Raw genomic sequence first — 57,671 nt, 5'->3', positions numbered from 1 at the left:
GTTGTACTCGTCGTAGAAGCGACGGTGCGCGTCGGCGTCTTCCAGGTCGCCCTTGACCAGGTCGGTGTAGAAATCCCAGTGCGAGCTGAAGTGGCGGCTCGGGTTCATCGACAGGAAGCCGGCGTGCTGCAGGAAGCCCGGATACACGCGGCGGCCGGCGCCGGGGTAACTGGCCGGCACGGTGTGGATGACGTTGTTCTCGAACCACGACAGCGGGTTCTGCGTGGCCAGGTTGTTCACTGCGGTCGGGCTGCAGCGCGCATCGATCGGGCCGCCCATCATCACCAGCGTGCGCGGCGTCGGCTCGCCACGGCTGGCCATCAGTGAAACCGCGGCCAGCACCGGCACGGTGGGCTGGCACACGCTGACCACGTGCAGGCGCTCGACACCCAGGTGGCGGATGAACTCCTGGATATAGGCGATGTAGTCGTCCAGGCCGAACTCGCCTTCGCTGGCCGGTACCATGCGCGCGTCAACCCAGTCGGTGACGTACACGCGGTGGTCGCGCAGGAGCGTGCGCACGGTATCGCGCAGCAGCGTGGCATGGTGGCCGGACAGCGGTGCCACCACCAGCACGAACGGCTGGTTGAGCATGGTGTGCAGCTGGTCGGCTTCATTGCTGTGGCGCTTGAAGCGTAGCAGCTTGCAGAACGGCTTGCTTACTTCCTCGTGCACGACGATCGGCACGCGCTCGCCTTCGACCTCGATTTCGTTGATGCCCCACTCGGGCTTCTCGTAATCCTTGCCGATGCGATGGAACAACTCGTTGACCGCCGCCAGGCGATCGGCACCCGGCATCTGCGACCACCAGTGGCCCGGGTTGGCGAAGAACTTGGCGTTGGCCTGGGCCTGGTGCACCCAGGGGGCAAGCAGGTTGCGGGTCAGTTCGTGCAGTTGATAGAGCATGACGACCGAATATGTATGGTCATATGTTGCCGCGCAGCATATCCCATCCGGGTGTCCCGCACGTTAAGTTGCCTGAAAATAATGAATCCGGATTCACATCCGTTCCAGCGCGGCGGCATCGCCTGCCAGGGCGGGGCCGAGCCAGCAGTGCGACCCCACCGGCTGCAGGCCGTGCCGGGCCAGCGTGCGGCGGTACCAGCGCGCCGGGCGGGCGTGGAAGCCCTCGTGGTCGCCGTCGAATTCATCCTCGGCGGCGAAGGTCTCCAGGAAGGCCACGCCACCGGTCAGCTCGGCCACCCCGGCCAGGCCGGCGCGCAGTTCACGGTCGGGCACGTAGTGCATCACGTCCGAGCACACCAGCAGGTCGACCGGGGCGCAGGGCCGCAGCCAGGCGAAATCACCGAAGGCGGCCAGGTGCAGGTTGCGGGTCCTGCCGTAGCGGCGCACAGCGTACTCGCTGCTGTCGAAGCCGAGATATTCGACCTTCGGACGCAGCTTCAGCAGCGGCGCGCGCCAGGCGCCTTCACCGCAGCCGATATCCAGCACGCTGCGGATCGGCCGCTCCAGGTAGTACTCGGCGCTGGCCACGGCCAACGCAACCTTGCGCGCCAGGCGGGCGCTGCCGCCGATGTCGGCACGGCGGTACCAGCGTTGGAAGTAGGCGGCGTCGTAGGTCTTGTCCATGGGGCGGTGCGCGATCGGGGAAAACGGCGCCTATCGTACGGTGTTGCGCCCCCGGGTGTGGCGGACCCGCAGTAGAGCCACGCCATGCGTGGCTGTCCTGATGCGGCGATTGGACGCGGCAGCCACCCAGGAGGTGGCTCTACTGCGACAATAGGCGCCCATCTACGCCAGCCGCCGGAGCGAGCGCATGCAGAGCTACTACTGGGTCAAGACCTTCCACATCGTGTTCGTGGTGGCGTGGATGGCCACGGTGTTCTACCTGCCGCGCATCCTGGTGAACCTGGCCGAGACCGCGGGCCAGCCGGCGGTGAGCGAGCGCCTGCAGCTGATGGGCCTGCGCCTGTACCGCTTCGGCCACTCGATGTTCGGCCTGGCATTCCTGCTGGGCCTGTTGCTGTGGCTGGGCTACAAGGTCATCCCCGATTTCCCGACCATGGTCGCGCCTGGCGGCGCCGGCTGGCTGCATGCCAAGCTGGTGCTGGTGGTGCTGCTGCTGGTGTACTTCGGCTGGATCGGCCGCCTGCTCAAAGGCGTGGCCAAGGGCAGGGCGCTGCCGTCGTCGCGCGCGCTGCGCTGGATCAACGAGATCCCGCTGCTGGCGTTCATTCCGATCGTGTGGCTGGTGCTGGCCAAGCCGTTCTGAACGGGGCGCGCTGCGCGCGCGGCGCATCGCACAGATGCATCCACGCATGGCGTGGATCTACTGGGTGCAGCTGTGGCTTTGATGTCCAGGTCCGCCATGAGCGAGCCGAGCATCGCAGGTGAAACAGGGGCGAAGAGGCGCCGATGTCTGAGCGCAGCGAGTTCGGCGCCGTCCCCTGATTCACCGAGAAGCGCAGGGAACCGGTGCATAGCACCGGTTCGCGTTCGGCGGCGTGTTCTTTGGTTACTTTCTTGCACGAGCAGGAAAATAACAAGCCGATGAATCAGGCTGCCTCGTACGTGCCGTAACTGCGCAGGCGCGTGTAGCGCTGTTCCAGCAGCTGTTCGGTGGACAGCTTGTCCAGCGCGTCCAGCTCGTTCAGCAGCACGGCCTTCAGGCGCTTGGCCATCTGGGTCGGGTTGCGGTGGGCGCCACCGGTCGGCTCGCGCACGACCTTGTCGACCAGGCCCAGGCTCTTCAGGCGCGGGGCAGTCAGGCCCAGTTGTTCGGCCGCTTCCTTGGCCTTGCCCGCGTCCTTCCACAGGATCGAGGCGCAGCCTTCCGGCGTGATGGTCGAGTACACCGCGTATTCCAGCATCACGGTGCGGTCGCCCACACCCAGTGCCAACGCACCGCCGGAGCCGCCTTCACCGATCACGGTGCAGATGATCGGCACCTTCAGCTCGGCCATCTCGATCAGGTTGCGCGCGATCGCTTCGGACTGGCCGCGCGACTCGGCGTCGATGCCCGGCCAGGCGCCGGCGGTGTCGATCAGGGTCAGCACCGGCAGGCCGAAGCGCTCTGCCATCTTCATCAGGCGCAGTGCCTTGCGGTAGCCCTCCGGCTTGGGCATGCCGAAGTTGCGCTTGATCTTTTCCTTGGTGTCGCGGCCCTTCTGGTGGCCGATCACCATTACCGCGCGGCCATTGATGCGGGCCAGGCCGCCCATGATCGCCTTGTCGTCGGCGAAGGCGCGGTCACCGGCCAGCTCCTGGAACTCATCGAACATGACGCGGATGTAGTCGGCGGTGTACGGACGCGACGGGTGCCGGGCCAGCTGCAGCACCTGCCACGAGGTCAGGTTGCGGAAGATCTGCGCGGTGCGCATGCGCAGCTTGTCCTGCAGCGCGTGCACTTCCGCCTCGACATTGACCGCCGGCCCGGCACTGGCGTTGCGCAGTTCCTGGATCTTGGCTTCCAGGTCGGCGATGGGTTGCTCGAAGTCGAGGTAGTTCGGATTCATCGGAAGCCGTCGTGTAAAGAAGGGGGCAATTCTAGCCGAATGCGTGCAAACCACCCGTACGCCTTCGTCTGGAAGGCGACGGTAACGCAGCCGGGCAGGCGGCGCCAGTCAGCTCAGGGCACCACCAGGGCGCTGCGGCCCATCAACTGGCTGCGCTGGGAAACGAAGTCGTTGTAGGCCTCGTTGGCCTCCCGGCCCAGGCCGCTGCCCAGGGTGGCGGTGGCCGAGGTGAAGGCCATCTGCGCGTCGAAGTCCTGCTTGCGCAGGGCCTTCTGTTCATCGGCGGTGGTGGCCTTCAGCCAGCGCGCATAGACCTCGCGCAGCGGCGCGGCGTGCGCCTCGAAGGCGGGGTCAAGGGCCGGCAGGCTGGCCGGGGCCGGCTCCAGGCTGAATGCCGGCGCGACGTAGCCGGCCGGCTGTTGGCGCTTGAATGCACCGGGTTCGCCCATGCCTTCTTCGACGTAGGCGATGAAATCCGGGGCCGTGAACACCTTGGCCACGATCTGGCCGCCGCTGGAATCGACGTGGGCGACCACCTTTTCCTTGGGGAAGGGTTCGCGCACGCCGTAGGTCCAGGTCTTGTCGATGAACAGGTCGTGGCGCTTCTCGAAGGGGCCTTCGAAGTTGACCCCGCCCAGTTCGATCCCGTTGTTGCCGACGCCGAAATTCTTCAGCTTGCTCTCGTCGGTGACATAGACCTCGCGAGCAATCACGTACTCGCTCAGGGTCGGGTTGATCAGGCCGCCACGACCGTCGACGTAGACGATGAAGCGCACGTCGCCAAGCGCGTCTGTGTGCAGGCGATGTTCGCCAATGGCGAGCGAGATCGGGCGCGAGCCGTGCGCGGCCACTGGCACGTCCTGGCCGTCGATGCTCAGCGCCAGCGGCGCGTCGGTCGGGTTGTCGATCTGGAACTCGATCTTCGACGGCGAGCAGGCGGCCAGTGCCAGTGCGGCAACGAACGGAAACAGCAGGGTCTTCATGGGCGATCGTCCTTGATGGTTGGAACGGGAAAACAGGAACACGAAGGAGCCAGCCTCAGCTGGCCCACGGCGGGCTGTAGCGCACCTTCAGCGTGCGTACGGCCGGGTCGGCGCGCAGCGCCTCCATCAGCTTGGAATCGATGCGTACCGCGCTCTGCCCGGAGACATCGAGCATGCCGGCGACACCGCCGTGCGGGCCCTTCAGCAGCAGGTCCAGGCGCAGCGGCGTGCGCCCCGGGCGATGGCGGTCGAGCAGGGCATTGATGCGCTCCCAGACCGGGCGCTGCTGGCGCAGGTCCAGGCGCAGCGACAGCCGCGTGGCGTAGTTGGCGCAGACTTCGTCGAAGTCCCAGCACTGGCGGATGCGCAGCGCGTAGCCACCGTTGAACTCGTCCTCGCGCAGGCCGCCCTTGACCACCAGGATGCGGTCCTTGGTCATCAGGTGGCCGAACTCGGCCATTGCATCGGAGAACGCACTGCACTCGACGCGGCCGCGGCCATCCTCCAGCTGGATGAAGATCTGGCTTTCGCCCTTGCGGCGCACGCCGACCACCTGGCCTGCCAGCACGGTCTGCACCTCCGGGCGCCAGCGCTTCTCGCCGCCACCGCCGCCACCGCTGTTGGCGCTCCAGATTTTCTCCACCGAACCCAGGTCGTTGCCTACCAGATCGCGCACATCGTCGCGCCAGGGATCGAACGGGTGGCCGCTGAGGTAGAAGCCCAGCGTGTCGCGCTCGCCGTTGAGGCGCTGCAGCAACGGCCATTCTTCGGCTTCTGGCAGGTCCAGCTGGATCGAAACGGTGCTCGGGTCGGGCCCGCCAAACAGCGAGTTCTGTCCGGACGCACGCTCGCGTGCCATCTGATCAGTGGCCTTGATCACTTCCGGCAACTGCAGCATCAGCGAGGCACGGTTGCGGCCGAGCTCATCGAGCGCACCGCAGTTGATCATCGCTTCCAGCGTGCGCCGGTTGAGCTTGGCCGAGCCGACGCGGGTGCAGAAGTCCAGCAGATCCTTGAACGGGCCGCCCTTCAGTCGTTCCTCGACCACCGCTTCGCAGGCGCCCTGGCCCACGCCCTTGATCGCGCCCAGGCCGTACTGGATCGTGTCCGGGGTGACCGCTTCGAACATGAAGGCCGACTGGTTCACCTTCGGCGGCAGCACGGTCAGGCCGAGGTTGCGCACCTCGTCGAGGAAGCCGACCACCTTGTCGGTGTTGTCCAGGTCCGAAGACAGCGTGGCCGCCATGAATTCGGCCGGATAATGGCGCTTCAGCCACGCGGTCTGGTAGCTGACCAGTGCGTATGCAGCGGCGTGTGACTTGTTGAAGCCATAGCCGGCGAACTTCTCCATCAGGTCGAAGATCTCGTCGGCCTTGGGGCCATCGACGCCGCCCTTGGCCGCACCTTCGCGGAAGATCTCACGGTGCTTGGCCATTTCCGCCGGCACCTTCTTGCCCATCGCGCGGCGCAGCAGGTCGGCGCCGCCCAGCGAGTAGCCGCCGACGATCTGCGCCATCTGCATCACCTGCTCCTGGTACACCATGATGCCGTAGGTGTCCTTCAGGATCGCTTCGGTGCGCGGATCGGGATAGATGATTTCTTCCTGGCCGTGCTTGCGCGCGTTGAACGAAGGAATCAGGTCCATCGGGCCAGGGCGATACAGCGACACCAGCGCGATCAGGTCTTCGAAACGGTCGGGGCGCGCGTCCTTCAGCAGGCGGCGCATGCCCGAGGATTCGAACTGGAACACCGCGCCGGTGTTGCCGTTGGCGAAGATGTCCTTGTAGGTGGGCGCATCGTCGAGCGGGATCGCGGCAATGTCGACCGGCGGAATGCCCGCGCGTTCGTGGCGCTTGTTGATCGCCTTCACCGCCCAGTCGATGATGGTCAGCGTGCGCAGGCCGAGGAAGTCGAACTTCACCAGGCCCACTTCTTCCACGTCGTTCTTGTCGAACTGGGTGACCGGGTTCTTGCCGAGCCCATTTTCGTCGTGTTCCGCATACAGCGGGCAGAACTCGCTCAGCGGCTCGGGCCCGATCACCACGCCGCCGGCGTGCTTGCCGGCGTTGCGGGTCAGGTCTTCCAGCTGCAGCGCCAGGTCGATCAGGTCGCGGACATCGTCCTCTGTCTCGTAGCGCTGGATCAGTTCCGGCGACGCCATTTCCGAGCTCGGGCCTTCCTTGCCCTTGCCCAGCGCATCCTTCAGGTGGATGCCCAGGATGTTCGGGATCAACTTGGAAACGCCGTCGACCAGGCCGTACGGGAACCCGAGCACGCGGCCGGAGTCGCGCACCACCGCCTTGGCGGCCATGGTGCCGTAGGTGATGATCTGGCTGACGCGCTCCCGCCCATACTTGCGCGCGACGTAGTCGATCACCTCGTCGCGGCGGTCCATGCAGAAGTCGATGTCGAAGTCGGGCATCGACACGCGTTCCGGATTGAGGAAGCGCTCGAACAGCAGGTTGTACGGCAGCGGATCCAGGTCGGTGATCTTCAGCGCCCACGCCACCAGTGAACCGGCACCCGAGCCGCGGCCGGGGCCGATCGGAATGCCCTGGTTCTTGCCCCATTGGATGAAGTCGGCCACGATCAGGAAGTAGCCGGGGAAGCCCATCTTGATGATGGTGTTGAGCTCGAATTCCAGGCGTTCGAAGTACTCTTCCCGGGTCTTGCCCGGCGCCAGCGGATTCTTCTCCAGGCGCTCTTCCAGGCCCTCGCGCGACATCTTCTGGATCCAGGTATCCAGCGTTTCGTCGTCGGGCACCGGGTAGTTGGGCAGGAAGTAGGTGCCCAGCCGCATCTCGATGTTGCAGCGCTCGGCCAGCGCCAGCGTGTTGTCGATCGCGTCGGGGATGTCGGCGAACAGCGCGCACATCTCCTCGGCCGACTTCAGGTACTGCTGGTCGCTGTACTCGCGCGGACGCTTGGGATCGTCCAGCACGCGGCCGGTGGAAATGCACACGCGCGCCTCATGCGCGCTGAAATCGGAGGGCGACAGGAAGCGCACGTCATTGCTGGCCACCACCGGCAGGCCACGCTGGCCCGCAGCCATCAGCGCGAACTGGTTGAAGGTTTCCTCGCCCTCGCGGCCGGTGCGGGTCAGCTCCAGGTGCAGGCCATCGCCGAACACCCGTTGCCAGTCGGCCAGCTGCTGCTCGGCCAGCTCATGCTTGCCGTCCAGCGCCAGGCGTCCGGCCAGGCTCTGCCGGCCGGCCAGCGCGAACAGGTTGGCGTTGCCGGCCTTCAGCCAGTCCGGGTGGATGGCTACGCCGCCTTCGGGGCGATGGCCTTCCATCCAGGCGCGGGTCAGCAGCCGCGACAGGCTCAGGTAGCCTTCGCGATCACGGCACAGCAGGGTCATCCGCCACGGGTCCTGGCCTTCCTCGGCGATCAGCACGTCCGCACCGGCGATCGGCTTGATGCCCACGCCTTCGGCGGCCTTGTAGAACTTGACCAGGGCGAACAGGTTGTTGAGGTCGGTCACCGCCAGCGCCGGCAGGCCGAGCTCGACCGAGCGCGACAGCAGGTTGGCCTGCTTGGCCTTCTTCGGGTCCGCCTGGTCCGGCTTGGCCGGCACACGGATGGTGGAGTCCGCCAGCGAGAACTCGGTGTGGACGTGGAGATGTACGAAGCGGGAGTTGGACATGCCGGACCAGGTTGGAGCGCGCGGGCCCCGGGTGCTGACGGAGGTTCGTCGCCGGGGTCGGGAAGCGCTGGAATGCCCGGTCAGGGTAGCGAGGGCAGGGGGTTGCCACAAGGCTTGACAGGGGCACAGCGTGGCGCCGGATTCAGGCGTGCGGGAGGCCGCCTTCTGTAGAGCCGAGCCCATGCTCGGCTGTCCACAGCAGCCGAGCATGGGCTCGGCACTACAACTCCAGCTGACTCAGGCGATGGCCGCGACAGCCGGCGCTTCCAGGCACTCGCGCACTGGCGCGAAGCTGCGGCGGTGCTCCATGCAGGGGCCGTGCTCGCGCAGGGCGGCCAGGTGGGCCGGGGTGCCGTAGCCCTTGTGCTGTTCGAAGCCGTACTTCGGATGGCGGGCATGCACCTCCTGCATGTAGCGGTCGCGCGAGACCTTGGCCAGGATCGAGGCGGCCATGATCGCGCGGTCGATGCCATCGCCGCCGACCAGCGCCTGCGCCGGTAGTGCCAGGCCCTTGGGCACCACGTTGCCGTCGATGCGCGCGAAGCCGGCCACATGGGCGACCGCTGCAACGACGTCACGCATGCCCTGCAGGGTGGCCTGGTAGATGTTCAGGCGGTCGATGGTGTCCACGTCCACCAGCACCACATGCCAGGCCAGGGCGCGCTCGATGATGCGGTCATGCAGCTGCTCGCGGCGGGCCGCGGTCAGCTGCTTGGAGTCATCCAGGCCGTTGATCCGTGGTCGCGACGGGTCGAACACCACCGCTGCCACCGCGACCGGCCCAGCCAGTGGGCCACGGCCTGCCTCGTCGACGCCAGCGACCAGGCGCTCCGGCTCGACCACGGGCGCACCGTCGAACAGGGTCAGGCTGGCTGCGGCGGCGTGACGGCGGCTCATGCCTGTGCCTGGTCGCGCATCAGCAGTTCGCCAACGGCGTCGGCGGCACGCGCCGAGGCGTTGCGGCGCAGCCGCTCGTGCAGGCGCACGTAGGCATCCTGCAGATCGGTCACCCGCTGCGGGTGGTCGAACCACTGCTGGATGGCCGCGGCCAGCTTGTCCGGCGTACAGTCGTGCTGCATCAGTTCCGGTGCCAGGTCCTGCCCGGCCAGGATGTTGGGCAGGGCGAAGCGGTCGACCTTGATCAGGCCGAGCGCCTTCACCAGTCGATAGGTCAGTTCGTTGACGCGGTAACCGACCACCATCGGCCGCTTCACCAGCATGGCCTCCAGGGTCGCGGTACCGGAGGCCAGCACCACCACGTCGGCGGCGATCATCGCGTTGCGCGCCTGGCCATCCAGCACATGCGAATAGGCCACCGGCAGCGCCGAGCGCGACAGCTGTTCCTCGATCAGTTCCCTGCAGGCCGGGTTGGCGGCAGGCACCACCACATGCAGGCCCGGAATGCGTTCGGAGACCTGCCAGGCGGCTTCGAAGAACGGTTCGCCCAGGCGCGAGATCTCGCCCAGGCGGCTGCCCGGCAACACTGCCAGCACCTTGGCCGAGGCCGGCAGTCCGAGCGCGGCGCGTGCTTCCTCGCGATTGCCCTGCAGCGGAATGTCATCGGCCATCGGGTGGCCGACGAAGCGCGCGTCGATGCCGTGCCTGGCATAGATCGGTGGCTCCATCGGGAACAGGCACAGCACCAGGTCAGCGCTGCTGCCGATCTTCTCGGCGCGCTTTTCGCGCCAGGCCCAGACCGAGGGACTGACGTAATGCACGGTGCGCACGCCACGCTGCTTCAGCCAACGCTCGATACCCAGGTTGAAGTCGGGGGCGTCGATGCCGATGAACACGTCCGGCTGCCAGTCAAGCGCACGCTGGCGGAACGCCGAACGCAGCTTGAGCAGGCGCGGCAGGTGGCGCAGCACTTCGGTCAGGCCCATCACCGCCAGCTCGCTGGCATCGTGCCAGGTCTGGCAGCCCGCGCTGCGCATGGCGTCGCCACCGATGCCGGCGAACTCGGCATTCGGGAAGCGCGCTTTCAGTTCGCGGACCAGGCCCGCACCGAGCAGATCGCCGGAGGCCTCGCCGGCCACCAGCGCGATCCGCAACGGGCGCTCGCTGAGCACCCGTTGCGCCGGGACGCTGCCGGTCATCGAGGCCAGCGGGATCACTGCGGCGCCGGCCGGCGCCTGGCCGGTCGTGCTGCTCATCGCAGCAGGGGCCTCTCGGCGTGCTCGATGAAGTCCAGCATCGCCTTTACGTCGTCGCTGTCACGCGCCTGCTCGGTCAGCTGCACCTTGGCCTCTGCCAGCGGCAGGCCCGCCACGTACAGCGTGCGGTAGGCACGCTTGATGGCCGAAATGCGGTCAGCGTCGAAGCCACGTCGCTTCAGGCCTTCGCTGTTGATGCCGCGCGGGCGTCCCAGCGAATCAGTACCGACCATGGTGAACGGCGGTACGTCACCATTGGTCAGCGCGCCCATGCCGAGGAAGGCATGCGCGCCGATCCGGCAGAACTGGTGGGCACCGGCGAAGCCGCTGATGATCACGTAGTCGCCCACGGTCACATGGCCGGCCAGGGTGGTGTTGTTGGAGAACACGCAGAAGTTGCCGACATGGCAGTCGTGCGCCACGTGCGTGTAGGCCAGCATCCAGTTGTCGTTGCCGATGGTGGTGATGCCGCCGCCGCCGCCGGTGCCACGGTTCAGGGTGACGAACTCGCGGAACACGTTGCGGTCGCCGATCACCAGCTCGGTGCGCTCGCCGCCGAACTTCTTGTCCTGCGGCTCGCCACCGATCGCGGCATGGCCGACGAAGCGGTTGTCGCGGCCGATCCGGGTCGGGCCGTGGATGCTGCAATGGGGGCCCACCACCGTGCCGGCACCGATTTCAACGTCGGGGCCGATCAGGGTGAAGGCGCCCACCTGGACATCGTCGGCCAGGCGTGCGGCCGGGTCAATGACGGCGGTGGGGTGGATCCGCGGTGCGTTGTCAGTCATTGCTGCCTCCAGTGGATCATCCCTTGGCGCCGGCACACATGACCTCGGCCGACGCGACGACTTCGCCGTTGACCTTGGCTTCGCCGTAGTACCAGCCCATGTTGCGGATCAGGCGCTTCATCTGCACGTCCAGCATCAGCACGTCGCCGGGGACGACCTGCTTGTTGAAGCGGGCGTTTTCCACCTTGACCATGTAGAACAGCTTGGACTGCGCATCGCGGCCAAGCGTGAGCTGGGTCATCACGCCGCCGGCCTGCGCCAGCGCTTCGATGATCAGTACGCCGGGCATGATCGGGCGGCCCGGGAAGTGGCCCTGGAAGAACGGCTCGTTGATGCTGACGTTCTTCTGCGCCAGGATCCGCTTGGCCTCGACGTCGAGTTCAAGCACCCGGTCCACCAGCAGGAACGGGTAGCGGTGTGGAAGCAGTTCCTGGATCTGGCAGACGTCGATCGGAAGCTGCAGCGAATCGTTCATTCTTTCTCCTTGCCAGCAGCCAGGACGCGGCGAGCCAATGCGTCCAGCTGCTTGAAACGCGCGGCGTTCTTGCGCCACGTACGGTTGTCGGTCAACGGGGTGCCGGATGAGTACTCGCCCGGCTCATGGATGGAATTGCGGACCACCGACTTGCCGGTGATCACGACCTTGTCGCAGATCTCCAGGTGGCCGACAACGCCGACGTGGCCGCCGAGCAGGCAATAGCGGCCGATCTTGGCGCTGCCGGCGATGCCGGTGCAACCGGCGATGGCCGAATGCGCACCGATCTGCACGTTGTGCGCGATCTGCACCAGGTTGTCCAGGCGCACGTCTTCGTCCAGCACGGTGTCTTCCAGCGCGCCACGGTCGACGCAGGTGTTGGCGCCGATCTCGCAGTCATCGCCGATGCGCACGCCGCCGAGCTGCGGCACCTTGATCCACTTGCCGGCGTCCATCGCCAGGCCAAAGCCGTCGGCGCCGAGCACGGCACCGGGATGCACGCGCACGCGCTTGCCCAGCCTGACCCGGGTGACCAGGGTGACCCGGGCGATCAGCTCACAGCCGGAATCCAGGCTGCAGTCCTCGCCGATCACGCTGCCGGCGCCGATGATGCAGTTCTCGCCGACCACGCTGCGCGCACCGACGGAGACGAACGGACCGATGTGCGCGCTGGCCGCAACCTGGGCACTGGGGTCGATCACCGCGCTGGGGTGGATGCCCGGCGGACGGGTCGGCGCGATGTCGAACAGCGCGGCGATCTTGGCGAAGGTGGTGTACGGGTCCTTGGCGACGAGCGCGGCGCCGGGAGCGGACTCGGCGTCTTCGGTACGCAGCACCACCAGCGAGGCCTGGCTGTCGGCCAGCTGGGCGCGGTAGCGCGGGTTGGCAAGGAAGGTCAGCTGGCCAGGACCGGCATGGGCGAGGGTGGCCACGCCATGGATGGCGGTGGCGGGGTCGCCATGGACCTGCAGGCCGAACTGCTCGGCGAGTTGCTGGGCGGTGTAGGTGGGAGTATTCACGGCGGGAGTTTAACGTGAGACGCCATTGCGGTCATGCGGGGTCAAAAGCGGCGCCTGCCTGATGTCCCGGGGTGATGGCGCAGGGGGCTGCCCAGGACACGCCGTAGACCCATCTCTGGGGGCTCGATGGCGCCTTGCTCGTGCGCGCTGTCCTGCGCACACGGCAAGACCGGGGTTGGGCGTCCTGCCCAACCCGCCCGAGGCATGCCTCGGGCCCATGGCGCCAACGGTCCTGGTCAGCCCCCTGCGCCATCACCAGATGATTTCACGCGAGCGCGGGAAGTAACGGTGGTGAGCAAGTAAAACGAAAACGCCGGGCAGAGCCCGGCGATTCGCACCCCGTCTGGTGGAGAGCCCCCCTTTGTTGAGGGGGGCGCCAGCGGCGCGGGGGATAGGTGGAATGCGGGGCAGTTCTGGCGAACCGCCTCACGGTTCGTCAGAACTGCCCACCGAACGTGAATTGCAGGCGTTCGATCTTGTCATCGTCTTCCTTCTTCAGCGGGAAGGCGTAGCTGATCGAGATCGGGCCGACCGGGGCGCGCCACAGCAGGGCCACACCGGTGGACACGCGCAGCTCGTTGGCCTTGAAGTTGTCCACGCCGGTATACACGTTACCGAAGTCGACGAAGGCCGACACACGCGCCGACGGGCTGTCGAACAGGCGCGGGAAGTAGGCCTCCACCGACCCAACGGTCTTCAGCGAACCACCCAGCGGCTGGCCTTCCGGATAACCGGTGGTGACTTCGCGCGGGCCGAGTGTGTTGTCCTCGAAGCCGCGCACCGAGTTGGTACCACCGGCGTAGAAGTTCTCGAAGAACGGCAGGCCGCTGGCGGTGACGGTGCGGGTGGTGCCATCCGGATTGGTCAGCGTACGGGTGTAGTCGTTGCCGTAGGCATCGCCGTAGCCGATTTCGGCGCGGGTGTTGATCACCAGCGACGGCATGATCGGCCAGTACTTGCTGATCTGGTAGTTCAGCTTGTAGTACTCGATGGTCGAACCCGGCAGCGTGGTTTCCAGGCCGATGCGCTGGTAGGTACCGCGCGTGGGCATGAAGTAGTCGTTGCGCGAGTCGCGCGCCCAGCCCAGCTCGGTGCGCCATGCGTGGAAGGTGCGCTTACCGACTGCGTTGATGTAGTCGATGATCGACTGCGGGGTCGAGCCCTGGTACGTGGTGATCTGGTTGCTGTCGATGCCGAACATCAGCGAGACGGTATCGGTCTCGGTCAGCGGCACGCCAAACACCACCTGCGCGGCACCGTTGGTGCTGTTGTACTGCGCGGTGTTGAAGTCGGAGTAGTCCAGTTCGCGCCAGGACAGGTTGTAGCCCAGCGAGACGCCGTCATCGGTGAAGTACGGGTTGGTGTAGCTGAAGCCGTAACGCTGCAGGTAGCTGCTGCGCGAGGCTTCGACCGACACGCGGTTGCCGCCGCCGAGGAAGTTGTTCTGCGACAGCTGCACCGACGTGGTCATGCCGTAGGACTGCGAGTAACCCAGGCCGAACACGAAGCTGCCCGAGGTGGTTTCCTTGACGTTGTAGACGACGTCGACCTGGTCGTTGCTGCCGCTGACGGCCGGGGTCTCGACGTCCACCGATTCGAAGTAGCCCAAGCGCTGCAGGCGGATCTTGGAGCGGTCGATCGCGGCCTGCGAGTACCAGCTGTTCTCGAACTGGCGCATTTCGCGACGCATCACTTCGTCGGACGTACGCGTGTTCCCGCGGAACAGGATGCGGCGCACCGACACGCGCGGGCCGGGCACGACCTGCATGTTGATGGCCACGGTCTGCTCGGCGCGGTTGGTGGTCGGGATCGGGTTCACCTTGGCGAACGCGTAGCCGATGTTGGACAGCGAATTGGTGATGGTGTCCGAGCTGAACTCCAGCAGCGCACGCGAGAACGTATCGCCGGACTTTTGGATCACCATGCGCTCGACGTCCTCCTGCGGGAGGATGGTGTCGCCGCTGACCTTGATCTCGGAGATCTTGTACTGCGCACCTTCGGTCACGCCGGCGGTGAGGAACATGTCGCGCTTGTCGGGGCTGATCGACACCTGGGTCGAATCGATGCTGAAGTCGACATAGCCGCGGTCCAGGTACCAGGAATTGAGCTTTTCCAGGTCGCCGGACAGCTTTTCCTTGGAGTACTGGTCGTCACGGCGGTACCAGGACGCCCAGTTGTGCTCCTTGGACTCCCAGGTTTCCAGGATGTCCTTGCTCTCGAACTTTTCGGTGCCCACCAGGTTGACGTGGCGGATCTTGGCCGCCTTGCCTTCCTTGATGGCGATGGCGATGTCCACGCGGTTGCGGTCCAGCGGGCTCACCGTGGGGGTGATCTCGACGTTGTACTTGCCGCGGTCGTTGTACTGGCGGCGAAGTTCCTGGGTCACGCGGTCCAGGCTCAGCCGATCAAAGGTGCCGCCCTCGGTCAGGCCGATGTCGGACAGGCCCTTGAGCAGCTGCTCGGACTTGATGTCCTTGTTGCCGGTCACGGTCAGCTTGTTGATCGCCGGGCGTTCCTTGACGGTCACGACCAGGATGCTGCCCTGGCGGTCCAGCTGCACATCCTCGAAGAAGCCGGTCTTGTACAGGGCGCGGATCGTCTCGCCGACCTTGCTGTCGGTGACCGTCTCGCCACGTTCCACCGGCAGGTAGGTGAACACCGTGCCCGAGCTGATGCGCTGCAGGCCGTCGACGCGGATGTCGCTGACAGTGAAGGGCTCGGCTGCCTGGGCCAGGGCGGGGGCGCCGGTGACGGCGGCAAGGGCGAGGGCCAGCAGGCGGCGATTGGGGAGTCGCGTCATGTCACGTCCGGTAGGAAGGTCGATTTCATTGGTGCGGGATGCCGACGCTGTAGACGGCAACAACGTGGAAAAGTTCATCGCGGGACCAGGCCGAGGATGTCGTTGTAGAACGCCAACCCCATCAGCCCGGCCAGCAACGCCAGGCCGATGTACTGGCCGGCGGCGATGGCACGCTCGCTCAGCGGGCTGCCCTTGACCAACTCGATAAGGTAATACAGCAGGTGGCCGCCGTCCAAGATCGGGATCGGCAGCAGGTTGATGATGCACAGGCTGAGGGACAGCAGGGCAAGGAACTGCAGGAACCAGTCGAGGCCGCGCTTGGCCGAGACATTGGCCACCCGGGCGATGGTGACTGGCCCGGACACGTTCTGCAGCGAGGCCTTGCCGGTGACGATTCGGCCCATCATGCCCAGCGAATCTGCCGCCAGGCGGCCGGTTTCGCGCACGGCCACGGTGACCGCGTCGAGCGGGCCATAGCGAAGCAGGGTGTCGTAGGGAGGGCTGAACGAAGTCGGGAACTGCACGCCGATCTGCCAGGTCGGTTCACCCCTGGAATCCTTGCCCTGGCGCGGGGTGACTTCCAGCGCCAGGCGTTCACCGCCGCGCAGGACCTCGATCATGCCAGGGCCGCCGGCGCGGCCCAGCGTCTGGATCTCGCCGATGACCTGATCGGCACCATCGATGCGCTGGCCATCAATGGCCACGATCAGGTCCCCCGGCTGCAGCTGCCCGGCCACCACCGAATCCGGCGTCAGCGAGTCGACCAGCGCCGGCTGCAGCCACGACTGCCAGTACAGGCCGGCCAGGATCGGCACCCGCCGCTCATCGAAACCTGCCGGCAGCTGCGACAGCGGCAGAGTGCGCATGCGTACCTGGTCAGCCGTATCCAGCACCTCCAGCCTCACGTCGCGGCGGTCCATCGCGGCCGCGGTCAGCGCCATGCTGGCTTCACCGAGGGTAACGACCGGGCGCTCGTCCACGCGCAGCACGCGGTCACCGCTGGCCAGCCCGGCACTGGCAGCGATGCCGCTGACACGGCCGACCGTCGGCGAATAATCCTGCTTGCCGATCACGAACATCGCCCACAGCAGCAGGATGCACAGCAGCAGGTTGGCGATCGGGCCGGCGGCGACGATGGCAATGCGTTGCCAGACACTCTTGTGGTTGAAGGCCTGGCCGCGCTCGTGTGGGTGGACTTCAACCTCGCGCTCGTCGAGGAACTTCACGTAGCCGCCGAGCGGGATGGCGGCAATGGCGAACTCGGTGCCGTGCCTGTCCCGGCGCGACCACAGCGGCCGGCCGAAGCCGACCGAGAAGCGCAGGATCTTGACCCCGCACATGCGCCCGACCCAGTAATGCCCGAACTCGTGGAACGTGACCAGCAGCCCGAGGCTGACAATCATCCACCAGACCGATCCGATGAAGTCAGTCATGCAGGCTCACAATGGCGGGCAGGGGCGGCGGCGTCATGCTGGGCGAGGCAGTCGTTCAGGCGGCGTCGATGGCGTTCAGGGTGAGCTGGCGTGCCCGCTGGTCGGCGCACAACAGGACCTCCAGTGTATCGGCTGGCTGGGTCGGCAGTGTTGAAAGAGCGTTAGCAACCAGCTTCGGGATGGTCAGGAAACCGATCCGGCCCTGAAGAAACGCTGAAACCGCCTCTTCATTGGCGGCGTTCAGCACCGCCGGTGCGGTGCCGCCGGCCTGCATGGCCTGCCAGGCCAGCGCCAGGCAGGGGAACGCGTCCGTGTCCGGGGCCTCGAAATCCAGCCGGCCCTGGGCCAGCAGATCCAGCCCGGCCACGCCCGATTCGATGCGTTGCGGCCAGCCCAGGCCAACGGCGAGGGTGGTGCGCATGTCCGGCAGGCCCATCTGTGCCAGGGTCGAACCGTCAACGAACTCGACCAGCGAATGGACCAGGCTCTGCGGGTGCACCAGTACCTCGATGCGTTCGCCGGGTACGCCGAACAGGTGGTGGGCCTCGATGACTTCCAGGCCCTTGTTCATCAACGTCGCCGAATCGACCGAGATCTTCGGCCCCATCGACCATTTCGGGTGGGCAACGGCCTGGGCCGGGGTGACCTGGGCCAGTTCGTCGCGGCTGCGGCCACGGAATGGGCCGCCGGAGGCGGTCAGCAGGATCCGGCGCACGCCGGCGCCATCAACGCTGGCATCGCGTGAGCGCAGGCACTGGAAGATTGCGCTGTGTTCGCTGTCGATCGGGATGATCTCGGCGCCCGCGCGTTCAGCGGTGCGGGTCAGCAGCTCACCGGCCAGTACCAGTGATTCCTTGTTGGCCAGCAGGATGCGCTTGCCCGCGCCGGCTGCGGCCAGAGTGGAAGACAGCCCGGCCGCGCCAACGATCGCGGCGACCACGGTGTCGCAGGCGTCACTGGCGGCCAACTGGTCCAGCGCGGCATGGCCGGCATGCGCCTCGGTGGACAGCCCCGCATCGCGGAGGCCGTCGCGCAGTTCGGTGAACAGCGCTTCGTCGGCGATGACCGCGTGCGCTGGCCTGTGCTGGCGGCACAGTGCCAGCAGCGCCTGCACCTGGCGGCCGGCAGCGAGCACCGTGGCCTGGTAGCGGTGCGGGTGGCGGGCGATCACGTCCAGCGTGGAAGCACCGATCGAGCCGGTGGCGCCGAACACGGCGACCCGGCGCAGGTCTGCGACAGCATTCATGGTCAGAATCCGAAGATTTCCTTGCCGAGTGCGAACACCGGCACGGCAGCCAGGACACCGTCGACACGATCGAGCACACCACCATGGCCCGGAATCAGGTTTCCGGAGTCCTTGGCGCCGGCGTGGCGCTTGATCAGGCTTTCGAACAGGTCACCCAGCACCGAGGCGAACACGGCCACCACCGAGGTGATCAGCAGGGCTGGCAGGTGCCCGGCGTCGATGCCGGCAAGCCAGCCCAGGCCGAGGGCCACGGCGACACCGGCCAGCAGGCCGCCGAACAGGCCTTCCCAGGTCTTGTTGGGGCTGATCCGTGGGGCCAGCTTGTGCTTGCCGAAGTGACGACCGGCGAAATAGGCGCCCGAATCGGCCGCCCAGACCAGTGCCAGCGCAGCCAGCAGCCACAGGTGGCCCTGGCTGCCCGGCGGATCGCCGCCGGCATGGATCAGCACCAGCGCAGCCCAGGCCGGAACGATGGCCAGCGTACCGGCCAGCATCTTCACGATGCGCGAGGGTGCCGACGGCTGCGCACCGAAGTCGAAGAAGCGCAACCAGACCAGCGCGGCCAGCCACCAGGCCACGCCGGCCAGGGTGGTGATCTGGAACAGCACCAGCGTGCTGCCATCGGCCCAGACCAGCAGCACCATCAGCAGCAGGTTCAGTACCAGCAGCACGGTACGCGCCAGGGTGTCTTCGATGCCGGCCAGCTTCAGCCATTCCCACAGGCCGATCAGCAGCACCGCAGCGGCCGCCGCTGCCAGCCACTGGGTCGGCAGCAGCAGGATCGCGGCAATGGCGACCGGCGCCATGATCAGCGCGGCAAGGACTCGGATCTTGGTCATGGGCTGGAAGTCTCGGTGGCCAGTGCGGCGATCTGGGCGCTGGTCAGGCCGAAACGACGCTCACGTCTGCCATAGGCGTCCAGCGCCTGCTGCAGCTGCCCGGCATCGAAGTCCGGCCACAGGGCATCGGTGAACCACAGCTCGGTATAGGCCAGCTGCCACAGCAGGAAGTTGCTGATGCGGGTGTCGCCACCGGTGCGGATGAACAGGTCCGGCGGTGGCAGGTCGGCCAGGGCCACCTGGCTGCCCAGCAGCGATTCATCGATCTGCTCGGGCAGAAGGCGACCGGCCGCCACTTCGACGGCCAGGGCGCGCGCGGCGCGGGCGATGTCCTGGCGGCCGCCGTAGCTGGCGGCGATCGACAGGGTCAGGGTGGTGTTGTCGGCGGTGCGCTGCTCGGCCAGCTGCATGCGGCTGACCAGCCCTGCACCGAAGCGCTCGCGTTCGCCGATGAAGCGAACGCGCACGCCACGCCGATGCAGCTCGTCCACTTCGCGGTCGAGCGCGCCGAGGAACAGCTTCATCAGGGCATCGACTTCTTCCTGCGGTCGGCCCCAGTTCTCGCTGGAAAACGCGAACAGGGTCAGCGCCGGTATGCCCAGTTCAAGGCAGCGCTCGATGGTGCGGTTGACCGCGCGCGCGCCGGCCCGGTGGCCGATCACGCGCGGACGACGGCGCTGCTGTGCCCAGCGCCCATTGCCATCCATGATGATGGCGATGTGGCGGGGCAGGGCGGCCGGCAACGGAGGTGGGACTGAAGGCATCGACTTCAGACCGACAGCAGTTCTTTTTCCTTGTCGGCAACGACCTTGTCGACGTCCTTGATGTTGGTGTCGGTCAACTTCTGGATGTCGTCTTCACCGCGCTTCTTCTCGTCTTCGCTGATCGCCTTGTCCTTGACCAGCTTGGCGATTTCCTTGTTCGCGTCCTGGCGGATGTTGCGGATCGCGATCTTCGCGCCTTCGCCTTCCTTCTGCACCTGCTTGACCAGCTCCTTGCGGCGCTCTTCGGTCGGCGGCGGCATGTTGATGCGGATCGCAGTGCCCAGCGTGTTCGGGGTGAATTCGGCGTTGTAGAGACCCTTTTCGATCTCCTTGATCATGCTCTTGTCGAACGGCGTGACCAGCAGCGAGTGCGCGTCGGCGTTGGAGATCGACGCGACCTGGTTCAGTGGGGTGCTGGCGTTGCCATAGGCGCTGACCGTGACACGGTCCAGCAGGGCCGGGGTGGCGCGGCCGGTGCGGATCGAGGTGAGGGTGTGCTTCAGAGCGTCGATGCTCTTGGCCATGCGCGTCTGCGCGTTGTTCTTGATGTCGTTGAGCATCGCCGGGTCCTGGGTGTAACTGGAATCGGGCGATTATAGGCGAATACGGGACGCTGCCGGGCCTGAATCGGCCCGGAGCTCGCCTGGCGCTCAGGCTCAGGCCGGGTCGCGGCCCTGGACCAGGGTGCCGATGTTCGCGCCGCTGAGGATCTTCAGCAGCTCACCCGGCTGGCCCATGTCGAACACGCGCATCGGCAGGTCGCTGTCGCGGGCCAGCGCGAAGGCCGCCGTATCCATCACTTCCAGGCCGCGGCGGATGACTTCGTCGTAGCTCAGGCTGTCGAAGCGGACCGCGTCGCTGTGCTTGTTCGGGTCCTTGTCGTACACGCCATCGACCTTGGTGGCCTTCAGCAGCAGGTCGGCGCCGATCTCGATCGCGCGCAGCGCGGCGCCGGAGTCGGTGGTGAAGAACGGGCTGCCGACGCCAGCGGCGAAAATCACCAGGCGGCCCTTTTCCAGATGGCGGATGGCGCGGCGGCGGATGTAGTCCTCGCACACGTCGTTGATCTTGATCGCGCTCATCACGCGGGCCTTGGCGCCCAGTTTCTCGAGGGCGTCCTGCATGGCCAGGGCGTTGATGACCGTGGCCAGCATGCCCATCTGGTCGCCGGTGACCCGGTCCATGCCGCCAGCGGCCAGGCCGGCGCCGCGGAAGATGTTGCCGCCGCCGATCACCAGTGCCACTTCGGCACCGGCCTGCTGGGCTTCGATGACCTCGCGGGCCAGGCGGTTGATGACCTTCGGGTCGATGCCGTAGTCCTCATCTCCCATCAGCGCCTCCCCGGACAGTTTCAGGAGGATGCGGCGATAGGCGAGCTTGGACATGGGGACCTCGGGTGCGTGGAAATCGCGGGGGATTCTACGCGCATGCGGCGTAGGGCCAAAGTGTTTTGTGCACTGCGGCGCGAAATCCTGCCATCCGCCCCGGTCATGCAGGGCGTCCCGTTCAGCCCAGCTCGGCGCCGGCGGTGGCTGAAAGCTCGTCGTGGCCGAGCGCACCGGGGGAGCGGGCGATCACCCGGTTACGGCCCAGGTTCTTCGAGCGGTACAGCACGTCGTCGGCGGCGCGCAGCAGGTCCTGCACGTCGGCAAAGCGCTCGTAGCCGCCCTGGGTAGCCACGCCGGCGGAGAAGGTGACGAACAGCGGCCCTCCCTCCAGTTCGGCCATCGGCGTGGCGACGATGTTGGCCAGTACGCGCCGGATTACGTCAAGGGCCACGGACTCACTGGTATTGGGCAGCAGCGCGACGAATTCCTCGCCGCCGAAGCGGGCCACGGTATCGCTATGGCGCAGCTGGCCCTGCAGCTTGCCGGCAAAGGCGCGCAGCACCTCGTCGCCGGTCAGGTGGCCGTGGGCGTCGTTGATCTTCTTGAAGTCATCCAGGTCGATGAAGGCCACCGACAGCGGCCAGCCCTGACGCCCGGCGCGCAGGAACTCCTGCTCGAGCACCGCCTCCAGCTGGCGCCGGTTGAGCACGCCGGTCAGGGCGTCGCGATGGGCCTGGTCAGCCAGGCGCTTGGCCCGCGCCTCGAATTCGTCGGCGCGGCGGCGTGCCTGCTCGGCATCCTGCAGCTCGCGCAGGTTGCGCAGGGTGGCCAGCTCCTGCGCGTGGTCGATCAGCTCGCGGACCCGCGAGGGCGAGTTCAGGCCGGCCTCGAACAGGCTGGCGATATCCGGCAGGGCCTCGCTGATGCGGGTCAGCACCTGGTCGAAACGGGCGCTGTCGAGTTCCAGCCGCTCATGCACCTGGTGCAGGGCGCGCTCGCGGGCGGCATCGGCGTCTTCGTCCAGCCAGATGTCGGCAACGGCGCCGGACAGCTGCACGCAGGCCTGGAACGGCGAATCGGCGGCGTCGTCGTCCTCGCTGTGGCTGATGCTCTCAACCAGATAGCGTGGCAGGCCCCATTGCTCGGCCACCCAGGCGCCGACATCGGCGTGGCTGCAGCCGAGCGCGTCGCGTTCGCGGGCGACCAGGTCCGTGTTGTCACGGGCTTCGCGCAGCAGCGGCAGGTAACGCTCCGATTCGGCCTGGGCCAGGCACAGCACGCCCAGGTCCTGCAGCAGCCCGGCCAGCATCAGTTCCTCCAGCCGGCGCAGGCCGCGGGCCTGGCCCAGCTGGCTGGCGGCCAGTGCACTGAGAATGCTGCGCTTCCACGCGCGCTGGCGCAGGTCGTGGTCGGCGCCTGCGCCGCCGGTCAGGCCCTGGGTGACGGTGAAACCCAGAGCAAGGCTGATTGTGGCGTTAAGGCCGAGCATGGTCAGTGCCTGGCCAAGGTTCTCGATGCGGCGGCGGCTGGCGTACAGCGGCGAATTGGCGATGCGCAGCATGCGAGCGCTCAGCGCCATGTCGATGGCGATGATGTCGGCGGCGGTGGCGATATCCGCTTCCGGGTCCTGTGCCAGCTCGATGATGCGCAGGGCAATACCGGGCGGCGAGGGCAGGTTGCGGCAGAGCGCCAGGGCAGCTGTCAGCTCGGGAGGCATGTCGGGTCGTTCAATTCCATTAGGACAAGAATACCTAGGAATGCATCACAGTCCGCGATTTTCCTTCCTGCTACGCGACTGTGGATTCCCTGCGCCGAGTATCGGCTTGATTCGCGCGCAACGCAAAGAGCCCTGATATCGGGCTGTGCCTGGCGTCAGTGCGCGCACCAACGGTGCCCACCCACCGATGCAGTGGGTACAAAAAAAGAGCCGCGGTTTCCCGCGGCTCCTTCTGGTCGCTTCACAGCCGGAGGGCTGGAATCAGACCTGCATCGCCTTGGCAACTTCGGCGGCGTAGTCTTCCACCACCTTCTCGATGCCTTCGCCGACGATCAGCAGCTTGAAGCCAGCCACATCGGCGCCAGCGGCCTTGACCACCTGCTCGACGGTGGTGTCGCCCAGCACGTAGGTCTGGCCGTACAGGGTCACGTCGCTGACGATCTTGTTGATCTTGCCGCTGATGATCTTTTCCAGGATCTCGGCCGGCTTGGCCTTGTCCTTCTCGGACATCTTGGCCAGCTCGATTTCCTTTTCCTTTTCGACGAAGTCGGCCGGAACGTCCGCAGCCTTGTTGTGCGGCGGCTTCAGCGCGGCCACGTGCATGGCCAGGCCGCGGGCCAGCTCGACGTCGCCGCCGATCAGGTCAACCAGCACGCCGACCTTGCCGTTGGTGTGGACGTAGGCGCCGATGTTGCCGGTGGTGTCGACCTTGACCATGCGGCGGATCTGGATGTTCTCACCCAGGGTCTGCACGGCGGTGGCGCGGGCTTCTTCAACGGTGCGGCCATCGGCCAGCGTGGCAGCCTTCACGGCTTCCACGTCGTTGGCGCCCGATGCCAGGGCGGCAGCGGCGACGGCGTTGACGAAGGTCTTGAAGTTGTCGTCGTTGGCGACGAAGTCGGTTTCCGAGTTGACTTCGACCAGCACGGCCTTGCCGCCATCCTGGGCCAGGCCCAGGCGGCCTTCGGCGGCCACGCGGTCAGCCTTCTTGTCGGCCTTGGCAGCGCCGGACTTGCGCATGGCTTCAGCAGCGGCGTTGATGTCGCCGTTGGCTTCGGTAAGCGCCTTCTTGCATTCCATCATGCCGGCGCCGGTGCGCTCGCGCAGTTCCTTGACCAGGGAAGCAGTGATTTCCACGGGATTACCTCACGAAAGAAAGGGGTTGGGCCGGCATGGTGGCCGGCCCGTGTGACACGGTCCTGTCACGCGCCAAGGGCTGCGTGCAGGAGGGTGGACGCCGGGCGTCCACCCTGTGGCCTGGATCAGGCCTGGGCGTCGTCGCCCTTCCTGGCAGCCTTCTTGGCCGGAGCGCGGCGGGCCGGCTTCTCTTCGCCTTCGGCAGCGGCTTCAGCGAACTCTTCCTCACGCACCGAAGCGGCGTGCGGAGCAGCAGCCTTGCCTTCCAGCACGGCGTCGGCAGCGGCGCGGGCGTACAGCTGCACAGCGCGGATGGCGTCGTCGTTGCCCGGGATGGCGTAGTCCACCAGTTCCGGGTTGTAGTTGGTGTCGACCACGGCGATGACCGGGATGCCCAGCTTCTTGGCTTCCTTGATCGCGATGTCTTCGTGGCCGATGTCGATCACGAAGATCGCGTCCGGCAGGCGGTTCATGTCCTTGATGCCGCCCAGCGAGGCTTCCAGCTTGTCGCGCTCGCGACGCAGGCCCAGCACTTCGTGCTTGACCAGCTTCTCGAAGGTGCCGTCGGTTTCACCGGCTTCCAGTTCCTTCAGGCGGGCAACCGACTGCTTGACGGTACGGAAGTTGGTCAGGGTGCCGCCCAGCCAGCGCTGGTTCATGAACGGCATGCCGCAACGCTCGGCTTCTTCCTTGATGGTTTCGCGGGCGCTGCGCTTGGTGCCCAGGAACAGGACGGTGCCGCGCTTCTGGGCAACCGACGAGATGAAGTTCATCGCGTCGTTGAACAGCGGGACGGTCTTTTCCAGGTTGATGATGTGGATCTTGCCGCGGGCGCCGAAGATGTACGGAGCCATCTTGGGGTTCCAGTAGCGGGTCTGGTGGCCGAAGTGGACGCCGGCTTCCAGCATCTGACGCATGGTGACCTGGGGCATTGCAATACTCCTGATATGGAACCAGCGATTCCGCCCGCGGGGATAGGTATGCGGGACGCGTGGAAGCGCGATCGGTTCCGGGGTTGGGCTTCCCTGTTGCCTCCGTGGCCGAACTCCTTGCGGAGCACCCCGGCACGGATGGGGGCAGCAGGTGTGGATTCACCGGTGACGTCCGGTGTGGACGGGTTCCCGCGCACGCAGGCGGCAGGAATCCGGTCGATTATAGCCCGCTGCGGGCGCTCGCTGCAATTGCGGGGTCAGATGCGGCCAGATCGACCTCGCGGCCGTCCTGCAGGCGTGCCCGGAAGCGGCCACCTGCGTAACTGTCCGCGCGGGCGGGCAGGGGCCAGCGTCGTTCATGGCCGGCGAGGATGTAGCCGGCCAGCCCGCCCACCAGCACTGTCGATTGGCCGTCCGCCGCGATGAAGCGCAGGTCGTGCAGGCGGCCGTGCAGCGTACCGCAGTTGCTGAGTCGCAACGCAGGCTGCGACCCCAGGGCCTCGATCCGACCCTGCAGGCGGGCGTGCAGCACTGGCGCCGCGGCGCCCCGGAACAGCGGTAGCGAGTAGCGCGGCAGCCCTGCCAGCGCCGGCGTCAGCACGATCCTGTAGGCCTGTTCACCCATTGCCGCGGCCGGATCACGTGGCAGCAGCCAGACGCGCTGCGTACCGCCCGGGGCGAGATCCAGCCGCGCCGGGCTGACCCGGATCTGGTCGCTGGGCTGCAGTCGTTCGGCGTCCAGCTGCTGATCCCAGGCCAGCACCTGCACGTGGCCCTGCCAGCGGCCGGGCCCGGGATTGCGCAGCCACAGCTCGGCGCGGCCGCCTTCGGCCGGCAGCTGCAGGGTGGTAGGCAACACCTCAAGCGCCGCAGCCGGCTGCGCCAGCAGTGCAAGCAGGATCAGCAGCGCGCGCATCAGTAGATGAGGGTCACGGCGGGTGTTGGGTTCTCGTCCGTCGCCGGTGGTGCGAGCTCGCGCACCTGGGATGGCAGCTGGGGTGTATCGCTGCGCTGGTGCGGCGCCGTACAGCGCGCGCCACCGGTGTCGTCGCTGCAGGAGTCGACCACGGTCAGCCGGATCTGCAGGGAGCTGCTGGGTTCGGCCAAGGCCGGCGTACTGGCGACCAGCATCGCCGCGATCGAAAATGTGCGAACCACCTGCCATCCACCATGCTGAAAGACTTGCTGCGCGGTATCGGCGGGATGTGCCGGAACTGTAGCGCCGAGCCGGCGCTCGGCACGGCCTTCGTCCGGTGGGTGCCGACCGTTGGTCGGCACGCCGGTCAATAGGTGATCGTCACCGTCACCAGGTCGTTGTAGGTACCAGCCGGGGGCTGGCCGGTGACCGGCGGCACCCGGCCGTAGATGGTCAGCTGCTGTGCGCTGCCGGTGCCGGTGCCGCTGGCCGTGTCGACAGTCAACGTATTGCCCCAGCGCAGGCTCCGAGCCGAGTCCCGGTACAGCTCGTAGGGAAGGTAGTAGGTACTGCCGCCGATGGTGGTGGCCATGCGCCGGATGCTGGTCGCGGCAGGGTTCCGGCCGTTGTTGAGTCCGACCTGGAAGGCGGTGTTCTTCAGGCAGGTCAGTGTCAGCGTGGCGGTCCGGTCGATGTTGGCGGGAATGCTGCCGGTGACGTTGCCGAAGTTCATGTCGGTGGTGACGTAGCTGCCGCACTGCGGCAGCACATTGGCGGTGGCGGTGAAACTGAAGGCTGCGCTTGCGCTGTTGGTGCCGGTGGCGCCGCCGTTGCAGGTGGCGGGCACTGTGGCATTGCCGAGCAGGACCTCGTTCCAGGCCCAGGTCAACACCACGTCGGCGCCGCTGAAGGTGCTGCTGTAGGCGCCGGAGGCCAGGATCTGGTTGGCCGGAATCTGCCCGAACAGCTGCACGGACTGCGCACCGCTGCCGCCGGCGACCAGCGGCACGCTGTAGGTCATGGTCAATTCCTGTGCCGGGGGCGTGCCGCGCGGGACCAACCCCGTCACCTGGCTGAAGTTCGAGGTGTTGTAGAGCTGGAAGTTCATGCTGTCGCTGCTGCTGGTCTTCATCGTCCGCCAGCTTGAACTGCTGCCGCCACCACTGCCTGCGCCGATGCCGACGCAGACGCGCACACCGGTTGTGGCCAGCGCGCTCAGCGCGGCGGTGGTGCAGGTCACCGTGATGTTGAGGTTGGCCGTGCTCGGGCCAGGCGCATTGCTGTTGATGTTGCCGAACGGCAGCGTTGGATTGGCGACCGCGGTGCAGACCGCGACAGCGCGGGCCGGTGCTGCCGCCAGCAGGCCAGCGAACAGCAGCAGGCCGAGCAGCAACGTCCTCATGGCGCCACCTCCGGAATGCACTGCAGCGGCGCCGGTTTCGGCCGCGCACCGGTCGCCACCACCCTGGGCAGGGCGGGGACCTTCACCCGGCAGGGGCCGCGGCTGGTGGTGACGTACAGCACGCTGCCGGCGGCAACGTCTTCCAGGTACAGCAGGCCGTCATAGCCGACCGTGGCCTGGCGGCCATCGGGCAGCTGCACCTCGCTGCCCACCTCCAGCGGCTGCCCGTCCATTGCCAGCAGGGTCAGGCTCAGCGACGGTCGCGAGCGCAGCTGGAAGGCGATCCGGGTGCCGGCGCGCTGGCGAGGCGTCACCCAATCCTCGATGCGGTCGGCACGCATGTCCTCGGGCAGGTCCAGGGTGTCGATCGAGACCCGGTTGCGCTGCCAGGACAGCAACGGGCTGACCAGCAGCAGGCCGCGATCATCGGTGACGCCGATCAGGCGGTTTTCCAGCCGCACCGGCACGCCGCCGACGCCACTGGTGCTGATCACCGCGAACGCGTCCGACACTTCGCGCGTGGCGAAGGTGTGGCCACCCATCCACACCACGCTGCCGCTGGCGCTGGCGTAGGCATAGTTCAGCCCGCCCTGGCGCGAGGCGCCGAACGAATAGCGGCCGGTATCGTTGAGGATGCCGACCTCGGCCAGGCCGCCATTGCCGTCCTCGCCATGGCGCAGCTGTGCGCGCCAGCCGACGCCGCCGGCACTGCCATCGCCGGGCACCGGCTGGGTCACGTCCGCGACCCAGCTCTGGCTGTCGCCGTTGCGTTGGCTCGAGAGGCTGGCCTGGCGGTTGTTGCCCAGACTGGCGGTCAGCGACAGGTAGATGCTGCGGTCGTCGCTGTGGTCCAGGTTCTGGTTCAGCGACAGGTAGGCCGACCAGCGCTGGCTCCAGCTGCGCGACCAGAACAGGCTGGCGTAGCGGTTGTCGTCGCCGTCGGGGTAGCGCAGGCGCAGGTAGCTTGCGCTGAGCGTGCCCAGCCGCAGCAGGTCCAGGCCGAGGGTGGCCTGCTCGCTGATGCTCGGTGGCAGGTTGCCCTGCAGTGCGCCCAGGTCGCGGTAGTCGCCGTGGCTGCGCACGCTGCGCAGATTGACGTTGAAGCGGCGGTTGTTCCAGCTGTAGCCCAGCGCCCATTGCCCGCCCTGCAGCCCGTGGTAATCACTGCGTGCATAGGCCGCATTGAACACGCCGGCAGCGCCGAGCAGCCACCAGCCGCCGATGCCGGCCTGGGCCAGGCCGCCGCCGCCTTCGGCATGCGCCTCGCCAGTGAAGGCATTGCTGATGCCGCCGCGCCAGCTGGCACTGGCCACCGTGCGATCGTCGTAGCCGAAGGAGCGCTGGCCGAAGTCCTCGCGCAGCTGGCCGACGCCGACCGACCAGTCCGAAAGGCCCTTGGCCAGCAGTTGCTGGGTGCCATAGAAACTGAAATCCAGTGTCTGCATGCGGCCGAACGCATCGGTTACCACCACCTGCGCGATGCCGGTGCCGCTGATACCAGGCTGTGCCGCCAGCTGGAACGGACCGACCGGGACCTGTCCGCTGTACTGGCGCAGGCCATCCACGTACAGCTCGACCGTGGAGGGCACCACGGCCTGGCCGAGGAAGCTCGGCGTGGGCGTCAGTACGCGATAGGGCTGCAGCCCGTAGTTGCGACCGATCTGCACGCCACCCAGGCGCACTGGCCGGGTCCAATCGACGAAGCCGCTGTAGAAGTCGCCGACCTCCAGCGTCGTTGCACTGTCGGGGAAGTCCAGGCTCCATCGGGTGTCCAGGCGCATGCTCTCGCCGCGCCACTGGCGGTCGCCGGGTTGTTGGTAGCGGCGGCTGATGGCGGTGTTTTCGAACGTGCCGTTGCCGATGCCGAACACGCGTAGTTCCGAGCTCAGGCTGAGGTTGCCGAGCGTGTCCACCCGGCTGCCGTATACGTCGTAGTTGAGCAGCACGCCCGGCGAGGCATTGCCGGTCGGCGCACGCGCCTGCGGCCGGCTGAGCACCGTGGTCGGCAGGGTCAGCTGGTCCAGCGGCACATCCAGCGCCAGGGTCTGCATGTGCGCGTCGTAGCGCACCACCGCGCCACTGATCTGGTCCAGGTAGACCGGTACCTCGCCGCTGGCATTGAAGCCGAGCTGGCGCAACACCTCGGGGCTGGCCTGAAGCCGACCGCGGTTCTCGATGAACGGCAGCAGGCCGCGTGGCGTGCTGTTGAGCGACACATCCAGGTACAGCGTCTGGCTGGCGGTCAGTGGGGTCGGGGGCGGCAGGGTGGCATCGGCCGACACGCCGGAGACATCAACGGCCGCGCCGGACGCATCGGCGGCCTCGGTCGCCGCGGGAGCCAGGGCAGCCAGCAACGCGCCCATCAAGGCCTCAGCGAGCCGGTGGGGGCGACAGCGGCGTCTGTTCCGACTCGCCATTGAGCTTGGCCGTGATCTGGTCGTTGTCGCGGTCGATCGCCACGCGCTCGATCGGCCAGCGCATCACCTGGCCCGGCAGCACGTAGCCCAGCAATCCGGGATGGACGATGCGCGGACGCGTGGCGCTGCCCAGCGCAAGATCGGCGATCTGCGCGTAGCTGTCACCCGTATTGGCCACCTCCACGCCATTGCGGCCATCCGCCAGTGTCACCAGGCGGGCCTGCAACTGTGGGGCGAGGGCGCCGGCCGAAGGCTGCACGAACACGGGGATTGAATAGCGCAGGACGAACTGCATGCCCTCGGCACGCGTGGCCAGGTCCGGGATCTGGTCCACGATCAACCGGTAGTGCCGTTGTGCAGGCGGTGGCTCGTTGTCCGGACGCATCACCCGCACCAGTTGCTGCTGGCCCGCGGCCAGTTCCTGCATGGGCGGTGTGGCCATCAGCTCATCGGTGGGCAGCAGCCGTTCCTGGCCGTCCTGCTGCACCCAGCGGAACACGCGCACCTGCAGCTTCACCGGCGCGGTGCCGCTGTTGGTCAGCCATAGCTCAGCCGCACGCTGGCGCGCCTCCAGCTGCAGGCTGGTCGGCGCGACCTGCAGGCTGGTGGCGCCGGCGGTGGCGGTGGCCAGCAGGCACAGGGCGAGCAGCGCCACGCCGGTGGCGCGCCACGGGCGGGGTCCGGCCATGCGGGCGTGCTCCATCAATAGGTGATCGTGGCGGTAACCGTATCCAGGTAGCTGCCGGTGGCCGGGTTGTTGGTGCTCAGGTTCAGGATCTGGCCGTAGACAACGTACGGCACGGCCAGGCCGGTGCCGATGCCGGCCTGGGTATTGGTGCCGGTTGTGGATCCCCAGACCAGGGTATGCGCGGCATCCTGGTAGAGCTGGTAGCCGACATAGTTGTTGGCGGTCACGGCGGCATTGGTGTTCTTCATGCGCCGCGTGGTGACGTCGTTGGCGGTGCCCGCGTTGGCGCCCGCATTCAGCGCGATGGTGTACGGCGTCAGCGCCGAACACTGCGCGGTGACCGTGCCCTGGCCGAGGGTGGGCGTGGCGGTGGTCGACGCCGCCGTGCCGAAGTCGACGTTGGTAGCGGCCGCGGCCGTGATGGTGCAGGCCTTGGTGACCACCAGCGTGACGTTGAAGGTGGTGGTATCTGCGGCCAGGGCCGGGCTGGACAGCAGGAGGCCGGCGAAGGCCCAGGCAAGCGGAGAACGAAGCGCGGATCGCATGGACAACCTCCCTGACCCGAAGGTCCGTTGAACAAGGCGAAGGCGGCACGATCGGCACCGCTTCGGCGACGGTGACCCCAGCTTAGGTGGCGTAAGTGTCTGTAATCTGTGATAAACAGGCGGGCGAAAGGGTGGAGGGCATCACGCTTTCATTTTCCTTGCCGAAAGCGTGCATGGCCCGGTGCATGGCCCGGAATGCCAGTTGGGTGGCGTTCGTTCAGATTGCGGCCGGATCGGCGATAATGGGTGCCATGAGCGTGAATCTGAAAACCCCGCAGGAAATCGAGATGATGCGCATCGCCGGCCGCTTGGCCAGCGAAGTGCTGGACATCGTCACCCCCCACGTCAAGCCCGGTGTCACCACCGAGGAGCTGGACCGCATCTGCCACGACCACATCGTCAACGTGCAGGGCGCCATTCCGGCCAACGTCGGCTACCGCGGCTTCCCGAAGACCGTGTGCACCTCGGTCAACAATGTCATCTGCCACGGCATCCCCAGTGAAGGGAAGGTGCTCAAGGATGGCGACATCATCAATATCGATGTCACCGTCATCAAGGACGGTTGGCACGGCGATACCAGCCGCATGTACTTCGTCGGCACGCCGTCGGTGATGGCCCGCCGCCTGGTGGAAACCACCTACGAAGCCATGTGGCGCGGCATCCGCGCCGTGCGTCCGGGCGCCACCCTGGGCGACATCGGCCATGCCATCCAGAGCTATGCCGAAGGCGAGCGTTTCAGCGTGGTGCGCGAGTACTGCGGCCACGGCATCGGCAAGGTCTACCACGATGAGCCGCAGGTGGTGCATTACGGCCGCCCGGGCCAGGGCCTGGTGCTGCAGCCGGGCATGACCTTCACCATCGAACCGATGATCAACGAGGGCACCCGCTACAACAAGGTGCTGCCGGATGGCTGGACCGTGGTGACCAAGGACCGCAAGCTGTCGGCGCAGTGGGAGCACATGGTCGCGGTCACCGAGACCGGCGTCGACGTGCTGACCCTGTCGCCGGGCGAGTCGCAGGTTTCCTGACGATGCTGCCGGCGAGTTCGCTGCTGGACACGCCGGCCGCGTCGCTCAACGACCCGGACTGGGCCGCTGCGGCGCGGCAGGCGCTGCAGCAGGCCGACGCACGCCTGTACCGCCGCTTCGACCAGGGCGACAACATCGAGCGCCTGCTGGCGTTGCGTGCGCGCGCTGCCGACCACTTGATCCGCCTGGCGTGGCAGCGGTGCCTGCCGGCCGGCAGCGGCCTGTCGCTGTTCGCGGTAGGCGGCTATGGCCGCGGTGAACTGTTCCCGCGATCGGACATCGACCTGCTGGTGTTCGGCGATCCGCCGGCGCAACTGGCGCACGAAGCGGCCCTGGCGCGGCTGTTCGCGCTGCTGTGGGACTGCGGGTTGGCGGTCAGCCATGCGGTGCGTTCTGCATTGCAGTGCCGCGAGGCGGCGGCTGACCAGACCGTGCTGACCGCGCTGATCGAGGCGCGTCCGATCCTGGCCGATGACGCCGCCCGCCGCGCGCTGCGCGAGGCCATCGACGATCGCGAACTGTGGCCGGCACGCACTTTCTTCCTGGTCAAGCTGGAAGAGCTGCGCAACCGTCACCAGCGCTTCGGTGATACCGCCGACAACCTGGAGCCGGACCTGAAGGATGGCCCCGGTGGCCTGCGCGATCTCAACACGCTGGGCTGGATGGCACTGCGCGCGTTCGGCGTGCGCGACCTGGAAGCCCTGGTCGGGCTCGGCCATCTGGGTGCCGACGAAGCCGCGGCGCTCAAGCGCGAACGTGCCGTGCTGGCGCGACTGAGGTTTGGCCTGCACCTGGTAGCACGTCGCCCGGAAGAGCGCCTGCGTTTCGATTACCAGAAGACCCTCGCCGCGCGCCTGGGCTTCGAAGACGACGCCGAGAGCCTCGGTGTCGAGAAAATGATGCAGGGCTTCTACCGCGCCGCGCTGGTGGTGCGGCGGATCAGCGACCGCCTGCTGCAGCGCTTCGAGGAGCAGTTCGACGGCGAGGCGCAGCCGGAGCCGCTGACCGTGGGCTTTTCCCTGCGTCGTGGCTACCTGGCCGCCAACGAGGCCGACTGGCCGCAGGGCGACATTGGCCAAGTGTTCGCGCTGTTTTCCAGCTGGGCCAACAACCCGCAGGTGCGCGGCCTGCACTCGCTGACCGCGCGTGCGCTGGCCGAGTCGCTGCCGCTGCTGCCGGCCTATGACCAGGCCGACGCCGACGCACGCGAGCACTTCCTTGCCCTGCTGCGTGGCCAGCGCCCGGTCGACACGCTTTCGCGCATGGCGCGGCTGGGCGTGCTTGGCCAGTGGATTCCCGCGTTCGCCCAAGTCAGCGGGCGCATGCAGTTCGACCTGTTCCATGTCTACACCGTCGACCAGCACACGCTGATGGTCCTGCGCAACATCGGCCTGTTCGCCAGCAGCCGTGCCGACGAGCGCTTCTCGATCGCGCACGAAGTGTGGCCGCGCCTGCGCAAGCCGGAGCTGCTGCTGCTGGCCGGCCTGTTCCATGACATCGCCAAGGGCCGCGGCGGCGACCACTCGGAGCTGGGTGCGGTGGACGCGCGTGCGTTCTGCCAGGCGCATGCGCTCAGTGGCACCGATACCGAACTGGTGGCGTGGCTGGTCGAACAGCATCTGCGCATGTCGGTGACCGCGCAGAAGCAGGACATCGCCGATCCGGTGGTGATCCATCGCTTCGCCACCCTGGTCGGCAGCCGCGACCGCCTGGACTACCTGTACCTGCTGACCTGTGCCGACATCGCCGGCACCAGCCCGAAGCTGTGGAATGCCTGGAAGGACCGCCTGCTGGCCGACCTGTACTTCGCCACCCGGCGCGCGCTGCGCGAGGGGCTGGAGCATCCGGTACCGGCCGCCGAACGCGTGGCCGAGGCACGTGACAGCGTGCGCGCACTGGTGCGCGAGCAGGGTTACGACGACGCCACCATCGATCGCCAGTTCGCGGTGATGCCGGATGAGGGCTTCATCCGCCTGCGCCCCGAGCAGCTGGCCTGGCAGGCCGCTGCGCTGGTGCCGGTGAAGCAGGGCCAGACCCTGGTCAAGGTCCGCCGGATCAGTGTCGACGACCCGGCGCTGGAAGTGTTCGTGCACTCGCCCGACCGCGACGGCCTGTTCGCCGCGATCGTAATGACCCTGGACCGCAAGGGCTACGGGATCCACCGTGCACGCGTGCTGGATGGCCCGGCCGACACCATCTTCGATACCTTCGAAGTGAACCCGGCCGACACGTTTGCCGATGGCAGCAGTGCCAACCTGGAGGCGGCGCTGCGCGAGGCCCTGAGTGGCGACCTTGCGCGGCTTCGGCCGTCACGCCGGGTGGTGCCGCGGCAGCTGCGTCATTTCCGTTTTGCGCCGCGCATCGAATTCCGCGATGAACCGGGCGCAACCCGTTTTGCCCTGGTCGCCCCCGACCGTCCCGGCCTGCTGGCCGATGTGGCGTTCGTGCTGCGCAACCAGGGCCTGCGCGTGCATGATGCGCGCATTGCCACGTTCGGCGAACGCGCCGAAGACACCTTCGTGATCAGTGACGAACACGACCTCCCCCTGACTGAACCTGCCCGGCAGCAGCTGCATGACGCGATGCTGGCCTGCCTGGACCCTGATCGAAACGCCGGAGACCCCGCCTGATGGCCACCAAGCCTGTTAAGAAGACTGCTGCCACCGCCAAGAGCGCAGCGGCCAAGAAAACTGCCGCCGTGCCGGCTGCGAAGAAGGCTGCCGCGCCGAAGAAAGCCGCGGTGGTGAAGGCGCCGGCGAAGAAGGTGGCGGCACCGAAGAAGGCCCCGGCCAAGAGCGCAGAAGCCGCACGCGCCGAAACCATCGCCCGCAAGTCGCTGCGCAAGCCGGCCGCGCCGGGCGTGGAAGAACTGAAGTTCGGCATCGAAAGTGCCTTCGAACGCCGCGCCACGCTGACCCTGCACGAACTGGAAGGCTCGACCAGACCGCTGGTCAACCGTGTGATCGACGGCCTGGAGAGCGGTGAATTCCGCGTCGCCGAGCCGGACGGCCAGGGCGGCTGGAAGGTCAACGAGTGGCTGAAGAAGGCGGTGCTGCTGTATTTCCGTGTCAACGACATGGCGGTGGTCGATGCACGCCCGGCACCGTTCTGGGACAAGGTCGAATCGCGCTTCGCCGGCTATGACGAAGCGAAGTTCCGCCGAGGCGGCGTGCGCGTGGTGCCGGGCGCGATTGCTCGCCGTGGCACGTATTTCGGCAAGGATGTGGTGCTGATGCCGAGCTTCACCAACATCGGCGCCTATGTCGGCGAAGGCACCATGGTGGACACCTGGGCCACCGTCGGTTCCTGCGCGCAGATCGGCCAGCACTGTCATCTGTCCGGCGGTGCCGGCATCGGCGGCGTGCTGGAGCCGCTGCAGGCCAGCCCGACCATCATCGAGGACCATTGCTTCATCGGTGCCCGCTCGGAAGTGGTTGAGGGTGTGGTGGTCGGCCACCACAGCGTGATCGGCATGGGCGTGTTCCTCAGCCAGAGCACCCGCATCTACAACCGCGCCACCGGTGAGATCAGCTACGGCTACATCCCGCCGTACAGCGTGGTGGTGTCCGGCTCGCTGCCGAGCAAGGACGGTACCCATTCGCTGTACTGCGCGGTGATCGTCAAGCAGGTCGATGCCAGGACCCGCAGCAAGACCAGCGTCAACGACCTGCTGCGGGGCCTGGCCGACTGAAGGTGACTGCGCCGGAGGATCCGGCGCAGTACGCGAGCTACCGGCATCCCCCCGACGTCCTGTTCGGGCGGATGCTGCCGCGCCTGCCGCGTGCGCCGCGCTGTGGCAGGCGACCCACCGTGCCGCGCCGTTCCGGGTCGTGTCCGAGCGCCTGTTGTGAGATTCTGGCCCTCTGTTTTCCAGCATCACAGATGGCCATGAGCACCACTGTCTACGGTTTGAAGAACTGCGATACCTGCAAGAAAGCGACCAAGTGGCTGGACCGCTTCGGCGTGCCGTACACCTTCGTCGACTACCGCGACAACAAGCCCAGCCCGGAAACACTGCTGGCGTGGGCTGAGCAGCTGGGTGGCCTGGCCGCGATGGTGAACAGATCCTCCACCACCTGGCGGCAGCTGCCGGACAACCGCAAGGCCGCCGCTTCCGAGGCCGAATGGAAGCTGCTGCTGCGTGAGTACCCGCAGTTGATCAAGCGCCCGCTGGTGGTTACCGCCGACGGCAAGGCCAGCCAGGGTTTCAGTGACAACGGCTTCAAGGCCCGCTTCGGCGTGGGCCAGTCATGAGTGCCGTCCTCGACCTGGCCTGCGAGCTGATCGCGCGCCCCTCGGTTACCCCGGACGACGCCGGTTGCCAGGCACTGCTGGCGGCGCGGTTGAAGCAGGCAGGGTTCCACTGTGACCACCTGCGTCTGGGTGAGGTCGACAATCTGTGGGCGACCCACGGCCAGGGTGCGCCGGTGCTGGTGCTGCTGGGCCATACCGACGTGGTGCCGACCGGTCCGCGCGAGGCCTGGACCAGCGACCCGTTCACCCCGCAGATCCGCGACGGCGTGCTGTATGGCCGTGGCGCCGCCGACATGAAAGGCAGCGTGGCCGCGTTCGTGGTGGCCGCCGAGCAGTTCGTCGCCGCGCATCCCGATCACCCCGGCACGCTGGCGGTGCTGCTGACCAGCGACGAGGAAGGCGACGCGATCGATGGCGTGCGCCACGTCGCGCGCCTGTTCGCCGAGCGCGGCCAGCGCATCGACTGGTGCATTACCGGCGAGCCATCATCGACAGCGGCGCTGGGCGACCTGCTGCGCGTCGGGCGTCGCGGCAGCCTGTCGGCCAAGTTGCGCGTGCAGGGCGTGCAGGGTCACGTGGCGTATCCGGAGAAGGCACGCAACCCGATCCACCAGGCGGCGCCGGCCCTGGCCGAGCTGACGGCGCGACGCTGGGACGAGGGGTACGAGAGTTTCCCGCCGACCAGCCTGCAGATCTCCAACATCCGTGCCGGCACCGGCGCCAACAACGTGATTCCCGGGGAGCTGGAGGTCGATTTCAACATCCGCTACAACCCGCACTGGGATGCACCGAAGCTGGAAACGGAGATCACCGCGCTGCTGGACCGGCACGGCCTGCAGTACGCGCTGAAGTGGCATCGCAGCGGCGAGCCGTTCTACACCCCGGAAGGCACGCTGCGCGCCACCGCACGCGCGGTGCTGGCCGAGCACATCGGTCGTGCCCCTGAGGAAAGCACCGGTGGCGGCACCTCCGATGCCCGCTTCATCGCGCCGCTGGGTGCGCAGTGCATCGAAGTGGGGCCAGTCAACGCCAGCATCCACCAGGTGGATGAGAACGTGCGCGTGGATGATCTGGAAGCGTTGCCGGGGCTTTACCAGCACCTGGTGGAACGGCTGCTGGCGTGAGGCATGGCGCCGGGCACGGTCCGGCGCTCCCCCTGTGAGTGCCGACTGCTGGGTGCCGACCGTTGGTCGGCACACCTTCACCTGGTTGCCAATGCAACGGTTGCGCAGCGCCGGAATCCGGGGTAGGGTCGATGCCATGTCGATCCGCCCGGCCACCGCCGTCAATAACAACAACCGCAATAATCTGCGCGCGAATAATCGTGCGCGGCCGATGCGGGACTGCGCCCTGGGTAGATAGACAGCAACACACGCCCGGACACCAGAAAACCCGCATCGGTCGATGCGGGTTTTTTTGTGCCCGGGCGCAGCCTGCCCGGGCCTGGATGGCCGGTCGAACACCTCCCACCCGTGAAATTCCCCCAACAGGAGCTCCCCCATGTGTTCGATCTTCGGAATCTTCGGCCTGCAGGCCGGTGACGATCTTCCGGCCCTGCGCCGCCACGCGCTGGAACTGTCGCAGCGCCAGCGCCACCGTGGCCCGGACTGGAGCGGCGTGTATCTCGACGAAGGCGCGCTGCTGGTCCACGAACGGCTGGCCATTGTCGACCCGGCCGGTGGTTCGCAGCCGCTGCTGTCGGCCGACGGGCAGCTGGCACTGGCGGTGAACGGCGAGATCTACAACCACCAGGCATTGAAGGCGGCGCTGACCGCCGCCTACGACTTCCAGACCGGATCGGACTGCGAGGTGATCAACGCGCTGTACCGCCAGGGCGCTTCGCCGGCGCAGTGGCTGGAACAGCTCAATGGCATCTTCGCGTTCGCGCTGTGGGACCGCGACAGTGGGCGTGTACTGGTGGCGCGCGACCCGGTCGGCGTGGTGCCGTTGTACTGGGGCCATGATGCCCAGGGCCGCCTGCGCGTGGCCTCGGAAATGAAGGCGCTGGTCGATACCTGTGCCGATGTCGCGCAGTTCCCGCCGGGCCACTACTTCGACAGCGCCAGTGGAGAGCTGGTGCGCTACTACCAGCAACCGTGGCGCGACTATGCCGACGTGCAGGGTCGCCAGGCCGACCTGGCCGAACTGCGCCAGGCGTTCGAGCACGCGGTGGAACGCCAGCTGATGAGCGATGTGCCGTACGGCGTGCTGCTGTCCGGTGGCCTGGACTCGTCGCTGGTGGCGGCGGTGGCCGCACGCTATGCGCGTCGCCGCATCGAGGATGGCGGGCAGACCGAAGCCTGGTGGCCGCGGCTGCACTCGTTCGCGATCGGATTGAAGGGCTCGCCCGACCTGGCTGCCGCCGCGATCGCCGCCGAAGCACTGGGCACCGTGCATCACGGCTTCGAGTACACGTTCGAGGAAGGCCTTGATGCGCTGCCGGAAGTGATCCGCCACATCGAGACCTACGACGTCACCACCATCCGTGCATCGACGCCGATGTTCCTGCTGGCGCGACGTATCAAGGCGATGGGAGTGAAGATGGTGCTGTCCGGCGAGGGCAGCGACGAGATCTTCGGTGGCTACCTGTATTTCCACAAGGCACCGGATGCGCGTGAATTCCACGAGGAGCTGGTGCGCAAGCTCGACGCCCTGCACAACTACGACTGCCTGCGTGCCAACAAGTCGATGATGGCCTGGGGCGTGGAGCCACGCGTGCCGTTCCTCGACCGCGAATTCCTTGATGTGGCGATGCGCTTCGATGCCGCGCACAAGATGGTCGGTGCCGGTTTTGGCGGCCGTCGCATCGAGAAGGCCGTGCTGCGCGAGGCGTTCGATGGCTACCTGCCGGACAGCATCCTGTGGCGGCAGAAGGAACAGTTCAGCGATGGCGTGGGCTATGGCTGGATCGATGGGCTGAAGGCACATGCCGAGGCGCAGGTGAGCGACCGTGTACTGGCGGCCGCCGACAAGCGCTTCCCGCACAACCCGCCGCAGACCAAGGAGGCGTACTACTACCGCCACCTGTTCGAGCAGTTCTTCCCGAGCCGGGCAGCGGCCGAGACCGTGCCGGGGGGCAAGTCGATCGCCTGTTCGTCGCCCGCGGCCATCGCGTGGGACGCCAGTTTTGCCGCGGCGGCGGATCCGTCGGGTCGGGCGATCGCCGGAGTGCACGAGCAGGCACTGGCCTAGGCGCGAGAAAGGGGAGGGAGGAGCGCACGTCGTATGTGCCACAAACGTCTTAATCCCCTCCGTCCCCTTTTTTGTATGATCGCCCCCCGTACATTGGGGAATGTTCATGGACGTACAGAACGGGGGCCAGGCGCCGCAGATGAAGTGGGGATGGCGCTACCTGGGCTGGGCCGTGGTACCACTGCTGGCCGGCGTGCTGCTGGCCCGCTATGCCGGGCCGGCTGCGCCCGAAGCGGTTGCGCGTGCCACGGCCGCCACCGAAGGCAGCTGGGCGCAGCACCTGGCGTCACCGCTGGGCCTGTTCCTGCTGCAGCTGCTGGTGCTGCTGCTGGTGGCCAAGGGCGCGGGGGCGCTGCTCAAGCGTCTGGGGCAGCCGGCGGTGATCGGCGAGATGGCGGCCGGCCTGATGATGGGGCCGCTGGTGCTCGGCAGCCTGCTGCCGCAGCTGCAGGGTGCGCTGTTCCCGGCCAGTTCGCTGGGCCCTCTGGGCATGCTCAGCCAGCTGGGCGTGCTGATGTTTCTGCTGGTGGCCGGTGCCGAACTGGACCTGGCGGCACTGCGCGGCCGCCGGCGTTTCGCCTTCACGGTCAGCCATGCCGGCATCGCGGTGCCGTTCGTGCTCGGCGTCGCGTTGGCGATCTGGCTGTACCCGCAGCACGGCCCGCAGGGCGTGGGCTTCACCGCATTCGCGCTTTTCGCCGGCATTTCGATGAGCATCACCGCCTTCCCCGTGTTGCTGCGCATCCTTGCCGATCGCGGCATCACGCAGACGCCGCTGGGTCAGACCGCCATCGCGTGCGCAGCATTGGGCGATGCCACCGCGTGGTGCCTGCTGGCATTGATCGTGGCCGCTGCCCAGGCCGGCGGCTGGTTGCCGGCCAGTCTCAACCTGCTGTGCGTGGTCGCGTTCGTGGCACTGATGCTGGGGCTGGTGAAGCCGTGGTTCGCCCGCCAGCAGGTCGCGCCGGGGCGTGAGGGACGCTGGCTGCTCGGCATCCTGCTGCTGTCGCTGGGCAGTGCGCTGGTCACCGAGATGCTCGGCATCCACGCGCTGTTCGGTGCGTTTGCCGCAGGCGTGGCGGTGTCGTCCAACGCGCAGCTGCGTGACCTGTTGATGGCCCGCGTCGAACCGTTCGCGGTGACGCTGCTGCTGCCGTTGTTCTTCGCCATGACCGGGCTGCGCATGCGCGCCGATGCGCTGCAGGCCAGCGACATCGTGCTGTGCGTAGTGGTGATCGCGGTTGCCACGACCGGCAAGCTGCTGGGCACCTTCAGTGCCGCGCGCAGTGCCGGCATGCCCACGCGCGAGGCGTGGCGGCTGGGTGCACTGATGAACACCCGTGGCCTGATGGAGCTGATCGTGCTCAACCTGGGTTACGAACTTGGCCTGCTCGGTGACCGCCTGTTCGCGGTGCTGGTGATCATGGCGCTGGTGACAACGGCGATGACCGGGCCACTGCTGAACCTGATCGAGCGGCGCAGGGGCTGAGCGTCGAACGGTAGTGCCGGTCGCTGGCCGGCAACCTCATGATGCTGGACACACCTACATGGATGCCGGCCAGCGGCCGGCACTACCGCGATGCCGGCACCAGCGTCATCGTGTGCTGCGGCTTGCCCGGCAGGAACGGCGTCGGCCGCCCATGCACCCAGTCTTCGTGGCCGGCGCCCCAGTACGGCGACAGCGGGTGCCCGCTCTGGCCGCCGGGCATGTGCACGATGCCGTCGGCCTCGTGCCCGGGCGAAACCACCATGCGCTCGGAAGCACCGAAGCCCGGAGTCTGCACGCGCGGCATGTCGCGGTCGCCGGGCAGGCGGTCGGCCGGCATGCACAGCCAGTGTTTGGCGATGTCCGGCAGCGCCCGTGCGATGGGGTGGCAGATCGCCGCCGTATTGCGTTCGCCCCAGCTGCGCTTGGCCAGTGGGCCCTGCCTGGCCAGCTCGCTCTCGGTGCGGCGTGCGGCGTCGATCAGCAGCGCATCCCAGCTGTCGAAGGCCGGTGGCAGCAGATTGGCCGGACGCTGCTGCAGCATCGGCCAGGCCACGCCTTCCAGCTGCGCCAGGCGCGGCTCCAGATAGTCATCGCCCAGCTGCGCATTGGCCGGTGCCAGCAGTGCATTGGACAGTGTTGTCATCACCTGCGTACGGAACTCGCGCACCACCCGGTAGCTGACCGAGCTGGCCGAGGCACGGCCGCCCCATTGATGACTGGCCTCCTTCAAACGCTTCAGGGCAGGGTCGTCACTGCGTTCGATGACGTCGTGCAGCAGGGCCCACCAGCGCTGCAGGAACACGGCGCGGTCGTCGAGCTGGATCGCCAGCAGGTCGTGCTCGTCGAAGCGGTCCTGGATGGCGAGCAGGTCGCGGATCTGCCGCGCGCGGGCGCCCAGGTCATATCCACCGTTGCCGACATTGGCCAATGCCTCGCCGTCGAGGACGCGGCCGTTGGCGGTCCACAGGCGATGGTTCGGTGGGTCGATCAATGCCGGCGAGGCGTCGCTGCGGATCGGCCAGGGGGCGCAGTCCTGGTTGTTGGCGACGGTGAAGCCAGCCGGTGCACAGCCCGGACCGCGGTCGGGGCGGGCACCGATCAGGCGCCAGGCGATGCGTCCGCTGCGGTCGCCGACCACCAGGTTCTGTGCGGGAATGCCGGCGTGGTCGGCGAACTGCAGGGCACTGTCCAGGTCACCGACGCGGGCCAGGTCACCGAAGTCCAGCCGCACCGCGCCGGGCAGGTGGGCGACCCAACGCAGCGCGTCACCGCTGCCATCGGCATGGGCGTGCATGATCGGGCCCCAGGCGGTTTCGCGTACCGGGAACAGCACGTCGGCCTGGCCGGCCACCGCAATCCGCTCTTCATGCACGGTCACCTCGGCATTGGCCGGTTCCGAGCGGTAATCGGCGGTGTCGATGTAGCTGTTGGTGAAGCCCCAGGCCACGTGCCCGTTGCTGCCGACGATCACCGCCGGCAGGCCGGGCAGCGAGAAGCCGGTGACATCGACCTGGCCGCCGGCAGCCTGTGGATCGGGGTAGCGCAGGCGCACGCGGAACCACAGGCCGGGGGCACGCAGGCCCAGGTGCATGTCGTCGGCGACGATCGCGCGGCCGTCGGCGGTAAGCGCCCCGGCCACCGCGAAGTTGTTGCTGCCGACGACGTCGGCTTCTTCCTGCTCGGTGCCCGACTTTCCCTTCAATGTGCGCAGGTCGAGCTGGCTGGCGTCGGGCAGGGCAGCATTGCCGCTCGGTTCGCCGAACAGCGGTGCATCCCATTCGGTACCGTCGTGGGCAATCAGCGTGTAGAGCGCTGGCGGCACCACGGCGCGGATGCGGCTCAGCGCAAGCTCGGTCTGATTGCCCGGGTCCTGCAGGTCGGCATACATGGCCAGCCCGGCCAGCACGCTGTCGCTGGCCTGCCAGGGTTGTGGCGATTGCCGCAGCAGCAGGTAGGCCCACGGGCGCACGGAGAGATCGGCCAGGCCCTGATTGACCCCACCGACATAGGCGCTCACCGCTTCGATGTTGTCGCCCAGCGCAGCCTGCATGTTCGCCTCGGTGCGCGCGCGCAGCCGATGCACGCGCATGCGCTTGTCGGCGTCGATGGCCTTCGGCCCGAACAGCGCCGACAGCTCACCGGCGGCACTGCGGCGCATCAGGTCCATTTCGAAATAACGTTCCTGCGCGTGCACGCGGCCGAGTGCGCGCATCGCATCGGCCTGGCTGCCGGCGGTGATGGTGACCACCCCCAGCGCATCGCGCTCGAGGGTGACCGGCGCGGCCAGCCCCGGCAAGGCATGCTCGCCGTCCAGGTCGGCCAGGCTGCCCCGCAGCAGGAGCCACAGGACCAGTGCGGCGATCAGCACGATGGCGATCACTACGCCCAGCACCCAACGCCATGTACGTCGCATCGCACGTCCTTTCCGAACTCGTGGGCCGATTGTAGCCGCAGGCGCAACTGCGACTGATTCCGATTAGATCACCGTACTTTGAAATGCGGCACCCTATGCCGCATCGATTCACAGGAGCCCCCCATGAAAGGCAACCCGGACGTCATCGCCTGCCTGAAGGAACTGCTGCGCGGCGAGCTCGCTGCCCGCGACCAGTACTTCATCCATTCCCGCCGCTACGAGGACCAGGGCCTGTTCGCGCTGTACGAACGCCTGAACCACGAGATGGAAGAGGAAACCCAGCATGCCGATGCGCTGCTGCGCCGGATCCTGTTCCTGGGCGGCGACCCGGACATGCGCCCGCATGCCACCGAGCCCGGCAAGACCGTGGAGGAGATGCTGCAGAAGGATCTCGATACTGAATACGCCGTTCGGAACAATCTCGCCGCCGGCATGAAGCTGTGCGAGGAGAAGGGCGATTACGTGAGCCGCGACATCCTGCTGGCGCAGCTGAAGGACACCGAGGAAGACCATGCCTGGTGGCTGGAACAGCAGCTGGGCCTGATCAAGCGCATCGGCCTGGAGCTGTACCAGCTGAGCAAGATCGACGGCAACGGCGCCCCAGCGCACTGAGCCACAGGTGGCGCTGGGTAATTCCCGGCGACCACCCGGTAGAGCCGACCGCTGGTCGGCTGGTTTTCGTTGGAGCAGCCGACTAACAGTCGGCTCTACCAGGAGCCAAAGGCAGCCGACCAGCGGTCGGCTCTACCAGAAGCACGGCGTTCTGTCGCCCGCCAGCACCGGAGCACCGCGAGCCCGCCTTCGCCCGCCAGCCGCTCCACCGCCCGCCAGCCGACAACGAAAAAGCCGGGGAATGCCCCGGCTTTTTCGTGTCTGATCTCCGGCAAGGCGTGTCAACCAAGGTTGACACCTACCAGGAGCGGTGCCTCACTCCACCGACAGCCCTTCCACCTTCTGCCAGCCGCGCGGCAGCAGGTGGCCACGGGTGGCGCGGGCGCCGAGATAGGCGTCGAGCTCGTTGAACTTCAGGCCCATGGTGCGCTGGCCGCTGCGCACCTGCAGGGTCTGCCCCGGGCTGATCGCCACGATGGCGACCACGCGTTCGGTGGCGAGCTTGGCCTTCGGGATCTCGATGATCTTGTTGCCCTTGCCCTTGTCCAGTTCCGGCAGGTCGTTGGCGGCGATCGCCAGCAGGTTGCCCGAACTGGTCACCGCCACGATGCGGTCGGTGGCGACGTTGGCGACCACCGACGGGGTCAGCACCGACGAGCCCGCCGACAGGTTCAGCATCGCCTTGCCGGCCTTGTTGCGGCCGATCAGGTTCTCGAAGCGGGTGACGAAGCCGTAACCATGGCTGGAGGCCAGCACGAAGCGGGTGTCCGGCTCGGCGCTGGCCAGGGTCACGAAGCTGGTGCCCGGTGCCGGCGAGAAGCGGCCGGTCAGCGGTTCGCCATTGCCACGCGCGGAGGGCAGGGTGTGCACCGGCGTCGAGTAGGCGCGGCCTTCGCTGTCGAGGAACGCGACCTGCTGGGTGCTGCGTGCGCGCACCGCGCCCTGCAGCCCGTCGCCTTCACGGTACGACAGTGCGGATGCATCGACGTCGTGGCCCTTGGCGGCGCGGATCCAGCCCTTCTCCGACAGCACCACGGTCATCGGTTCGCTCGGCACCAGCTCGGTCTCGTCGATGGCCTGCGCCGCCTGGCGCTGCACCAGCGGCGAACGGCGCGCGTCGCCGAACTTCCTGGCGTCGGCGGTCAGTTCATCGCGGATCAGTTTCTTCAGCTTGGCCTTGCTGTCCAGGATGCCGAGGATCTTCTCGCGCTCCTTGGCCAGTTCATCCTGCTCGCCGCGGATCTTCATTTCCTCCAGGCGGGCCAGCTGCTTCAGCTTGGTTTCCAGGATGTACTCGGCCTGTTCCTCGGACAGGCCGAAGCGCGCGATCAGCGCGGCCTTCGGCTCGTCTTCGGTACGGATGATGTGGATCACCTCGTCCAGGTTGAGGAAGGCGACCAGCAGGCCTTCCAGCAGGTGCAGGCGACGCTCGACCTTCTGCAGGCGGTGCTGCAGGCGGCGGGTGACGGTGTTGCTGCGGAAGGTCAGCCATTCGCTGAGCAGCATCTTCAGGTTCTTCACCTGCGGACGGCCGTCCAGCCCGATCACGTTGAGGTTGACGCGGTAGCTGCGCTCCAGGTCCGTGGTGGCGAACAGGTGGCCCATCAGCTGGTCGGCGTCGACGCGGTTGGAACGCGGCACCAGCACCACGCGCACCGGATTGGCGTGGTCGGACTCATCACGGATGTCCTCCAGCCACGGCAGCTTCTTGGCGCGCATCTGCGCGGCGATCTGCTCGATCACCTTCGACGGCGACACCTGGAACGGCAGCGCCGTGATCACGATGTTGCTGGCTTCCTTGGTGAAGGTCGCGCGTGCACGCACGCTGCCGTTGCCGGTCTCGTAGATGTTGCGCAGGTCATTGGCCGCGGTGATGATCTCGGCGCTGGACGGGTAGTCCGGGCCCCGCACGTGTTCGCACAGGTCGCGCACGGTGGCGTCGGGGTTGTCCAGCAGGTGCAGCAGCGCACTGACGATCTCGTTGAGATTGTGCGGCGGCACGTCGGTGGCCATGCCCACGGCGATGCCGGTGGTGCCGTTGAGCAGCAGGTGCGGAAGCCGCGCCGGCATCCAGGTCGGTTCCTGCAGGGTGCCGTCGAAGTTCGGTGCCCAGTCGGTGGTGCCCTGGCCCAGTTCGCCCAGCAGCACTTCGGCGATCGGGGTCAGCTTGGATTCGGTGTAACGCATCGCCGCGAACGACTTGGGGTCGTCGCTGGAGCCGAAGTTGCCCTGGCCCTCGATCAGCGGGTAGCGGTACGAGAACGGCTGTGCCATCAGCACCAGCGCCTCGTAGCACGCGCTGTCGCCGTGCGGGTGGTACTTACCGATGACGTCGCCGACGGTGCGCGCGGACTTCTTCGGCTTGGACGCGGCATTCAGGCCCAGCTCGCTCATCGAATAGATGATGCGGCGCTGCACCGGCTTCAGGCCGTCGCCGATGAACGGCAGGGCGCGGTCCAGGACCACGTACATCGAGTAGTCGAGGTAGGCGCGTTCGGCGTACTCGCGCAGCGGCAGTTGTTCGAATCCGTGGAACACGGGACGGGCAAGTTCGGTCATGCGGCGTTGTTACCTATGTCGGGAGGCGGCGACGGCGGTCGCCGCTCGCAATCCTGTGATTATCCGGATGCGGCGGGGGATGCCAAGCCGCGTGCAGGGTCCAGCCCGGTTTCCAGGCCATGCCCGGCCCGCGCCAGGTAGCGCCCAGGCGGCAACCCGAAGTGACGGCGGAACACGGTGACGAACGCGCTGGCGCTGCTGAAGCCCAGTGCGTGGGCGATGTCGGCCACGCTGCGGCCCTCGGTCAGCTGGCGCAACGCCTCGGACAGGCGGGCCTGTTGCCGCCACTGGGCGAAGCTGAGCGTGGTTTCGTCGCGGAAGTGACGGGTCAGGCTGCGCGGCGACAGGCCGGCCCAGTGGGCCCATTCGGCCAGGCTGCGCTCGTCGGACGGGTCGGCCAGCAGCTGCGAGGCGATCTTCAGCAGGCGCCGGTCGTGGGGCATCGGCAGATGCATGCGCTGACGCGGCGCGGTGCGGATCTCGTCCAGCAGCACCTCGATGATGTGCTGGCGCTCGGGCGTGGTGTCATAGCCCAGCGGCCATTCGCAGATGCGCTCGGCCAGCGCCTGCGCCAGCTTGGACAGGCCCAGCACGCAGGGGTCCGCGGGCAGGGTGGCACAGGCGGGTGCGGCCAGCGCCATGCCCCAGCCACGCAGCGGCCCGTCGAGGGTGACCGTGTGCGGCTCCAGCGGCGGCATCCAGCCGGCCGAACCCGGCGCCAGCGACCAGGTGCCGTGCGAGGTGCGGGTGGTCAGCAGGCCACGCTCCACGTAGATCAGTTGCGCGCGCTGGTGATGGTGCCAGTCCACCTCACGGACCAGTCCCTGCGGGCTGTCGAAGCGGTAGGCGACCACCGATGGGCCGTCGTTGCGCTCGAACCAGTCCAGCGCGTCGTCGCGCAGCAGGCGCTTGGGAGGGGGAATTTCTGCCTTGTTAATCATATCCGCTGGCTGAAATGTGTCATCCATTGGCTGAATTGTACTACCGGGCCAGCTGACCAGGTCATTAAGGTAGGCGCCTTCACCGATCCAGCCCATTGCTGCAACACAGCATTCGATGCCAGATCGAATATTTCCATTGAGAAATATTTTTTTTGGAAGAGAATGCTCCCCCATGATCTGTCCTGCAACCACTCCCCCCAGCTTCGGCCTGCTGCTGCGCCAGGTGCGCGACGGCCTGGTCCGCCAACTCGACGCGTCCATGGCGGAAGAAGACCTGGGCATCGGCTTCACCCACTACATCGGGTTGAAGGTGCTTTCCAACATGGCGCCGTGCACCGCCAACGAACTGGCCCAGGCCATCGACCAGGTGCCCAGCGCCGTGACCCGGCTTCTGGACAAGCTGGAGGCACTGGGCTGCGTCCGTCGCCAACCGCATGCCCAGGACCGTCGTGCGCTGCAGATCGTGCTGACCGATGAAGGCCGCGCGTTGTGGGCGCGGCTGAAGCTGCGCGGCGACGCGGTGATGGATTACGCCCTGCGTGATCTCTCAACCGACGAGCGCACGCTGCTGCTGTCCCTCCTTACCCGAATCCGCGATTCCTTGACGACCCCATGAACCCGATCCCGCATTTCACTTTCCGCCGGTCCGGGCGCACGCTGCTGGTGTCAGCGCTGGCCCTGGCCCTGGCCGCCTGTGCCAGCAGTCGTGGCCTCAATCCGCAGGGCCACGTGCTGGATGTGGACAGCCTGCACAGCGAACGCACCCTGGCCGACACCGACCTGAGCGCCACCGGCTTCCCGGCGCAGGACTGGTGGAAGGCGCTGGGCGATGCGCAGCTGGACGCGCTGGTCGCCGAGGGCCTGGCCGGCCACCCGAGCCTGGACGCCGCCGACGCGCGCCTGCGCCAGGCCCAGGCCCAGGTCGGCACCGCGCGTGCCGACGAACTGCCGAGCCTGTCGGTGTCCGGTGGCTACACCGGCCTGCGCCTGCCTGAGTCGATGGCAGGCAGCGAGATCGGTGGCCATTACGCCGGCAGCAGCCAGGTCGCCTTCGACTTCAGCTACGGCGTGGACCTGTGGGGCGGCAAGCGCGCCGCCTGGGAAGCCGCCGTGGACGGTGCGCACGCCGCCACCGTTGAAGCGCAGGCCGCCCGCCTGAACCTGTCCACTGGCATCACCCAGGCCTATGCCGACCTGGCCTACGCGTGGCAGCTCAACGACGTGGCCGAGGAAGAGCTGAGCCGTTCGCAGAAGTCACTTGAGCTGACCCGCCAGCGCCGCCGCGCCGGCATCGACAGTGATCTGCAGGTGCGCCAGGCCGAGGCCCGCGTGCCGGCCGCGCAGCAGCAGGTGCAGGCCGCCCAGCAGCGTATCGACGCCGCCCGCACCGCACTGGCCGCGCTGGTCGGCAAGGGCCCGGACCGTGGCCTGTCGATCCAGCGCCCGCGGCCGCTGAATCCGGTGGCACTGCAGCTGCCGGGCGTGCTGCCCAGCGAACTGCTTGGCCGCCGCCCCGACATCGTGGCCGCACGCTGGCGCGTTGAAGCAGCCGACAAGCAGATCAAGGTTGCCAAGACCAAGTTCTACCCGAGCTTCAACCTGACCGCGCTGGCCGGCGTGGTCGCCCCGAATGTGGGCGACCTGCTGAAGAGCAGTTCCACCTTCGCCTACATCGGCCCTGCGCTGAGCCTGCCGATCTTCGAAGGCGGCAAGCTGCGCGCCAACCTGGCCAATACCGATGCGCAGTACGACCTGGCGGTGGCCAACTACAACCAGACCGTGCTCGATGCGCTGCGTGATGTGGCCGACCAGGTCAACGCGGTGCGCTCGCTGGCACAGCAGGCGCAGTCGCAGCAGCAGGCGGTGGACACCGCACGCGCTGCCTTCGACCTGGCCCAGCAGCGCTACCGCGCCGGCATCGGCAGCTACCTGGACGTGCTGACCGCGCAGTCCACCCTGCTGCAGTCGCAGCAGCAGCTGGCCGGCCTGCAGTCGCAGCAGGTGCAGTCCTCGGTGCGCCTGAGCAAGGCGCTGGGCGGTGGTTTCCAGCCCACTGACGCCGACCGCGCACCGATCGCCTCCCATTCCGATTCCTCGCATTCCTGAAGATCTCCGACATGAGCCAGACCCAAGACACCGCGGCCCCGGCCGCCCCCAACCGCCGCGGCAACCTGCTGCGCGGCCTGTTCGTGATCGTCGTGCTGCTGCTTGCCGCTTTGGCGCTGTGGTACTTCATGTTCGGCCGTTGGTTCGAAGAGACCGACGATGCCTACGTGCAGGGCAACCAGGTGCAGATCACCCCGCTGGTGGCCGGCACCGTGGTCGCCATCAATGCCGATGACGGCATGCGCGTGGAGCGCGGCCAGCTGCTGGTGCAGCTGGACCCGTCCGACACCGCAGTGGCGCTGCAGCAGGCCGAAGCCAACCTGGCCAAGACCGTGCGCCAGACCCGCGGCCTGTACCGCAGCGTGGAAGGCGCGCAGGCGGACCTGAACGCCCGCCAGGTGACCCTGAAGCGCGTGCGCGAAGACTATGCCCGCCGCAAGGACCTGGCCGCCACCGGCGCCATCTCCAACGAAGAACTGGCCCACGCCCGCGACGAGCTGGCCGCGGCCGAAGCGGCCGTGGCCGGTTCGCGCGAGACCGTCGAGCGCAACCGCGCGCTGGTCGACGACACCGTGATCGCCACCCAGCCGGACGTGCAGGCCGCCGCCGCACAGCTGCGCCAGGCCTTCCTCAACAACGCCCGCGCCGGCATTGTCGCGCCGGTCTCCGGCTACGTCGCCCGTCGTTCGGTGCAGGTCGGCCAGCGCGTGCAGCCGGGCAATGCCCTGATGGCCGTGGTGCCGACCGAACAGATGTGGGTCGAGGCCAACTTCAAGGAAACCCAGCTGCGCCACATGCGCCTGGGCCAGGAAGTGGAGCTGAAGTCGGACCTGTACGCCGGCGACGTGAAGTACAAGGGCCGCATCCAGAGCCTTGGCCTGGGCACCGGCTCGGCGTTCTCGCTGCTGCCGGCGCAGAACGCCAGTGGCAACTGGATCAAGATCGTGCAGCGCGTGCCGGTGCGCATCGCCATCGATGCCAAGCAGCTGGCCGAACACCCGCTGCGCATCGGCCTGTCGATGAAGGCCGAAGTGAGCCTGCGCGACCAGAAGGGCGAAGTGCTGCCGAGTACCCCGGCCAAGGGCACGGTGTTCGACACCGACGTGTATGCCAAGCAGCTGCATGATGCCGATGAGGTGATCCACACGATCATCCAGGGCAACCTGCCGCAGCAACAGGCGAAGGTGGGCTGAGGTCGCCATGTCCGCACAAGCTCCAGCCGCGCCCGGCGCTCCGGGCGCACCGGCGGCGCCGGGTGCGGCCTCCGGGTTCCTGCCGCCCAGCGTCGCCCTGTGCACGGTGGGCCTGGCGATGGCGTCGTTCATGCAGGTGCTCGACACCACCATCGCCAACGTCTCGCTGCCGACCATCGCCGGTAACCTCGGTGCCAGTTCGCAGCAGGCGACCTGGGTCATCACCTCGTTCGCGGTCAGCACGGCCATCGCGCTGCCGCTGACCGGCTGGCTCAGCCGCCGCTTCGGCGAACGCAAGCTGTTCGTCTGGGCCACGCTGGCCTTCGTCATCACCTCGCTGCTGTGCGGCCTGGCGCAGAGCATGGGCATGCTGGTGGTGTCGCGTGCGCTGCAGGGCTTCGTGGCCGGCCCGATGTACCCGATCACGCAGTCGCTGCTGGTTTCGATCTACCCGCGCGAGAAACGCGGGCAGGCATTGGCGCTGCTGGCGATGATCACGGTGGTCGCGCCGATATGCGGGCCGATCCTCGGTGGCTGGATCACCGACAACTACAGCTGGGAATGGATCTTCCTGATCAACGTGCCGCTGGGCATCTTCGCTGCCTTGGTGGTCGGCAACCAGCTGAAGGGGCGGCCGGAGCAGATCGAGAAGCCGAAGATGGACTACGTCGGCCTGATCACCCTCGTGATCGGCGTCGGTGCGCTGCAGTTGGTGCTCGACCTGGGCAACGACGAGGACTGGTTTGCGTCGATGAAGATCGTGGTGCTGGCCTGCGTGGCCGTGGTGACGCTGACGGTGTTCCTGATCTGGGAACTGACCGACAAGGATCCGATTGTCGACCTGAAGCTGTTCCGGCACCGCAACTTCCGCGCCGGCACGCTGGCGATGGTGGTGGCCTACGCGGCGTTCTTCAGCGTGGCGCTGCTGATCCCGCAGTGGCTGCAGCGTGACATGGGCTACACCGCGATCTGGGCGGGCCTGGCAACGGCGCCAATCGGCATCCTGCCGGTGATCATGACCCCGTTCGTGGGCAAGTATGCATCGCGCTTCGACATGCGCATGCTGGCCACGATCGCCTTCATCGTGCTGTCGATGACCAGTTTCCTGCGCTCGAACTTCAACCTGCAGGTGGACTACATGCACGTGGCCGGCGTACAGCTGATCATGGGCATCGGCGTGGCACTGTTCTTCATGCCGGTGCTGCAGATCCTGCTGTCGGACCTGGATGGGCGCGAGATCGCGGCGGGCTCCGGCCTGGCCACGTTCCTGCGTACGCTGGGCGGCAGCTTCGCGGCGTCGCTGACGACGTGGCTGTGGGCGCGGCGCACCCAGGTGCACCATGCCGACCTGACCGAGCATATCTCGGCCTATCAGCCGGGCATGCAGGACCAGGTCACGGCGATGGGGCAGGGCGACCTGCAGCACGGCGCAGCGGTACTGAACAACATGATCAACCACCAGGCATCGCAGATGGGCTTCAACGACATCTTCTTCCTGCTGGGCTGGATCTTCCTGGCGATCATTACGTTCCTGTGGCTGGCCAAGCCGCCATTCGGCGCAGGTGCGGGTGCGGCCGCCGGTGGCGGGCACTGAAAACTCCCTGGAAACATGTGCTGTATTTTGACCCCGCCGCAAGGCGGGGTTTTTGTTTGTGCAACGTGGGTCGCACGGGCCCTGCCGTTGGGGGAGTGCAGCGGCGCAGGTTCAGCGCGTGCGATAGACGCGCTTGAACACCACCCGATCACGGAACAATCGGGAAATGGCCCACATTCCCGCCACAAGTACGGCGCCGCACGTGATCCAGCCGGCAGTGGCCTGCAATCGGCTGCCGACCAGTGCGCCGCAGATGATGGCGGCGACAAAGACGAACATTACGGCCTCCTTCGATGCGCCGTAGTGGACCTCGGCCTGGCATCCCACGCATACGCGTACGCCGTGGTTCGAGCCGGTGTGGCAGTGAGGGCAGATGATGCTGCGCTGCATTGGGGCGTCCTTTGGGGAAAGGGGGGCGCTGGTCCGGTCGTGTCGATAGACCTGCAACCGGCTGCGGTAAATCTGCCTCCCACCGAAAAGGAATCGGGTGGATCTCGACTAGGAAAAGTACGAATTGAACGGGGAACGTGAAATGCGCCCCAAAAGGGGGGCGTTCAAGGTCTGGTGACGGCGCGCCGGGAGGAGGTATACACCCGCAGGCGACGCCCGGGTGGTGCGAGATACGACAGTCCGAGTGGCGGTTGCGATGCCACGCTCGCCAGGCCCCGGAAACGAAAAAACCCGCTTTCGCGGGTTTGATCATCTTGAGTCGTGGTGCCCAGGAGAGGACTCGAACCTCCACGGTTTTACCCGCTAGTACCTGAAACTAGTGCGTCTACCAATTCCGCCACCTGGGCGACTCAGGAGATGAATTGTGCGGGACGGCAGAGGATGTGTCAACAACATTTCACAGTTTTTTCTGCGGCTGCACGCCCAGGTGAAGCAGCAGGCTGCGCATTGCCGATGACAACTGCGCCCACTCGGCAAAACAGGCGCACAGGCGACGCTGTGCCCACGCATCGGCGAGCGGTACGGCGACGGTATGCGTGCTGCGCCGGTGCTGGCGGGCGATGGTCCGCGGCACGATGCCGATACCAATGTCGTGGCCGACCATGATGCACACCCCTTCGAAGGTCTTCATGCGGATGCGCACGTCCAGGCGCCGCCCGATGTCGCGCGCCTGGTCTTCGATGTAGGCCTGCAGTGCATTGCCGTCGGCCAGCGCGACGAAGGTCTCGCCGGCAACATCGGCGAAGGCCAGGCTGCGCCGCGATGCGAGGCGATGGTCTGCGGGCAGCAGCATCACCAGTGGATCTTCGGCGACCACGTGCTGCTGCAGGCCGGCAGCGTCGACCGCATCACTGATGATGCCGGCCTCGGCCTGGCCAGCGTTGATCGCACGCACGACTTCGGGGCTGGTGCGCTCCAGCAGTTCCACGTGCAGGCGCGGGCGTTCGGCCAGCCACGGTGCCAGCCGCGAGGGCAGGTAGTTGGTCAGCGCAGCGGTATTGGCATACAGGTGCAGGGTACCGCGCGCGCCATGCGCGAATGCCTGCAGTTCGCCGCGAAGCTGCGCCTGCTGCTGCAGGATCAGGCGTGCATGGTGGGCGAGGGCGGCGCCGGCTTCAGTCAGGCTGACGCCACGCGGATGGCGGTTCAGCAGCACGGTGCCGGCATCGGCTTCGATCGTGCGCAGGCGTTCGCTGGCCGACGCCAGTGCCAGGTTCGCCTGCGCTGCGCCGGCCGTGATGCTGCCCGCCTCGGCAATCGCCAGGAACAGGCGCAGGTCGGCGATATCCATTCGCATGTGATGCCCTCATCGCAACGGCTGCGCCTTCGGATCAGCCGAAGGCAAGGCCGGAAACACCGCATTGTGCGCCGAGCGGCCGGCCGATCCAATGAAGGCATGAATGAATCGATGTACTTCTACGTGCTGCTGGTGGTGGTGTTCGTGCTGGCCGGTGTGGTCAAGGGTGTGACTGGGATGGGGTTGCCGACGGTGGCGATGGGGCTGCTGGGCAGCACGCTGTCGCCGGTGTCGGCGGCGTCGATGCTGTTCATTCCCACTTTCGTCACCAATGCGTGGCAGCTGTTGTCCGGGCCGTCACTGGACCGCATCGTGCGGCGCCTGTGGCCGATGATGCTGGCCGTGGTGGTGGTGACGCTGGGCTCGGCGGCGCTGCTGGTGCGGGTCGATCGCACTTGGTCGCGCGTTGCGCTGGGCGTGGCATTGGTGGTCTATGCCGCCTATGCGTTGCTTGCGCCGGTGTTCCGCGTGCAGCAGCGGCGCGAGCGTTGGCTGGGGCCGCTGGTGGGGGCGTTGTCGGGCGTGGTGACCGGCGCCACCGGCGTGTTCGTGATGCCGGCGGTGCCATACCTGCAGTCGCTGGGGTTGCAGCGCGAGGAGTTGGTGCAGGCGCTGGGGCTGGCGTTCACGGTGTCAACGATTTCGCTGACCGCCGGCCTGGTGCTGCACGGCGCATTCGGCATCCAGCAGCTGGGGCTGAGTGCGCTGGCGGTGCTGCCGGCATTGCTGGGCATGTGGCTGGGGCAGGTGATCCGGCAGCGCATCAGTGCGCGGGTGTTCCGGGGCTGCTTCCTGGGTTTCCTGCTGTTGCTCGGGCTGGAACTGGTGCTGCGGCCGCTGCTCTGATGCCGGATTCCGGGCATGAAAAAACCCGCTCTCGCGGGTTTTTCTCATTCTCGACGTGGTGCCCAGGAGAGGACTCGAACCTCCACGGTTTTACCCGCTAGTACCTGAAACTAGTGCGTCTACCAATTCCGCCACCTGGGCGTCGAGGAGCGAGATTATGGGGTGTTGTTACGGGGGTGTCAACACTTTTTCTGGATCCGGTGTCGGATCCCGTTTCGCGTGCGGAGCGGGCTCTGACCCCATCTCAATCGCTTGGGTCGGAGCCCTTTCCTTCGGAAAGGGATCCGACCCCGCTGCTGGATTGCAGGCAAAAAAAATCCCCGCCGAAGCGAGGAGTTTTTTCGTTGGTGCCCAGGAGAGGACTCGAACCTCCACGGTTTTACCCGCTAGTACCTGAAACTAGTGCGTCTACCAATTCCGCCACCTGGGCGTTCCAGAGGCGCAATTGTGAAGATGAATCCGCAGGCTGTCAACGACTTCCTGAATATTTTTCACGCAAGGCCTTCAAGACGGCCACTGACCCGTTCTGCACGCCGTCAACGGCTACCATGTAGGGCGATGACTACCAAAAAACCAAGCAAGGGCGGGAGCACCTCCCGCAGCCAGGCCCCGAAGAAGGGCGCCAAGGCGGGCACGGCCCGCGCCACCAAGCCGGGCAAGCCGTTGCCGGGCTGGTTCCCCGAATTGAATGAAGGCGGCGCACCGCCGCGTGGCCGCAAGGTCCGCAGCAGCGACGTACCGGGCCCGGCCCCGGGCCGCAAGCTGCCCCCGACCGGCAAGGTGATCGACGATCCCTACGCCGCGCGCGAAGCGGAGAAGTACGAACAGCCCATCGCCAGCCGCGAAGCCATCCTGGCCCTGCTGGAGCGTTGCGAAGGGCCGCAGACGGCAGAGGAACTGGGCGCACGCTTGGGCCTGACCGCACCGGACCGGGCCGAGGCGCTGTCGCGCCGGCTCGGTGCCATGGTCCGTGATGGCCAGCTGGTGCAGAACCGCCGTGGCGGTTTCGCCCCGATCCAGACCCTGAACCTGGTCACCGGCGTGGTGATCGCCAACCCGGAAGGATTTGGCTTCCTGCGCCCGGTCGAGGGTGGCGACGACCTGTTCCTGCCACCGTATGAAATGCGCAAGGTCATGCATGGTGACAAGGTGCTGGCCCGTGTGACCGGCATCGACCACCGTGGCCGCCGCGAGGGCAGCATCGCCCGCGTGCTTGAGCGCGGCATGACCCGCCTGATCGGCCGTTTCAGTGTCGAGATGGGCATCAACTACGTGGTGCCCGATGACAAGCGCGTGCAGCGCAACGTACAGGTGCCGCCGGACCAGATCGGTGGCGCGCGCGACGGCCAGCTGGTGGTCTGCGAACTGACCCAGGCGCCGGACAGCCGCCGTCCGCCGATCGGCCGCATCATTGCCGTGCTCGGCGACAAGCTGACCGCCTCGCTGGTGGTGGAGACCGCCATCCACGGCCATGAACTGCCGTTCGAATTCCCGCAGGAAGTGCTGGACGAAGCGGCGTCGGTGCCGCTGGTGGTCGAACCGGCGATGATCGGCGACCGCGTCGATCTGCGCAGCATGCCGCTGGTCACCATCGACGGTGAAGATGCCAAGGACTTCGACGACGCGGTGTACTGCGAGCCGAACGTCGATGGCTTCCGGCTGGTGGTGGCGATTGCCGATGTCTCCAACTACGTCCGGCCCGGCACGCCACTGGACGAAGAAGCGCAGAAGCGCGCCACCTCGGTGTACTTCCCGGGCTTCGTGGTGCCGATGCTGCCGGAGACGCTGTCCAACGGCATCTGTTCGCTGATGCCGAAGGTCGACCGCATGTGCTTCGTCTGCGACATGCAGATCGACCGCGACGGCCTGGTCACGCATTCGCGCTTCTACGAAGCGGTGATGAACTCGCATGCGCGCCTGACCTACACCCAGGTGTGGAAGGCGGTGGGTGAGGACGATGCCGATACCAAGGCCTGGATGGGTGACCTGCTGCCGCAGGTGCAGCGCCTGCACCAGCTGTACAAGGTCCTGTCCAAGGCGCGTGCCAAGCGTGGCGCCATCGAGTTCGAGAGCAGCGAAGTGCGCTTCGTGCTGGACAACCGCGGTGAAGTGACCCAGGCCGGCATGCTGGTGCGCAACGACGCGCACAAGCTGATCGAGGAATGCATGATCGCGGCCAATGTGGAGGCGGCGAAGTACCTGCTGTCGCGCCATGTGCCGGCCCCGTACCGCATCCACGAGAAGCCGCCGGAAACCAAGTACGCCGACCTGCTCGAATTCCTCAAGGAGTTCAAGCTGAGCCTGCCACCGTGGTCGAAGGTGCGCCCGGGCGATTACACCAAACTGCTGAAGAAGATCCGCGACCGCCCCGATGCCACGCTGCTGGAATCGGTGCTGCTGCGCAGCCAGAGCCTGGCCATCTACAGCCCGGAGAACCACGGCCACTTCGGCCTGGCGCTGGAGGCGTACGCGCACTTCACCTCGCCGATCCGTCGCTATCCCGACCTGCTGGTACACCGCGCGATCAAGCATGCGCTGTCCGGCAAGCCGCTGGACAAGTTCACCTACAACGCCCGCGAGATGGCCGCGCTGGCGCTGCAGTGTTCCGAGCGTGAGCGCCGTGCCGACGAGGCCGAGCGCGAGGTCGACGAGCGTTACCGCGCGGCGTGGATGGAAAAGCACGTGGGCGGCCAGTTCGACGGCGTGATCAGCGGCGTGACCAGCTTCGGCCTGTTCGTCGAGCTGGATGAGTCGAAGGTGCAGGGCCTGGTCCACGTGACCCAGCTGCCGCAGGACTATTACAAGTTCGACGCGACCCGCAAGACGTTGACCGGCGAGCGCCGCGGCGGCAGCTACCGGTTGGGCGACCGCGTGCGCATCCTGGTGCTGAAGGCCAGCATGGAAGAGCGCAAGATCGACTTCCGCCTGGTCGAGCACAAGGGTGAGGACGAGGGCGATGGCCTGCCGCCGCTGCCGGAGCGGGGCAAGCCGGC

45 protein-coding genes, 3 tRNA genes and 1 pseudogene (1 of these 49 running past the window's edge) are annotated in these 57,671 nt (G+C 67.1%); 15 read left to right on the top strand and 34 right to left on the bottom strand.

Annotation, left to right across the window (positions count from 1 at the left end; genetic code table 11):
* Positions 1–906, bottom strand: the 5' portion of a protein-coding gene (gene phaZ, locus N5C25_RS03890; protein ID WP_155029199.1) for a polyhydroxyalkanoate depolymerase. The gene continues 402 nt to the left of window position 1, outside the view; only the first 906 of its 1,308 coding nucleotides appear in the window; the start codon lies at positions 904–906; the stop codon falls past the left edge of the window.
* 93 nt (positions 907–999) lie between these two features.
* On the bottom strand, positions 1,000–1,590 hold the full coding sequence (locus N5C25_RS03885; RefSeq protein ID WP_019659136.1) for a class I SAM-dependent methyltransferase: 591 nt from the start codon (positions 1,588–1,590) through the stop codon (positions 1,000–1,002).
* A 187-nt stretch (positions 1,591–1,777) separates the two neighbouring features.
* Here N5C25_RS03885 and N5C25_RS03880 point away from each other — a divergent pair, with 187 nt between their 5' ends.
* Positions 1,778–2,233: a CopD family protein gene (locus N5C25_RS03880; RefSeq protein ID WP_058983414.1), complete on the top strand. Its 456-nt coding sequence runs from the start codon at positions 1,778–1,780 to the stop codon at positions 2,231–2,233.
* A gap of 283 nt (positions 2,234–2,516) precedes the next feature.
* On the opposite strand, the gene N5C25_RS03875 is transcribed toward N5C25_RS03880, so the two are convergent.
* The 24 genes and pseudogenes from N5C25_RS03875 to N5C25_RS03760 all read right to left on the bottom strand — a co-directional run bounded on the left by N5C25_RS03875 (position 2,517) and on the right by N5C25_RS03760 (position 30,704).
* Positions 2,517–3,476, bottom strand: coding sequence for an acetyl-CoA carboxylase carboxyltransferase subunit alpha (locus N5C25_RS03875; RefSeq protein WP_019659134.1), 960 nt, complete (start codon positions 3,474–3,476; stop codon positions 2,517–2,519).
* Positions 3,477–3,589: 113 nt separating this feature from the next.
* On the bottom strand, positions 3,590–4,459 hold the full coding sequence (locus tag N5C25_RS03870) for a hypothetical protein (RefSeq protein WP_021203669.1): 870 nt from the start codon (positions 4,457–4,459) through the stop codon (positions 3,590–3,592).
* Positions 4,460–4,514: 55 nt separating this feature from the next.
* The gene (gene dnaE / locus N5C25_RS03865; protein ID WP_021203670.1) at positions 4,515–8,105 is read right to left on the bottom strand and encodes a DNA polymerase III subunit alpha; all 3,591 of its coding nucleotides are present in this window, start codon (positions 8,103–8,105) and stop codon (positions 4,515–4,517) included.
* A 237-nt stretch (positions 8,106–8,342) separates the two neighbouring features.
* Positions 8,343–9,002: a ribonuclease HII gene (locus N5C25_RS03860; RefSeq protein WP_019659131.1), complete on the bottom strand. Its 660-nt coding sequence runs from the start codon at positions 9,000–9,002 to the stop codon at positions 8,343–8,345.
* Positions 8,999–10,162, bottom strand: a pseudogene (gene lpxB, locus N5C25_RS03855) (lipid-A-disaccharide synthase); the annotation flags it as partial. The gene N5C25_RS03860 and the pseudogene lpxB, both read right to left, overlap by 4 nt.
* 92 nt (positions 10,163–10,254) lie before the next feature.
* Complete coding sequence (gene lpxA, locus N5C25_RS03850; protein ID WP_005415844.1) at positions 10,255–11,046, bottom strand: acyl-ACP--UDP-N-acetylglucosamine O-acyltransferase; 792 nt, start codon at positions 11,044–11,046, stop codon at positions 10,255–10,257.
* A gap of 16 nt (positions 11,047–11,062) precedes the next feature.
* A complete protein-coding gene (fabZ, locus tag N5C25_RS03845; RefSeq protein ID WP_005415845.1) occupies positions 11,063–11,521 on the bottom strand; it encodes a 3-hydroxyacyl-ACP dehydratase FabZ in 459 nt (152 codons plus the stop codon).
* On the bottom strand, positions 11,518–12,540 hold the full coding sequence (gene lpxD, locus N5C25_RS03840) for a UDP-3-O-(3-hydroxymyristoyl)glucosamine N-acyltransferase (protein WP_058983423.1): 1,023 nt from the start codon (positions 12,538–12,540) through the stop codon (positions 11,518–11,520). The genes fabZ and lpxD overlap by 4 nt, the downstream gene beginning before the upstream one ends.
* A 436-nt stretch (positions 12,541–12,976) precedes the next feature.
* Complete coding sequence (gene bamA / locus N5C25_RS03835; RefSeq protein WP_021204147.1) at positions 12,977–15,340, bottom strand: outer membrane protein assembly factor BamA; 2,364 nt, start codon at positions 15,338–15,340, stop codon at positions 12,977–12,979.
* Between the two features lie 74 nt (positions 15,341–15,414).
* Positions 15,415–16,773 carry an RIP metalloprotease RseP gene (rseP, locus tag N5C25_RS03830; RefSeq protein ID WP_019659127.1) on the bottom strand — a complete coding sequence of 453 codons (1,359 nt, stop codon included), beginning with the start codon at positions 16,771–16,773 and terminating at the stop codon, positions 15,415–15,417.
* Positions 16,774–16,828: 55 nt separating this feature from the next.
* Complete coding sequence (locus N5C25_RS03825) at positions 16,829–18,019, bottom strand: 1-deoxy-D-xylulose-5-phosphate reductoisomerase (RefSeq protein ID WP_279936459.1); 1,191 nt, start codon at positions 18,017–18,019, stop codon at positions 16,829–16,831.
* Between the two features lie 2 nt (positions 18,020–18,021).
* Positions 18,022–18,858, bottom strand: coding sequence for a phosphatidate cytidylyltransferase (locus N5C25_RS03820; RefSeq protein ID WP_279936458.1), 837 nt, complete (start codon positions 18,856–18,858; stop codon positions 18,022–18,024).
* The gene (uppS, locus tag N5C25_RS03815) at positions 18,855–19,622 is read right to left on the bottom strand and encodes a polyprenyl diphosphate synthase (RefSeq protein WP_019659124.1); all 768 of its coding nucleotides are present in this window, start codon (positions 19,620–19,622) and stop codon (positions 18,855–18,857) included. The genes N5C25_RS03820 and uppS overlap by 4 nt, the downstream gene beginning before the upstream one ends.
* Before the next feature lie 5 nt (positions 19,623–19,627).
* Positions 19,628–20,182: a ribosome recycling factor gene (gene frr / locus N5C25_RS03810; protein ID WP_106467524.1), complete on the bottom strand. Its 555-nt coding sequence runs from the start codon at positions 20,180–20,182 to the stop codon at positions 19,628–19,630.
* A gap of 96 nt (positions 20,183–20,278) precedes the next feature.
* Positions 20,279–21,007 (bottom strand): UMP kinase, encoded by a 729-nt coding sequence (gene pyrH, locus N5C25_RS03805; protein WP_019659122.1) that lies wholly within the window; start codon positions 21,005–21,007, stop codon positions 20,279–20,281.
* 121 nt (positions 21,008–21,128) lie between these two features.
* Entirely contained in the window at positions 21,129–22,667 is a 1,539-nt protein-coding gene (locus tag N5C25_RS03800) for a GGDEF domain-containing protein (RefSeq protein ID WP_227843978.1), read from the bottom strand.
* 261 nt (positions 22,668–22,928) lie between these two features.
* Positions 22,929–23,804 carry a translation elongation factor Ts gene (gene tsf, locus N5C25_RS03795; protein ID WP_019659120.1) on the bottom strand — a complete coding sequence of 292 codons (876 nt, stop codon included), beginning with the start codon at positions 23,802–23,804 and terminating at the stop codon, positions 22,929–22,931.
* Positions 23,805–23,929: 125 nt separating this feature from the next.
* Positions 23,930–24,736, bottom strand: a complete 807-nt coding sequence (rpsB, locus tag N5C25_RS03790; protein ID WP_058983431.1) for a 30S ribosomal protein S2 — start codon at positions 24,734–24,736, stop codon at positions 23,930–23,932.
* Between the two features lie 220 nt (positions 24,737–24,956).
* Entirely contained in the window at positions 24,957–25,652 is a 696-nt protein-coding gene (locus N5C25_RS03785) for a molecular chaperone (RefSeq protein WP_134734959.1), read from the bottom strand.
* Entirely contained in the window at positions 25,652–25,867 is a 216-nt protein-coding gene (locus N5C25_RS03780) for a hypothetical protein (RefSeq protein WP_251102625.1), read from the bottom strand. The genes N5C25_RS03785 and N5C25_RS03780 overlap by 1 nt, the downstream gene beginning before the upstream one ends.
* Positions 25,868–26,019: 152 nt before the next feature.
* Positions 26,020–27,054, bottom strand: coding sequence for a spore coat U domain-containing protein (locus N5C25_RS03775; RefSeq protein ID WP_279936457.1), 1,035 nt, complete (start codon positions 27,052–27,054; stop codon positions 26,020–26,022).
* Entirely contained in the window at positions 27,051–29,417 is a 2,367-nt protein-coding gene (locus tag N5C25_RS03770) for a fimbria/pilus outer membrane usher protein (protein ID WP_279936456.1), read from the bottom strand. The genes N5C25_RS03775 and N5C25_RS03770 overlap by 4 nt, the downstream gene beginning before the upstream one ends.
* Before the next feature lie 7 nt (positions 29,418–29,424).
* The gene (locus N5C25_RS03765; RefSeq protein WP_019659114.1) at positions 29,425–30,174 is read right to left on the bottom strand and encodes a molecular chaperone; all 750 of its coding nucleotides are present in this window, start codon (positions 30,172–30,174) and stop codon (positions 29,425–29,427) included.
* Positions 30,174–30,704, bottom strand: coding sequence for a spore coat U domain-containing protein (locus N5C25_RS03760; RefSeq protein WP_019659113.1), 531 nt, complete (start codon positions 30,702–30,704; stop codon positions 30,174–30,176). Before N5C25_RS03760 ends, N5C25_RS03765 begins: the two co-directional genes overlap by 1 nt.
* A gap of 242 nt (positions 30,705–30,946) precedes the next feature.
* On the opposite strand from N5C25_RS03760, the gene map reads away from it, so the two are divergent.
* From map to N5C25_RS03725, 7 genes are all read left to right on the top strand, one after another.
* Entirely contained in the window at positions 30,947–31,732 is a 786-nt protein-coding gene (gene map / locus N5C25_RS03755) for a type I methionyl aminopeptidase (protein ID WP_032955117.1), read from the top strand.
* Between the two features lie 2 nt (positions 31,733–31,734).
* Positions 31,735–34,362 carry a [protein-PII] uridylyltransferase gene (locus N5C25_RS03750; protein WP_279936455.1) on the top strand — a complete coding sequence of 876 codons (2,628 nt, stop codon included), beginning with the start codon at positions 31,735–31,737 and terminating at the stop codon, positions 34,360–34,362.
* Positions 34,362–35,423, top strand: a complete 1,062-nt coding sequence (dapD, locus tag N5C25_RS03745) for a 2,3,4,5-tetrahydropyridine-2,6-dicarboxylate N-succinyltransferase (RefSeq protein ID WP_019659110.1) — start codon at positions 34,362–34,364, stop codon at positions 35,421–35,423. Before N5C25_RS03750 ends, dapD begins: the two co-directional genes overlap by 1 nt.
* A 191-nt stretch (positions 35,424–35,614) precedes the next feature.
* Positions 35,615–35,986: an arsenate reductase gene (locus N5C25_RS03740; protein ID WP_251102618.1), complete on the top strand. Its 372-nt coding sequence runs from the start codon at positions 35,615–35,617 to the stop codon at positions 35,984–35,986.
* Complete coding sequence (dapE, locus tag N5C25_RS03735; RefSeq protein WP_058983443.1) at positions 35,983–37,110, top strand: succinyl-diaminopimelate desuccinylase; 1,128 nt, start codon at positions 35,983–35,985, stop codon at positions 37,108–37,110. The genes N5C25_RS03740 and dapE overlap by 4 nt, the downstream gene beginning before the upstream one ends.
* Before the next feature lie 376 nt (positions 37,111–37,486).
* Complete coding sequence (asnB, locus tag N5C25_RS03730) at positions 37,487–39,178, top strand: asparagine synthase B (RefSeq protein WP_058983445.1); 1,692 nt, start codon at positions 37,487–37,489, stop codon at positions 39,176–39,178.
* Positions 39,179–39,278: 100 nt separating this feature from the next.
* Entirely contained in the window at positions 39,279–40,667 is a 1,389-nt protein-coding gene (locus tag N5C25_RS03725; RefSeq protein ID WP_279936454.1) for a cation:proton antiporter, read from the top strand.
* An 82-nt stretch (positions 40,668–40,749) separates the two neighbouring features.
* Here the strand turns inward: N5C25_RS03725 and N5C25_RS03720 are convergent, their stop codons facing one another.
* A complete protein-coding gene (locus N5C25_RS03720; RefSeq protein WP_279936453.1) occupies positions 40,750–43,080 on the bottom strand; it encodes a penicillin acylase family protein in 2,331 nt (776 codons plus the stop codon).
* A 123-nt stretch (positions 43,081–43,203) separates the two neighbouring features.
* On the opposite strand from N5C25_RS03720, the gene bfr reads away from it, so the two are divergent.
* The gene (gene bfr / locus N5C25_RS03715; protein ID WP_005408763.1) at positions 43,204–43,692 is read left to right on the top strand and encodes a bacterioferritin; all 489 of its coding nucleotides are present in this window, start codon (positions 43,204–43,206) and stop codon (positions 43,690–43,692) included.
* A gap of 315 nt (positions 43,693–44,007) precedes the next feature.
* Here the strand turns inward: bfr and parC are convergent, their stop codons facing one another.
* Entirely contained in the window at positions 44,008–46,251 is a 2,244-nt protein-coding gene (gene parC, locus N5C25_RS03710; protein ID WP_058983452.1) for a DNA topoisomerase IV subunit A, read from the bottom strand.
* A 59-nt stretch (positions 46,252–46,310) separates the two neighbouring features.
* On the bottom strand, positions 46,311–47,192 hold the full coding sequence (locus N5C25_RS03705) for a helix-turn-helix transcriptional regulator (RefSeq protein ID WP_251102614.1): 882 nt from the start codon (positions 47,190–47,192) through the stop codon (positions 46,311–46,313).
* Between the two features lie 172 nt (positions 47,193–47,364).
* Between N5C25_RS03705 and emrR the strand changes: the two genes are divergently transcribed.
* The 4 genes from emrR to emrB are packed head-to-tail and all read left to right on the top strand — an operon-like array spanning position 47,365 to position 52,085.
* Positions 47,365–47,808, top strand: coding sequence for a multidrug efflux system transcriptional regulator EmrR (gene emrR / locus N5C25_RS03700; protein ID WP_019659100.1), 444 nt, complete (start codon positions 47,365–47,367; stop codon positions 47,806–47,808).
* Positions 47,805–49,298, top strand: a complete 1,494-nt coding sequence (gene emrC, locus N5C25_RS03695; protein WP_058983454.1) for a multidrug efflux transporter outer membrane subunit EmrC — start codon at positions 47,805–47,807, stop codon at positions 49,296–49,298. The genes emrR and emrC overlap by 4 nt, the downstream gene beginning before the upstream one ends.
* Before the next feature lie 11 nt (positions 49,299–49,309).
* On the top strand, positions 49,310–50,491 hold the full coding sequence (gene emrA, locus N5C25_RS03690; protein WP_021204129.1) for a multidrug efflux MFS transporter periplasmic adaptor subunit EmrA: 1,182 nt from the start codon (positions 49,310–49,312) through the stop codon (positions 50,489–50,491).
* A gap of 7 nt (positions 50,492–50,498) precedes the next feature.
* Entirely contained in the window at positions 50,499–52,085 is a 1,587-nt protein-coding gene (gene emrB, locus N5C25_RS03685; protein WP_019659097.1) for a multidrug efflux MFS transporter permease subunit EmrB, read from the top strand.
* A 111-nt stretch (positions 52,086–52,196) separates the two neighbouring features.
* Here the strand turns inward: emrB and N5C25_RS03680 are convergent, their stop codons facing one another.
* The 3 genes from N5C25_RS03680 to N5C25_RS03670 form a co-directional block, all read right to left on the bottom strand.
* Positions 52,197–52,475, bottom strand: coding sequence for a hypothetical protein (locus N5C25_RS03680; RefSeq protein ID WP_019659096.1), 279 nt, complete (start codon positions 52,473–52,475; stop codon positions 52,197–52,199).
* Between the two features lie 322 nt (positions 52,476–52,797).
* Positions 52,798–52,882, bottom strand: a tRNA-Leu gene (locus tag N5C25_RS03675).
* A 50-nt stretch (positions 52,883–52,932) separates the two neighbouring features.
* Positions 52,933–53,832: a LysR family transcriptional regulator gene (locus tag N5C25_RS03670; protein ID WP_058983455.1), complete on the bottom strand. Its 900-nt coding sequence runs from the start codon at positions 53,830–53,832 to the stop codon at positions 52,933–52,935.
* A gap of 99 nt (positions 53,833–53,931) precedes the next feature.
* Between N5C25_RS03670 and N5C25_RS03665 the strand changes: the two genes are divergently transcribed.
* Positions 53,932–54,678, top strand: coding sequence for a sulfite exporter TauE/SafE family protein (locus tag N5C25_RS03665; protein WP_087803314.1), 747 nt, complete (start codon positions 53,932–53,934; stop codon positions 54,676–54,678).
* A 56-nt stretch (positions 54,679–54,734) separates the two neighbouring features.
* Here N5C25_RS03665 and N5C25_RS03660 read toward each other — a convergent pair.
* Positions 54,735–54,819, bottom strand: a tRNA-Leu gene (locus N5C25_RS03660).
* Between the two features lie 204 nt (positions 54,820–55,023).
* Positions 55,024–55,108, bottom strand: a tRNA-Leu gene (locus N5C25_RS03655).
* Positions 55,109–55,236: 128 nt separating this feature from the next.
* Between N5C25_RS03655 and rnr the strand changes: the two genes are divergently transcribed.
* Positions 55,237–57,671: ribonuclease R (gene rnr, locus N5C25_RS03650; protein WP_279936452.1), on the top strand; the 2,435-nt coding region annotated here is incomplete at its 3' end.

It is taken from the genome of Stenotrophomonas sp. GD03958 (assembly GCF_029839005.1).
GTDB classification, from domain to species: Bacteria; Pseudomonadota; Gammaproteobacteria; order Xanthomonadales; family Xanthomonadaceae; genus Stenotrophomonas; species Stenotrophomonas hibiscicola.
The sequence above is the reverse complement of the archived record's forward strand: the minus strand, read 5'-3'. Positions and strand labels throughout refer to the sequence as shown.

Coding starts and splice junctions, on each gene's coding strand:
- N5C25_RS03885 (WP_019659136.1), bottom strand. CDS start 1,590: ATGGACAAGACCTACGACGCCGCCTACTTCCAACGCTGGTACCGCCGT.
- N5C25_RS03880 (WP_058983414.1), top strand. CDS start 1,778: ATGCAGAGCTACTACTGGGTCAAGACCTTCCACATCGTGTTCGTGGTG.
- N5C25_RS03875 (WP_019659134.1), bottom strand. CDS start 3,476: ATGAATCCGAACTACCTCGACTTCGAGCAACCCATCGCCGACCTGGAA.
- N5C25_RS03870 (WP_021203669.1), bottom strand. CDS start 4,459: ATGAAGACCCTGCTGTTTCCGTTCGTTGCCGCACTGGCACTGGCCGCC.
- dnaE (WP_021203670.1), bottom strand. CDS start 8,105: ATGTCCAACTCCCGCTTCGTACATCTCCACGTCCACACCGAGTTCTCG.
- N5C25_RS03860 (WP_019659131.1), bottom strand. CDS start 9,002: ATGAGCCGCCGTCACGCCGCCGCAGCCAGCCTGACCCTGTTCGACGGT.
- lpxA (WP_005415844.1), bottom strand. CDS start 11,046: ATGACTGACAACGCACCGCGGATCCACCCCACCGCCGTCATTGACCCG.
- fabZ (WP_005415845.1), bottom strand. CDS start 11,521: ATGAACGATTCGCTGCAGCTTCCGATCGACGTCTGCCAGATCCAGGAA.
- bamA (WP_021204147.1), bottom strand. CDS start 15,340: ATGACGCGACTCCCCAATCGCCGCCTGCTGGCCCTCGCCCTTGCCGCC.
- rseP (WP_019659127.1), bottom strand. CDS start 16,773: ATGACTGACTTCATCGGATCGGTCTGGTGGATGATTGTCAGCCTCGGG.
- N5C25_RS03825 (WP_279936459.1), bottom strand. CDS start 18,019: ATGAATGCTGTCGCAGACCTGCGCCGGGTCGCCGTGTTCGGCGCCACC.
- N5C25_RS03820 (WP_279936458.1), bottom strand. CDS start 18,858: ATGACCAAGATCCGAGTCCTTGCCGCGCTGATCATGGCGCCGGTCGCC.
- uppS (WP_019659124.1), bottom strand. CDS start 19,622: ATGCCTTCAGTCCCACCTCCGTTGCCGGCCGCCCTGCCCCGCCACATC.
- frr (WP_106467524.1), bottom strand. CDS start 20,182: ATGCTCAACGACATCAAGAACAACGCGCAGACGCGCATGGCCAAGAGC.
- pyrH (WP_019659122.1), bottom strand. CDS start 21,007: ATGTCCAAGCTCGCCTATCGCCGCATCCTCCTGAAACTGTCCGGGGAG.
- N5C25_RS03800 (WP_227843978.1), bottom strand. CDS start 22,667: ATGCCTCCCGAGCTGACAGCTGCCCTGGCGCTCTGCCGCAACCTGCCC.
- rpsB (WP_058983431.1), bottom strand. CDS start 24,736: ATGCCCCAGGTCACCATGCGTCAGATGCTGGAAGCCGGCGTCCACTTC.
- N5C25_RS03785 (WP_134734959.1), bottom strand. CDS start 25,652: ATGCGCGCGCTGCTGATCCTGCTTGCACTGCTGGCGCAGCCGGCTGCG.
- N5C25_RS03780 (WP_251102625.1), bottom strand. CDS start 25,867: ATGCTGGTCGCCAGTACGCCGGCCTTGGCCGAACCCAGCAGCTCCCTG.
- N5C25_RS03775 (WP_279936457.1), bottom strand. CDS start 27,054: ATGAGGACGTTGCTGCTCGGCCTGCTGCTGTTCGCTGGCCTGCTGGCG.
- N5C25_RS03770 (WP_279936456.1), bottom strand. CDS start 29,417: ATGGGCGCGTTGCTGGCTGCCCTGGCTCCCGCGGCGACCGAGGCCGCC.
- N5C25_RS03765 (WP_019659114.1), bottom strand. CDS start 30,174: ATGGAGCACGCCCGCATGGCCGGACCCCGCCCGTGGCGCGCCACCGGC.
- N5C25_RS03760 (WP_019659113.1), bottom strand. CDS start 30,704: ATGCGATCCGCGCTTCGTTCTCCGCTTGCCTGGGCCTTCGCCGGCCTC.
- map (WP_032955117.1), top strand. CDS start 30,947: ATGGGTGCCATGAGCGTGAATCTGAAAACCCCGCAGGAAATCGAGATG.
- N5C25_RS03750 (WP_279936455.1), top strand. CDS start 31,735: ATGCTGCCGGCGAGTTCGCTGCTGGACACGCCGGCCGCGTCGCTCAAC.
- dapD (WP_019659110.1), top strand. CDS start 34,362: ATGGCCACCAAGCCTGTTAAGAAGACTGCTGCCACCGCCAAGAGCGCA.
- N5C25_RS03740 (WP_251102618.1), top strand. CDS start 35,615: ATGGCCATGAGCACCACTGTCTACGGTTTGAAGAACTGCGATACCTGC.
- dapE (WP_058983443.1), top strand. CDS start 35,983: ATGAGTGCCGTCCTCGACCTGGCCTGCGAGCTGATCGCGCGCCCCTCG.
- asnB (WP_058983445.1), top strand. CDS start 37,487: ATGTGTTCGATCTTCGGAATCTTCGGCCTGCAGGCCGGTGACGATCTT.
- N5C25_RS03725 (WP_279936454.1), top strand. CDS start 39,279: ATGTTCATGGACGTACAGAACGGGGGCCAGGCGCCGCAGATGAAGTGG.
- N5C25_RS03720 (WP_279936453.1), bottom strand. CDS start 43,080: ATGCGACGTACATGGCGTTGGGTGCTGGGCGTAGTGATCGCCATCGTG.
- bfr (WP_005408763.1), top strand. CDS start 43,204: ATGAAAGGCAACCCGGACGTCATCGCCTGCCTGAAGGAACTGCTGCGC.
- parC (WP_058983452.1), bottom strand. CDS start 46,251: ATGACCGAACTTGCCCGTCCCGTGTTCCACGGATTCGAACAACTGCCG.
- N5C25_RS03705 (WP_251102614.1), bottom strand. CDS start 47,192: ATGATTAACAAGGCAGAAATTCCCCCTCCCAAGCGCCTGCTGCGCGAC.
- emrR (WP_019659100.1), top strand. CDS start 47,365: ATGATCTGTCCTGCAACCACTCCCCCCAGCTTCGGCCTGCTGCTGCGC.
- emrC (WP_058983454.1), top strand. CDS start 47,805: ATGAACCCGATCCCGCATTTCACTTTCCGCCGGTCCGGGCGCACGCTG.
- emrA (WP_021204129.1), top strand. CDS start 49,310: ATGAGCCAGACCCAAGACACCGCGGCCCCGGCCGCCCCCAACCGCCGC.
- emrB (WP_019659097.1), top strand. CDS start 50,499: ATGTCCGCACAAGCTCCAGCCGCGCCCGGCGCTCCGGGCGCACCGGCG.
- N5C25_RS03680 (WP_019659096.1), bottom strand. CDS start 52,475: ATGCAGCGCAGCATCATCTGCCCTCACTGCCACACCGGCTCGAACCAC.
- N5C25_RS03670 (WP_058983455.1), bottom strand. CDS start 53,832: ATGCGAATGGATATCGCCGACCTGCGCCTGTTCCTGGCGATTGCCGAG.
- N5C25_RS03665 (WP_087803314.1), top strand. CDS start 53,932: ATGAATGAATCGATGTACTTCTACGTGCTGCTGGTGGTGGTGTTCGTG.